The 55,438-nt window shown below is 60.8% G+C and carries 54 protein-coding genes and 1 riboswitch (1 of these 55 running past the window's edge); of the genes, 19 read left to right on the forward strand and 35 right to left on the reverse strand.

Annotated features, from left to right (window positions below; genetic code table 11):
* From folP to AC2FMY_RS02465, 8 genes are all read right to left on the reverse strand, one after another.
* Positions 1 to 461, reverse strand: the 5' portion of a protein-coding gene (gene folP, locus AC2FMY_RS02430; RefSeq protein WP_496744684.1) for a dihydropteroate synthase. It extends 538 nt beyond the left edge of the window; only the first 461 of its 999 coding nucleotides appear in the window; its start codon is at positions 459 to 461; its stop codon lies beyond the left edge, outside the window.
* Complete coding sequence (locus AC2FMY_RS02435; RefSeq protein WP_480748230.1) at positions 458 to 1,378, reverse strand: dihydroneopterin aldolase; 921 nt, start codon at positions 1,376 to 1,378, stop codon at positions 458 to 460. The genes folP and AC2FMY_RS02435 overlap by 4 nt, the downstream gene beginning before the upstream one ends.
* A 103-nt stretch (positions 1,379 to 1,481) precedes the next feature.
* Positions 1,482 to 2,858 carry a multicopper oxidase family protein gene (locus AC2FMY_RS02440; RefSeq protein WP_496744686.1) on the reverse strand — a complete coding sequence of 459 codons (1,377 nt, stop codon included), beginning with the start codon at positions 2,856 to 2,858 and terminating at the stop codon, positions 1,482 to 1,484.
* 73 nt (positions 2,859 to 2,931) lie between these two features.
* A complete protein-coding gene (locus tag AC2FMY_RS02445; protein ID WP_496744688.1) occupies positions 2,932 to 3,573 on the reverse strand; it encodes a cell wall hydrolase in 642 nt (213 codons plus the stop codon).
* 187 nt (positions 3,574 to 3,760) lie between these two features.
* On the reverse strand, positions 3,761 to 6,301 hold the full coding sequence (locus tag AC2FMY_RS02450) for a putative PEP-binding protein (RefSeq protein WP_496744690.1): 2,541 nt from the start codon (positions 6,299 to 6,301) through the stop codon (positions 3,761 to 3,763).
* A gap of 87 nt (positions 6,302 to 6,388) precedes the next feature.
* Complete coding sequence (gene glyS / locus AC2FMY_RS02455; protein ID WP_496806931.1) at positions 6,389 to 8,596, reverse strand: glycine--tRNA ligase subunit beta; 2,208 nt, start codon at positions 8,594 to 8,596, stop codon at positions 6,389 to 6,391.
* A 9-nt stretch (positions 8,597 to 8,605) separates the two neighbouring features.
* On the reverse strand, positions 8,606 to 9,802 hold the full coding sequence (gene gltS, locus AC2FMY_RS02460; protein ID WP_480748225.1) for a sodium/glutamate symporter: 1,197 nt from the start codon (positions 9,800 to 9,802) through the stop codon (positions 8,606 to 8,608).
* Between the two features lie 9 nt (positions 9,803 to 9,811).
* The gene (locus AC2FMY_RS02465) at positions 9,812 to 10,336 is read right to left on the reverse strand and encodes a DUF6446 family protein (RefSeq protein ID WP_496806932.1); all 525 of its coding nucleotides are present in this window, start codon (positions 10,334 to 10,336) and stop codon (positions 9,812 to 9,814) included.
* A 91-nt stretch (positions 10,337 to 10,427) separates the two neighbouring features.
* On the opposite strand from AC2FMY_RS02465, the gene AC2FMY_RS02470 reads away from it, so the two are divergent.
* Complete coding sequence (locus AC2FMY_RS02470) at positions 10,428 to 11,060, forward strand: MarC family protein (protein ID WP_496744698.1); 633 nt, start codon at positions 10,428 to 10,430, stop codon at positions 11,058 to 11,060.
* Positions 11,061 to 11,074: 14 nt separating this feature from the next.
* Here the strand turns inward: AC2FMY_RS02470 and AC2FMY_RS02475 are convergent, their stop codons facing one another.
* Positions 11,075 to 12,004, reverse strand: a complete 930-nt coding sequence (locus AC2FMY_RS02475; RefSeq protein WP_480748222.1) for a glycine--tRNA ligase subunit alpha — start codon at positions 12,002 to 12,004, stop codon at positions 11,075 to 11,077.
* A 214-nt stretch (positions 12,005 to 12,218) separates the two neighbouring features.
* Between AC2FMY_RS02475 and AC2FMY_RS02480 the strand changes: the two genes are divergently transcribed.
* Positions 12,219 to 13,961, forward strand: a complete 1,743-nt coding sequence (locus tag AC2FMY_RS02480; protein ID WP_496744700.1) for a serine protease — start codon at positions 12,219 to 12,221, stop codon at positions 13,959 to 13,961.
* Between the two features lie 70 nt (positions 13,962 to 14,031).
* On the opposite strand, the gene AC2FMY_RS02485 is transcribed toward AC2FMY_RS02480, so the two are convergent.
* The 5 genes from AC2FMY_RS02485 to AC2FMY_RS02505 all read right to left on the reverse strand — a co-directional run bounded on the left by AC2FMY_RS02485 (position 14,032) and on the right by AC2FMY_RS02505 (position 20,286).
* Complete coding sequence (locus AC2FMY_RS02485; protein WP_496744702.1) at positions 14,032 to 15,603, reverse strand: thiamine pyrophosphate-binding protein; 1,572 nt, start codon at positions 15,601 to 15,603, stop codon at positions 14,032 to 14,034.
* A complete protein-coding gene (locus AC2FMY_RS02490; RefSeq protein ID WP_496744704.1) occupies positions 15,603 to 17,051 on the reverse strand; it encodes a TrkH family potassium uptake protein in 1,449 nt (482 codons plus the stop codon). The genes AC2FMY_RS02485 and AC2FMY_RS02490 overlap by 1 nt, the downstream gene beginning before the upstream one ends.
* A 52-nt stretch (positions 17,052 to 17,103) precedes the next feature.
* Complete coding sequence (locus AC2FMY_RS02495; protein WP_496806933.1) at positions 17,104 to 17,895, reverse strand: hypothetical protein; 792 nt, start codon at positions 17,893 to 17,895, stop codon at positions 17,104 to 17,106.
* A gap of 284 nt (positions 17,896 to 18,179) precedes the next feature.
* Positions 18,180 to 19,283, reverse strand: a complete 1,104-nt coding sequence (gene folE2 / locus AC2FMY_RS02500; RefSeq protein WP_496744707.1) for a GTP cyclohydrolase FolE2 — start codon at positions 19,281 to 19,283, stop codon at positions 18,180 to 18,182.
* Between the two features lie 148 nt (positions 19,284 to 19,431).
* Complete coding sequence (locus AC2FMY_RS02505; protein ID WP_496806934.1) at positions 19,432 to 20,286, reverse strand: LysR substrate-binding domain-containing protein; 855 nt, start codon at positions 20,284 to 20,286, stop codon at positions 19,432 to 19,434.
* Between the two features lie 98 nt (positions 20,287 to 20,384).
* On the opposite strand from AC2FMY_RS02505, the gene AC2FMY_RS02510 reads away from it, so the two are divergent.
* On the forward strand, positions 20,385 to 21,170 hold the full coding sequence (locus AC2FMY_RS02510) for a HalD/BesD family halogenase (protein ID WP_496744711.1): 786 nt from the start codon (positions 20,385 to 20,387) through the stop codon (positions 21,168 to 21,170).
* Positions 21,171 to 21,254: 84 nt separating this feature from the next.
* A complete protein-coding gene (locus AC2FMY_RS02515; RefSeq protein ID WP_496806935.1) occupies positions 21,255 to 23,021 on the forward strand; it encodes an adenylate/guanylate cyclase domain-containing protein in 1,767 nt (588 codons plus the stop codon).
* A 60-nt stretch (positions 23,022 to 23,081) separates the two neighbouring features.
* Here AC2FMY_RS02515 and metZ read toward each other — a convergent pair whose 3' ends face one another.
* Complete coding sequence (metZ, locus tag AC2FMY_RS02520; protein WP_496806936.1) at positions 23,082 to 24,269, reverse strand: O-succinylhomoserine sulfhydrylase; 1,188 nt, start codon at positions 24,267 to 24,269, stop codon at positions 23,082 to 23,084.
* 61 nt (positions 24,270 to 24,330) lie between these two features.
* A riboswitch (SAM riboswitch) is annotated at positions 24,331 to 24,408 on the reverse strand.
* 135 nt (positions 24,409 to 24,543) lie between these two features.
* Between metZ and AC2FMY_RS02525 the strand changes: the two genes are divergently transcribed.
* Both AC2FMY_RS02525 and AC2FMY_RS02530 read left to right on the forward strand, forming a co-directional pair.
* Positions 24,544 to 25,242, forward strand: coding sequence for a glutathione S-transferase N-terminal domain-containing protein (locus AC2FMY_RS02525; protein ID WP_496744717.1), 699 nt, complete (start codon positions 24,544 to 24,546; stop codon positions 25,240 to 25,242).
* Between the two features lie 60 nt (positions 25,243 to 25,302).
* Positions 25,303 to 25,698, forward strand: coding sequence for a hypothetical protein (locus AC2FMY_RS02530; RefSeq protein ID WP_480748212.1), 396 nt, complete (start codon positions 25,303 to 25,305; stop codon positions 25,696 to 25,698).
* A 9-nt stretch (positions 25,699 to 25,707) separates the two neighbouring features.
* Here the strand turns inward: AC2FMY_RS02530 and AC2FMY_RS02535 are convergent, their stop codons facing one another.
* The 3 genes from AC2FMY_RS02535 to AC2FMY_RS02545 all read right to left on the reverse strand — a co-directional run bounded on the left by AC2FMY_RS02535 (position 25,708) and on the right by AC2FMY_RS02545 (position 28,436).
* On the reverse strand, positions 25,708 to 26,349 hold the full coding sequence (locus AC2FMY_RS02535) for a glutathione S-transferase family protein (protein WP_496806937.1): 642 nt from the start codon (positions 26,347 to 26,349) through the stop codon (positions 25,708 to 25,710).
* 4 nt (positions 26,350 to 26,353) lie between these two features.
* A complete protein-coding gene (xseA, locus tag AC2FMY_RS02540) occupies positions 26,354 to 27,838 on the reverse strand; it encodes an exodeoxyribonuclease VII large subunit (protein ID WP_496806938.1) in 1,485 nt (494 codons plus the stop codon).
* 211 nt (positions 27,839 to 28,049) lie between these two features.
* The gene (locus tag AC2FMY_RS02545) at positions 28,050 to 28,436 is read right to left on the reverse strand and encodes a lysozyme inhibitor LprI family protein (RefSeq protein WP_480748209.1); all 387 of its coding nucleotides are present in this window, start codon (positions 28,434 to 28,436) and stop codon (positions 28,050 to 28,052) included.
* Positions 28,437 to 28,713: 277 nt separating this feature from the next.
* On the opposite strand from AC2FMY_RS02545, the gene purD reads away from it, so the two are divergent.
* Positions 28,714 to 29,976: a phosphoribosylamine--glycine ligase gene (gene purD / locus AC2FMY_RS02550; RefSeq protein WP_496744722.1), complete on the forward strand. Its 1,263-nt coding sequence runs from the start codon at positions 28,714 to 28,716 to the stop codon at positions 29,974 to 29,976.
* A gap of 69 nt (positions 29,977 to 30,045) precedes the next feature.
* Here the strand turns inward: purD and AC2FMY_RS02555 are convergent, their stop codons facing one another.
* The 3 genes from AC2FMY_RS02555 to AC2FMY_RS02565 all read right to left on the reverse strand — a co-directional run bounded on the left by AC2FMY_RS02555 (position 30,046) and on the right by AC2FMY_RS02565 (position 31,949).
* Positions 30,046 to 30,678: a cytochrome P460 family protein gene (locus AC2FMY_RS02555; RefSeq protein WP_496744723.1), complete on the reverse strand. Its 633-nt coding sequence runs from the start codon at positions 30,676 to 30,678 to the stop codon at positions 30,046 to 30,048.
* A 201-nt stretch (positions 30,679 to 30,879) separates the two neighbouring features.
* Positions 30,880 to 31,626, reverse strand: coding sequence for an FG-GAP repeat domain-containing protein (locus AC2FMY_RS02560; RefSeq protein WP_496806939.1), 747 nt, complete (start codon positions 31,624 to 31,626; stop codon positions 30,880 to 30,882).
* On the reverse strand, positions 31,626 to 31,949 hold the full coding sequence (locus tag AC2FMY_RS02565) for a 2Fe-2S iron-sulfur cluster-binding protein (protein ID WP_496744727.1): 324 nt from the start codon (positions 31,947 to 31,949) through the stop codon (positions 31,626 to 31,628). Before AC2FMY_RS02565 ends, AC2FMY_RS02560 begins: the two co-directional genes overlap by 1 nt.
* Positions 31,950 to 32,076: 127 nt before the next feature.
* On the opposite strand from AC2FMY_RS02565, the gene AC2FMY_RS02570 reads away from it, so the two are divergent.
* Entirely contained in the window at positions 32,077 to 32,448 is a 372-nt protein-coding gene (locus tag AC2FMY_RS02570) for an OB-fold nucleic acid binding domain-containing protein (protein WP_496744729.1), read from the forward strand.
* 112 nt (positions 32,449 to 32,560) lie between these two features.
* Here AC2FMY_RS02570 and AC2FMY_RS02575 read toward each other — a convergent pair whose 3' ends face one another.
* Together AC2FMY_RS02575 and AC2FMY_RS02580 are read right to left on the reverse strand one after the other, a co-directional pair.
* Positions 32,561 to 33,271 carry an LrgB family protein gene (locus AC2FMY_RS02575; RefSeq protein WP_496806940.1) on the reverse strand — a complete coding sequence of 237 codons (711 nt, stop codon included), beginning with the start codon at positions 33,269 to 33,271 and terminating at the stop codon, positions 32,561 to 32,563.
* Positions 33,268 to 33,624 carry a CidA/LrgA family protein gene (locus AC2FMY_RS02580; protein ID WP_480748202.1) on the reverse strand — a complete coding sequence of 119 codons (357 nt, stop codon included), beginning with the start codon at positions 33,622 to 33,624 and terminating at the stop codon, positions 33,268 to 33,270. The genes AC2FMY_RS02575 and AC2FMY_RS02580 overlap by 4 nt, the downstream gene beginning before the upstream one ends.
* A 131-nt stretch (positions 33,625 to 33,755) precedes the next feature.
* Between AC2FMY_RS02580 and AC2FMY_RS02585 the strand changes: the two genes are divergently transcribed.
* From AC2FMY_RS02585 to AC2FMY_RS02610, 6 genes are all read left to right on the forward strand, one after another.
* Positions 33,756 to 34,355 carry a TetR/AcrR family transcriptional regulator gene (locus AC2FMY_RS02585; protein WP_496744733.1) on the forward strand — a complete coding sequence of 200 codons (600 nt, stop codon included), beginning with the start codon at positions 33,756 to 33,758 and terminating at the stop codon, positions 34,353 to 34,355.
* A gap of 320 nt (positions 34,356 to 34,675) precedes the next feature.
* A complete protein-coding gene (locus AC2FMY_RS02590) occupies positions 34,676 to 35,314 on the forward strand; it encodes a lysoplasmalogenase family protein (protein ID WP_496806941.1) in 639 nt (212 codons plus the stop codon).
* Between the two features lie 58 nt (positions 35,315 to 35,372).
* Entirely contained in the window at positions 35,373 to 36,524 is a 1,152-nt protein-coding gene (gene ftsY, locus AC2FMY_RS02595; RefSeq protein ID WP_496806942.1) for a signal recognition particle-docking protein FtsY, read from the forward strand.
* 79 nt (positions 36,525 to 36,603) lie between these two features.
* Positions 36,604 to 37,506: an EamA family transporter gene (locus tag AC2FMY_RS02600; RefSeq protein ID WP_496744735.1), complete on the forward strand. Its 903-nt coding sequence runs from the start codon at positions 36,604 to 36,606 to the stop codon at positions 37,504 to 37,506.
* Between the two features lie 15 nt (positions 37,507 to 37,521).
* Positions 37,522 to 38,127: an inner membrane-spanning protein YciB gene (locus tag AC2FMY_RS02605; protein WP_480748197.1), complete on the forward strand. Its 606-nt coding sequence runs from the start codon at positions 37,522 to 37,524 to the stop codon at positions 38,125 to 38,127.
* 130 nt (positions 38,128 to 38,257) lie between these two features.
* A complete protein-coding gene (locus tag AC2FMY_RS02610; protein WP_480748196.1) occupies positions 38,258 to 38,926 on the forward strand; it encodes a Crp/Fnr family transcriptional regulator in 669 nt (222 codons plus the stop codon).
* A gap of 238 nt (positions 38,927 to 39,164) precedes the next feature.
* On the opposite strand, the gene AC2FMY_RS02615 is transcribed toward AC2FMY_RS02610, so the two are convergent.
* The 6 genes from AC2FMY_RS02615 to rpiA form a co-directional block, all read right to left on the reverse strand.
* Positions 39,165 to 40,595 (reverse strand): Do family serine endopeptidase, encoded by a 1,431-nt coding sequence (locus AC2FMY_RS02615; RefSeq protein ID WP_496744741.1) that lies wholly within the window; start codon positions 40,593 to 40,595, stop codon positions 39,165 to 39,167.
* A 229-nt stretch (positions 40,596 to 40,824) separates the two neighbouring features.
* On the reverse strand, positions 40,825 to 41,019 hold the full coding sequence (locus tag AC2FMY_RS02620; protein ID WP_480748195.1) for a DUF2065 domain-containing protein: 195 nt from the start codon (positions 41,017 to 41,019) through the stop codon (positions 40,825 to 40,827).
* Complete coding sequence (gene hflC / locus AC2FMY_RS02625; protein WP_480748194.1) at positions 41,019 to 41,897, reverse strand: protease modulator HflC; 879 nt, start codon at positions 41,895 to 41,897, stop codon at positions 41,019 to 41,021. Before hflC ends, AC2FMY_RS02620 begins: the two co-directional genes overlap by 1 nt.
* A gap of 3 nt (positions 41,898 to 41,900) precedes the next feature.
* The gene (gene hflK / locus AC2FMY_RS02630) at positions 41,901 to 43,049 is read right to left on the reverse strand and encodes an FtsH protease activity modulator HflK (RefSeq protein WP_480748193.1); all 1,149 of its coding nucleotides are present in this window, start codon (positions 43,047 to 43,049) and stop codon (positions 41,901 to 41,903) included.
* Positions 43,050 to 43,121: 72 nt separating this feature from the next.
* Positions 43,122 to 44,480, reverse strand: a complete 1,359-nt coding sequence (gene gor, locus AC2FMY_RS02635) for a glutathione-disulfide reductase (RefSeq protein WP_496806943.1) — start codon at positions 44,478 to 44,480, stop codon at positions 43,122 to 43,124.
* Between the two features lie 11 nt (positions 44,481 to 44,491).
* On the reverse strand, positions 44,492 to 45,280 hold the full coding sequence (gene rpiA / locus AC2FMY_RS02640; RefSeq protein ID WP_496744738.1) for a ribose-5-phosphate isomerase RpiA: 789 nt from the start codon (positions 45,278 to 45,280) through the stop codon (positions 44,492 to 44,494).
* A gap of 126 nt (positions 45,281 to 45,406) precedes the next feature.
* On the opposite strand from rpiA, the gene AC2FMY_RS02645 reads away from it, so the two are divergent.
* From AC2FMY_RS02645 to AC2FMY_RS02660, 4 genes are all read left to right on the forward strand, one after another.
* On the forward strand, positions 45,407 to 46,195 hold the full coding sequence (locus tag AC2FMY_RS02645) for a methyltransferase domain-containing protein (RefSeq protein ID WP_496806944.1): 789 nt from the start codon (positions 45,407 to 45,409) through the stop codon (positions 46,193 to 46,195).
* An 88-nt stretch (positions 46,196 to 46,283) separates the two neighbouring features.
* A complete protein-coding gene (locus tag AC2FMY_RS02650; RefSeq protein WP_496806945.1) occupies positions 46,284 to 46,985 on the forward strand; it encodes a glutathione S-transferase family protein in 702 nt (233 codons plus the stop codon).
* Positions 46,985 to 48,358, forward strand: coding sequence for an L-serine ammonia-lyase (locus AC2FMY_RS02655; protein WP_496806946.1), 1,374 nt, complete (start codon positions 46,985 to 46,987; stop codon positions 48,356 to 48,358). Before AC2FMY_RS02650 ends, AC2FMY_RS02655 begins: the two co-directional genes overlap by 1 nt.
* 76 nt (positions 48,359 to 48,434) lie before the next feature.
* Positions 48,435 to 49,352, forward strand: a complete 918-nt coding sequence (locus tag AC2FMY_RS02660; RefSeq protein ID WP_480748186.1) for a DMT family transporter — start codon at positions 48,435 to 48,437, stop codon at positions 49,350 to 49,352.
* Here AC2FMY_RS02660 and AC2FMY_RS02665 read toward each other — a convergent pair.
* Positions 49,297 to 50,169 carry a thiamine diphosphokinase gene (locus tag AC2FMY_RS02665; RefSeq protein WP_480748185.1) on the reverse strand — a complete coding sequence of 291 codons (873 nt, stop codon included), beginning with the start codon at positions 50,167 to 50,169 and terminating at the stop codon, positions 49,297 to 49,299. The genes AC2FMY_RS02660 and AC2FMY_RS02665 overlap by 56 nt on opposite strands.
* Between AC2FMY_RS02665 and AC2FMY_RS02670 the strand changes: the two genes are divergently transcribed.
* On the forward strand, positions 50,127 to 52,037 hold the full coding sequence (locus AC2FMY_RS02670) for a hypothetical protein (RefSeq protein WP_496806947.1): 1,911 nt from the start codon (positions 50,127 to 50,129) through the stop codon (positions 52,035 to 52,037). The genes AC2FMY_RS02665 and AC2FMY_RS02670 overlap by 43 nt on opposite strands.
* Before the next feature lie 76 nt (positions 52,038 to 52,113).
* Here the strand turns inward: AC2FMY_RS02670 and AC2FMY_RS02675 are convergent, their stop codons facing one another.
* From AC2FMY_RS02675 to nthA, 5 genes are all read right to left on the reverse strand, one after another.
* A complete protein-coding gene (locus AC2FMY_RS02675; RefSeq protein WP_480748183.1) occupies positions 52,114 to 52,356 on the reverse strand; it encodes a DUF2842 domain-containing protein in 243 nt (80 codons plus the stop codon).
* The gene (locus AC2FMY_RS02680; RefSeq protein ID WP_496806948.1) at positions 52,356 to 53,651 is read right to left on the reverse strand and encodes an adenylosuccinate synthase; all 1,296 of its coding nucleotides are present in this window, start codon (positions 53,649 to 53,651) and stop codon (positions 52,356 to 52,358) included. The genes AC2FMY_RS02675 and AC2FMY_RS02680 overlap by 1 nt, the downstream gene beginning before the upstream one ends.
* A gap of 163 nt (positions 53,652 to 53,814) precedes the next feature.
* On the reverse strand, positions 53,815 to 54,150 hold the full coding sequence (locus AC2FMY_RS02685; protein ID WP_496806978.1) for a nitrile hydratase accessory protein: 336 nt from the start codon (positions 54,148 to 54,150) through the stop codon (positions 53,815 to 53,817).
* A complete protein-coding gene (gene nthB / locus AC2FMY_RS02690) occupies positions 54,147 to 54,824 on the reverse strand; it encodes a nitrile hydratase subunit beta (RefSeq protein ID WP_480748180.1) in 678 nt (225 codons plus the stop codon). Before nthB ends, AC2FMY_RS02685 begins: the two co-directional genes overlap by 4 nt.
* Positions 54,821 to 55,435, reverse strand: a complete 615-nt coding sequence (gene nthA, locus AC2FMY_RS02695; RefSeq protein ID WP_496806949.1) for a nitrile hydratase subunit alpha — start codon at positions 55,433 to 55,435, stop codon at positions 54,821 to 54,823. The genes nthB and nthA overlap by 4 nt, the downstream gene beginning before the upstream one ends.
* Between the last annotated feature and the right edge of the window lie 3 nt (positions 55,436 to 55,438).

The raw sequence follows: 55,438 nt of genomic DNA on the forward strand, positions 1-55,438 counted from the left end.
GTGTCGATCGAGATTGCCGTATCCGTTTCGGCGCGGATGGCCGTGATTATGGGAACGGTGCGGGCGATTTCCTCGGCGATGGCCACGGTCTGCGACCCGGGCCGGGTGGATTCGCCGCCAATATCCAGAAGCGTTGCCCCATGCGCCACCATTTCGAGCGCTGCCGCGCGGGCGGTTTCGACGGTGTCGTGCCGCCCTCCATCGGAAAAACTGTCCGGCGTGGTGTTGATGACCCCCATGATCTGCGGCTGGCCCATACCCAGACCGGCGACCGGGGCACGGGGCGCGATCAGCCGGTCGAGTGCCTGCGCCGGGATCGCGCGCGCCTCGATGACGGACGCGGGGGCGTTTCGGTCAAGTCTTTCGGCATGGGTGAACCACATATCCGTCCCTGCCAGCGGGACGGCCCCATCGGGCTGCGTCTGGCCCTGTTGCACCAGTGGGCGGTAGTAGTCGCTCACAGTTGGGCCTTCTCCACCGGAATCTGGCGCAGGGGCACGCTGGCCTCTTCCGGCAGATTGCCGCCGATCACCAGCATTTCACTGGCTTCGAAGGTTGCCGCAAACCAGGCCGACAGCGCCACGGCATCAGCGCGTTTGGCCGAGGGGCCGTCCACCGCGTCGAGCACGATCTTGGACGGCGCCCAGACGCAGATCTGGCCGTTCTTCATGGCCCAGTCCAGTTCGGTCCGGGTCGAGACGACAACGCAGCGGTGATCGCGCGCTGCCAGAACCCAGGCGTTCTGTTCGATGGCCAGAAGATCGATCCGGCGCTGGGTCATTGCGTGCCCGGTCTGTGGCACCGCAAGTGGCGAAGCCCCGACGCAAAGGATCAGCGGGCGCCTGCGATGTTCCAGCTGGTCGATCCATGCCGTCAGGTTGGGCGACGAAATCGCCTCGTTCGACAGGAAGACGAGGCGGGGATGGGGGCGTTCCTCGGCGGCGACGTCATGATGGAGCTTGTCTTTGCCGCGCACGATCTCGACCCCCAATGCGCCGGGGCCACGATCAAGTTTTTCGATGCGGACAAAGGCCCTTACGGCCTGAGGTTCAAGCAGAATGCGTTCCGCTACACGCTCGGCCAGTGTTTCCAGCAGGTTCAGGCGTTCTGCGGACAGCTCATGTGCGATGGCCTCGGTCACCCGGTCATAGGACAGGATGCGGTCGACATCGTCATCAATCGGTCCGGTCAGGGGTTTGACCTCGACCACGATATTGAAACAGATGCGCTGGGTGGTGCCGCGCTCGGCCTGAAAGGCGCCAATCTCGACCTCGACGATGTGGTCACGCAACGAGATACGGTCCAGCGGCCCGCGCGGCGCGGTGGCTTCGGAGCGTTCGGACGGGTGCGCAAATGCGAGGCGGATTTCAGAACTCATAGATCTGGCCTTTTTTCGGCTCGATGGACGGGTCCGCCCTAGATAGACGTTGCGGCAGCCTATAACAGCTTCACAAACGCCACACCAGCGACAGAATACGTCGTCAGGAGACCCTGAACCAGCTCATCATACCAGAAGCCGCGTGCCCAAGCATGTGGCAATGCAACAGCCAGTCGCCCGGATTGTCCGCCATCAGCGCGACCTGACGGGTTTCGCCGGGCGCGACAAGAACCGTATCGCGCCACGGACCCAAAGAACCATCGGGCTGGATCAGGCGGAAATGGTGGCCATGCATATGCATGGCATGGAAAAACGCGGTGTCGTTCACGAACTCGATCCGGTGCGAACTGCCGCGCGCGGCGTCGAGGAACGGATCGGCTGGCCTTGCCGCCTGTCCGTTCAGCGCCCAGAACCGGCCCAGTTCGGCCAGTTCCTGACCCGTCAGATCAACGCCGTCGATCTGCGCGTGATCCAGCCAGCGCATTGCGCCGCCCTGCATCGCCATCCGGTGCAGCGGTGCGTCGTCAAGGCTCAGCCCCTGCCCGACCGAATTGGGCGGCAGCGGAGCGGGAATGTTGCGGCGGTTCTGAGTGTTCTGACCACGCACGTCGAACCGGGCCAGACCAAAACCCTCGTCCCTTTCGATGCTGACGAGGCTGGCCGTCAGACCGGGTTCGACTGTGACATCGACAAGCAGGTCGACACGCTGCGCCGGGGCCAGCGGGAAGGAGCCGTTGACCCGTTGCGGCTGATCCAGCGGCATACCATCAAGCGCCACGATCCAGCCATCCAGCCCGTCGAGCCCAAGATCGAACACGCGCGCATTGGCCACGTTGATAAGCCGCAGCCGCAGCCGGTCATTGGTGGAAACGTCGAAACCCGGATCGAAACGGCCGTTGACAGTCAGAAGGTTACCGAGGCGCCCGGCATGGCTGAGGTCATGCCCGTTGTCGAAATCTTCGGTAATCTGCGCGGTTTCGGGCGACAGGCGCCAGTCGTCCAGCGCCAGTGTCAGGTCCCGGTCGATATCCGGGGCAACCGGTTCGTCAACGATCAGCGGTCCGTGCAGCCCCCTGGCCACCTGCTCGACTGTCTGATTGTGCGCGTGATACCAGTAGGTTCCGGCGTCGGGCACGGTAAAGTCGTAATCGAAGTTTTCGCCGGGCTGGATAGGATCCTGTGTCAGGCCCGGCACCCCATCCATGGCGTTGTCGATGCGGATACCATGCCAGTGAACCGAGGTCGGTTGCGGCAACGAGTTGAGGATACGCCGCTGTACGCGGGCCCCCTGCCTGACCCGGATTTCCGGCCCCGGCGCGGTGCCGTCAAAGCTCCAGATCTGCGTGGGATCATAGCTGTCGGGCGCGACCTGCTGAATTGCCTCGCGCGCTTCGAGAACGGGCAAAGCCGCCCTTGCGCGAACGGGAAACGCCGCCATTGCAGCCGAAGCTGCCAGTACCTGCCGCCGGGTGAGTTTCATCGCGGTCCTCCTGAACCGCAATATAGGCATTTGCGCGCACCCTGCCATCAGGGTTCCAGCGCGGGTGCGTCAATCAGTTGCTGGCAGTGCGGTAGTTGGGCCGGTAGAAAATGTGCACTCCGACGCGCGCGGTTTCCTTGAAGACGCGCGACCAGGACGGGCGGACCGCCTTGGTGTGATAGTGGGTGGCACCATCGGTGATGTCATCGGCCACACCGTCAATCGCCAGACGGGCGACCTTGGCCACACGTTCATAGGCTTCTTTTTCCGCGATCACTTCCTTGTGGCCGTCGCAGGTATAGGTGAACTGGCACTGGTACTTTCGACCTGTCCCCTGACGAATGACACCACACACCGTATCGGGAAACCGCTCGTTCGCCACGCGGTTCAGGATGACCTCGGCGACGGCAAACTGACCCTTGACGCTTTCGCCACGGGCTTCGAAGTACAGAGCCTCGGCCAGGCACTGCCATCTTTCGCCACCTGTCGCCTTGGGTCGCTGGTCGAGCCAGTCGCGGGTATAGCTGACCTCGATCGGGTCCGCTTCCTTTTTCGGCTTCAGAGACTTCAGATAGTCGCGAAAACTCTGACCCGGTTGTTCGTTCCGGCTCACCACCTCGGACCCACCGGAATAGACCGGCTCACGTTCCGCATTGGATGTCGTAGGCAACAAAAAGGCGGTCATGACCGCCGCAGCAGCAACAAAACGTATCATTCAGAAAACCTCGCACAGGCACTTAAGCGCCATACCCTCCCCCGGCGGGCGCGAGGAGGCTCATAACCCACTTGATGGCGAAGGTCCAGTTCAGGGAAAAACGCAAGTGGAATCTTGCCCATTCAAGCAAAATTCTGTGACCCAGAGTCCACGTTTTCCCCACTAAACCTGGTGTATTGTGCGCCTGTCAACCCCCAAGTTTGGAGGATATCGCCAGTTGAGCGGCAGCCAGCCGAGCGACCGGCACCCGGAAGGGCGAGCATGACACATAGTCGAACCCCGCTGCCCGGCAAAACGCGATTGATTCGGGGTTCCCGCCGTGTTCACCACAGACCGAAAGCGTCACGTCCGGTTGCGCTTTGCGACCGCGTTCAGCGCCTAGTTGCAGCAGCTCGCCAACCCCATCCGTATCAAGGACATGAAACGGGTCCTCGACAAAAACACCCTGGCGCACATAGGCCGACATGAACCGGCCCGCGTCATCGCGCGACAAACCATAGGTCATCTGCGTCAGATCGTTGGTGCCAAAGCTCAGAAACGCGACATGCGGAGCGATTTCTTCGGCACGCAGACAGGCGCGCGGGGTTTCCACCATCACGCCGAGTCGATAGTCGAACTCCTGATCCCGTTCCGAGGCCACGGCCGCAGCCACGGCATCGATGCGCGCCTTGACCAGTTCCACCTCGCGCTTGGCAGAGACCAGCGGGATCATCACCTCGGGTACCACCGGCGCACCCTCCATGCTGGCCTCCAGCGTCGCCTCGAAGATGGCGCGGGCCTGCATGTCATAGATTTCCGGCACGGTGACGCCCAAGCGCACGCCGCGCAGGCCCAGCATGGGATTGTATTCGGTCATCGCGGCAACCCGGCGTTCGACGTCCGAGACCGGCAGATCCAGCGCGTCGGCCAGTTCGCGCTGACCGCTGCGGGTGGTGGGCAGAAACTCGTGCAAGGGCGGATCGAACAGGCGGATACACACCGGTTGCCCTTCCATGATACGGAAAAGCTGTACGAAATCATCACGTTGCATGGGCAGCAGACGTTCCAGAACTGCCGCACGCCCTGACGGGGTCTGGGCAAAGATCATTTCGCGCATCACCGTCAGGCGGCCCGGATCAAAGAACATGTGCTCGGTCCGGCACAGGCCGATGCCCTGCGCGTTGAAATTGCGCGCGGTCTGGGCATCCTGCGGTGTGTCGGCATTGGCCCGGATACCGATGTCACGTTCGGTGTCGGCCCAGGCCATCAGGGTCTGGAAACAGTCGTCCTGCTCGGCCTCCAGCATTTCCGGCTCGCCCGCCAGAACCTGGCCGGAACTGCCGTCGATGGTCAGGATATCGCCGGTCTTGAAGATGCGCCCGTCCGGTGCGACGAGCTGCTTTTCCTTCATCCGGAACCGCATCTCTGAGGCCCCGACGATGCAAGGCAGGCCCATGCCCCGCCCGATCACCGCCGCGTGGCTGGTCATGCCACCCTTTTCGGTCAGAACGGCGACCGCCGCGTGCATGCCGCGCACGTCTTCGGGTGAGGTTTCGCTGCGTACCAGAATACAGGGTTCGCGCCGTGACGCGCTGGCCTGCGCCTCGGTTGCCGTGAAGACGATCCGGCCCGTTGCCGCGCCCGGGCTGGCGCCAATGCCGCTTGCCAGCACATCACGCTTGGTTTCGGGATGGACCTGCCGGTGCAGCAACTCGTTGACCGAGTGCGGATCGATCCGCATCACCGCCTCTTGCGGGGTGATGATGCCGTCTTCGGCCAGATGCACCGCGATGCGTACCGCCGCCCGCGCGCCGCGCTGGACGCGGACGCCATCGAGAATGTGGACATGGCCGTTCTCGATCACAAACTCGACCTGCATTTCCTCGCGCAGTTTCCGGCGCATCAGGGCGGCGTGGTCTTTCAGCTCGGCAAACGCCTCGGGCGCGACATCCTGGAGCGACTGGCCGCGCGGGTCCTTTTCGAGATAAAGCGCCGAGACCCCCTCGCCCAACGCGTCGCGGCCCTGGGACTGGCTGAGGTAGCGGCCGGTGATCTGCGACAGGCCGGTCACCGGATCGATCAGCTGCAACACGCCTGAGCCGCATTCACCCTGACCGACGCCGGGGATCATTTCCTGAACCACAAGTCCAAGACCCGCATCCGCCGGCGCACCCTTGGCCTGTCGCAACAGGCGGGCCGTGGTGCCATCCCAGGCCCGCGCCATCGAGCGCAGCACGGCGGCCAGTTGCTCGCCCCGGTCCTGCGGGAAGTTTTCGTCGGTTTCCTCCTCGTAGGCGCGCAACGACTGGCGCAGCCCCTCGCGGCCATCGGCCTCGATATTGTCGAACTCGTCCGGGTCGAGCCGCGCCACGTGGATCGCGTAGCTTTGCACAAAGCGCAGGTAAAGCGCGGCCGCCGCCTCGACCCCCATCGTGTCGGACAGATCGACATAGCGGGCATCGTTCATGCCGATGTTCAGAATGGCCCCCGGCCCGCCCCAGTCAGGATCTTCGGAACTGGGTCGGACGCACAGCAGCGCCGCCGGGTCGAATTGTCCCAGAATGGCGGCGATGTCGGGCATTTCGCCTTCGGCGATGTGGTGCACCGCGTCAAAGGACAACGCCACGGTGCGCGGCACCGGCAGATCAAGGCGCACAAGGCGCTGAAGGCATTTCGCCCGTCCACCATGGGTTGTTGTCGCCACCGGCGCGTCTGGGGTGATGAGGGTCGTGTCCGGATTATTCTGCACTGCGGCATCCTTTCGCTTGCCTGCAGCATAAGCGGCTTTGCCCGTGGTGCAAGGGTGATATCGGGCGCTTGGCGCGCGCCCGGTCACTTAGCCTTCGATCCGGGTCAAATCGGCAACCGAAGAACAGACCTGGCGGATCTGGTTCAGCAGGTTCAGCCGGTTGCGGCGAACGACCGCGTTGTCGGTGTTGACCTGGACCTCTTCGAAAAAGGCGTCGATCGGCGCGCGCAGGGCCGCCATCGCCGCCATCGCCGCCGGGAAATCCTCGGCCTTGAGGGCGGGGGCGATTTTCGCCTCGGCCCCGGTCAGCGCGGCAAAAAGCGCCTTTTCGCTGTCGGCCTCGGCGAACTTGATATCGGCGCCATAGGAATATTCCACGCCGTCCTGTTCCTCGGCCTGGGTCAGGATATTGTTGGCGCGCTTGAAGCCCTGCACAAGGTTCTCGCCATCCTCGGTCGCGATCACCGCGTTCAGCGCACGGGCGCGTTTGACCAGCAGGTTGAGGTCATCGTTGCCGTCCATCGCGATACAGGCGTCGATGATGTCGTGGCGGATGCCCTCGTCGCGGAGGAAGACCTTGAGGCGATCGTGGATGAATGACAGAAGGTCCGCAGACAGATCGGGAACCTCGCGTCCGACCTGATCCAGGATATCATTGTCGCCCAGCTTTTCCTTAACGGCCTGGAAGGCGGCACCAAAAACCCCATGATCGGCGATTTCGTCGATCAGGTCGCGCAGCGCGGCCTCGCCGCCGTGGGCGTGGTATTTGTGGCGGAGCAGTTGAGCGTCGACATGTCGATCCAGCGAAACGCGAAGATCATTGGCAAGCACCAACCGAATAACCCCCAGCGCCGCCCGGCGCAGGGCAAACGGGTCTTTCGATCCGGTGGGCTTTTCGTCAATCGCCCAGAAGCCGGTCAGCGTGTCCAGCTTGTCTGCCAGTGCGACAGTGACCGAGAGCGGTGCGGTGGGCACGTCATCCGAGGGGCCGAGCGGCGAGTAATGCTCCTGCGCCACGGCGGCGATGGCAGCGTCGTGACCTGCGGCTTCGATGTAATACCGCCCCATAAGTCCTTGAAGTTCCGGAAATTCATAGACCATTTCAGAGCTCAAGTCGGCCTTGGCAAGCTTGGCCGCTGTTTCGGCCTGATCGGCATCCGCACCGGTCACCGGGGCCAGTTCGCGGGCCAGTGCGGCAATGCGACGGATGCGGTCGCCCTGACTGCCCAGCTTGTTGTGGAAGGTCACGTTTTCCAGCGCATCGCTCCATTCGCCCATGCCCGCCCGGGCCACGCGCAGGTCGTTGTCCCAGAAGAACTTGGCATCGGCCAGCCGCGCCGACAGCACTTTCTGATTGCCCGCCAGAATGGTCGCGCCATTGTCGGCGGTTTCGCGGTTGGCGACGGTAATGAACCGTTCTATCCGGCCTGTTTTCGGATTGCGGACCGAGAAGAATTTCTGATGTTCTTTCATCGAGGTCTGCAGCACCTCGGGTGGCAGGTCGAGGAATTCGGCGTCGATCTGCCCCATCAGGACAACGGGCCATTCGACCAGCCCCGCGACCTCGGCCAGCAGGCCCTTGTCCTCGACCACATCCAGCCCGGCGGCGAAGGCGAGGTTCTGGGCGTCGTTCCAGATATGCTCGGCCCGCTCGCTGGGCGACAGCATCACATAGGCGCGCTTGAGCTTGGCGGCATAGTCGTCGAAGGAAGTGACCGAAAACCGGCCCGGCGCCATGAAACGGTGACCTTCGGTGCTGTTGCCGGATGCGATGCCTTCGACCTCAAGCGGCACCACTTGAGCGTCGGTCTCGTCGGTCAGGATGCACAGGATCGAATGCAGAGGACGCACCCAGCGAAGGGTGGAACTGCCCCAGCGCATGGATTTGGGCCAGGGGAAATTGCGGATCGCGGCTTCGAGCACTTCGGCCACGATCTCGGCCGCCGGACGGCCCGGCTTTTCGATGGTGGCGAAATAGATCGCGCCCTTGGGGGTGTCACGCTCCTCAAGCTGGTCGCGGGTGATGCGGGCACCGCGCAGGAACCCTTCGACGGCCTTGTCGGGTGCGCCGACCTTGGGGCCTTTGCGTTCTTCCCGGATAGTGGGGCTTTGCGTCAACAGCCCTTCGACCGCCAATGTCAGGCGGCGTGGCGTGGTCAGCGCTGCGGCATGGGCATAGGTCAGACCGGCCTCGACCAGACCATCGGTGATCCGCTTTTTCAGATCCTCACCTGCGCGCGCCTGCATGCGCGCGGGGATTTCCTCGGAAAACAGTTCGATCAGCAGGTCGGGCATGGTCGGTCCTTAGAAATTGACGATCGTCTGGATGACGATGGCATTGGCGATATCCACGAAGAAGGCGGATACAAGGGGGAGCACGATAAAGGCAAGAGGTGACGGGCCATATTGCTTGGTCACGGCGGTCATATTGGCAATCGCGGTGGGAGTGGCCCCCAGCGAGAACCCGGCAAAGCCCGAGGCGAGCACCGCCGCCATATAGCTGCGCCCCATGATGACGAAGAGGCCAAATATGACGAAAGCGATGGTAAATGCGGTCTGGGCCAGCATGATGGTGGCGATGGCGAGGCCCTGTCCCGCAATGGTCCAGAGTTGCAGGCTCATCAGCGACATGGCCAGGAACGCACCAAGCGAGAATTCCGAGATCAGGCCAAGGGCAGCCGTCCGGGTGACCGGGGGTGCATCTGGAAACAGCGCGGTACGCAGGTTTCCCACGACGATGGCCATGATCAGGCAAGGCACGAAAAGCGGCAGCATGACGCCTGCGGCCTGAACGGCCTGATGCGCGAAGAAACCAAGGACGATGGAGATGTTGAGATGCAGCAAAACCCGCATGATTGCGTGGTGGTCGATCCTGCCATGGCTGCCCCCCTCGTCGGATACGCCGATGGTCAGTTCCTGATCGGGGTCGGAGGAGGTCAGACTGTTTTTCTCGACCAGGTATTTTGCCACCGGGCCGCCAACGATGGCGGCCAGAACGAGCCCCAGCGTGGCGACGGCGACGCCCAGTTCGGTCGCGCCCTGAAAACCGGTCAGGTCGGCCACTTGTGGCGCCCATGCGATGGCGGTGCCATGCCCGCCGATCAGCGAGGCCGAGCCGAACAGCACGCCCGCCCGGGCGGGAAAACCGAAAAGCCACGCCCCGGCGACGCCGATCAGGTTCTGCGCGATCATGCAGATGAGGGTGATGATCAGCAGAAAAAGCAGTGGTTTGCCCCCGGCCACCAGATCGGAAAACCGCGCATTCAGGCCGATCCCGGCAAAGAACAGCACCAGCAGAAAGTCGCGCGGGCGCAGATCGAACCCGAGCTCGACCCCCGACGCCAGATAGAGCGCCAGCAAAAGGGCGGAGGCCAGCAGGCCGCCGGTCACCGGTTCCGGGATGTTGTAGCGTCGCAGAACGGCCAAGCGCGCGTTGATGGCGGCCCCGCTCAGATAGACCGCAAAACCAAGGGTGACGGTGATGAAGGCCGGTATGTCCATGCGCGCCGTCTATCCTTCGGGCCGCGGCGGGCATTCTTCGCCCACCACCGTGCCGTCATAGGCCTTTTGCCCACAATTGTTGAGAACATGCCAGACATAGCCCTGTCCGGTTTCGGTGATGGCCACGATGCGGTCGACGCCGAAATGGATGTTCTTGGCCCCGAGATAGGCGCGCGCGGTGCCGTCTTTCAACGCCACGCCGATCTCTACCGCGTCGAAACAGTCGAACCAGCCCGGCGCGGTCAGGGGTTCGGCGGCGTCCACGGCGGCATATTTCGTCGAGAGGTCCTCGAGGCTGAGATTTGTCCGGAAACAGGCGCGGTAGCGGATCGGAGAGCTGTCAGCGTCGATCGCGCTGAAATCTGTATATTCGATCGCCACGGGAGTTCCGTCGGCACTGGCCAGCAGTTCCACGTCCTGACCCGGACGGGCGGCCACGTCGTAGTAGAACCCGTAGACCTGCAGATAATACATCGCCGCACCCGCCGCGACACAGCACGCTAGAAGGATCGCAACCAGTATCTTTCCCGTCATAGTCGGACTCCTTGGGTCAGGCCGCCCCTTTCAGGGCAGTCAAAAATCGGTCAGGTTTGGACCGGCGGCAGATAAGAGGGGAGCGCCGGACATGGATACCAGTTTTGCCGTCGGATTTTTCGGTGCGCTTTTTGCCATCATGAACCCGGTCACCAACCTGCCGGTTTTCCTGAGTGTGACCAGTGGCGCCTCGGTGGCGGATCAGCGCAAGATCGCGCTGAAAACGGCGCTTTATTGCATCATTCTGGGCGCGGGCTTTGCCGCCGTTGGGGCGCAGGTGCTGAAGCTGTTCGGGATCAGCGTCGATGATTTCCGTGTCGCGGGCGGTCTGGTGGTTCTTTATATCGCGTTCAACATGCTGCACGGAAGCGAAACCAGTTCGCACCACGGCACAAAAGGGGAAAAACAGGACTATCCCGACGCCGAGACGGTGGCCTTTTATCCGCTGGCCTTTCCCATTCTGGTCGGTCCCGGCACCATCACCACGCTGATCATCTATGCCCACAAGATCACGGGCACCGCGCATCTGATCGGATATGTCGCAGTCTTTCTGTTGGTTGTGGCCTTGCTGGCGGTGACGTTCTGGAATGCGGCAGCACTGTCGCAACGCCTGTCCACCACCGCCCGTGTGATCATGAGCCGGTTCATGGGGATGATCCTTGCCGCCATCGCGATAGGCATGATCACCGACGGGCTCAAGGCGTTGCTGCCGGGACTGGCCTGAGTGAACCAACCCCATCAGGCCGCCTGCCCGCCCGCCTCCGTCTGCACGAAGGCATCGGCGCATTGTTTGGCCAGGGCACGCACCCGGCCAATATAGGCCTGGCGTTCCGTGACCGAGATCACCCCGCGCGCGTCGAGCAGGTTGAAGATGTGGCTGGCCTTGATGCACTGGTCGTACGCGGGGTGCGCCATCACGATGCGCTTGCCGGTTTTGGGATCGTCATGGTCCTGCGCGAGGATCGCGGCGCATTCGGCCTCGGCCTCTTGGAAATGCCTGAGCAGCACCTCGGTGTTGGCCACGTCGAAGTTCCAGCGGGCGTATTCCTCTTCGGTCTGTTTGAAGATATCGCCATAGCTGAGCGGGCTGGGCGCGTCGGGGTCATTGAAGGGCATGTCCATCACGTGGTCGATGCCCAGCACGTACATGGCCAGACGTTCCAGACCATAAGTCAGCTCGCCCGAGACCGGAGTGCAGTCATGGCCGCCGACCTGCTGGAAATAGGTGAACTGGCTGACCTCCATGCCGTCGCACCAGACCTCCCACCCCAGGCCCCATGCGCCCAGAGTGGGGCTTTCCCAGTCATCTTCGACAAAACGGATGTCGTGCAGGCCCATGTCGATTCCGATGGCTTCCAGAGAACCGAGATAGAGCTCTTGCAGGTTTGGCGGGCTGGGTTTGATCAGCACCTGATACTGATAGTAATGCTGCAAACGGTTCGGGTTTTCGCCATAGCGCCCGTCAGTAGGGCGGCGGGATGGCTGCACGTAGGCAGCAGCCCAGGGTTTGGACCCCAAAGCGCGCAGAGTGGTGGCCGGGTGGAAGGTACCGGCGCCGACCTCCATGTCATAGGGTTGCAGGATGGCGCATCCCTTTGACGCCCAATAGGATTGCAGACGCAGGATGATCTCCTGAAAAGAGCGCGGCGCGTTAGGCTTGTCGGTCATGGCGGTCCTTCTGGGTGCGTCCACCCGGTTCCAATGGGTTTTGCCTTTCCTATGCAAGGGGTCGGGGGGCGTCAACGGCCCTTTGTCGCCCGACCCGGCCCGTGCTGTCGCCCGACCGCCACACCCGGGCGATCAGTGGCGGCAGGCATGGCATTTGATGGAAAATCCTGCATAAGCTTTGACAACGATAAGCCCACGGAACACGGGACAACAAATGATACGAGCATTCGCGACTTTGGTCGTTTTTATTTTCTTTGGATTGGGCGCTGCGGTGGCGCAGCAAGGCCAGGACGACGCGGTCTGGGTTCAGATCGAAGCGCTGCCATCCCTGCGCGAGGCGCAGGATCGCGCACAGGTTTACACGGACTATCTGGCCGACGTGAACGGGTTCCAGCTGCGTCAGGGCTGGTACGCGATCGTGCTTGGGCCTTATACCCGGTCCGATGCCGAACAGGTGCTGCGCGTCTATCGCATCGAAGGGCAAATCCCGCAGGACAGTTTCATCGCCCTGCCCGGCGCATTGGGCCAGCAGTTCTGGCCGATTGGCGCCTCTGCACAGGCACCTGCCACGCAAACCGCGCCTGTGGAAAGCCCGGAACAGACACAGACAGCGGTGCAGTCCCTAAGCGATCTGCCGGACGAAACCGTGGCCGAAGCGCGCCAGAGCGAGCGGCTTTTGACCGCGGAAGAGCGCAAGGGTTTGCAGATCGCCCTGCAGGCCGCCGGGTTCTACAACTCGGCGATTGACGGGGCTTTTGGGGCCGGGACACGCCGCTCGATGGCGGACTGGCAATATGGTAACGGGTTTCAGGAAACCGGCGTTCTGACCACGAAGCAGCGCAAGATCCTGATGGACGACTATAATGCGCCGCTGATCAGCGTGGGGATGAAGCGCCATGCCGACCGCGATGCCGGGATCGAGATGGACCTGCCGTTGGAGGCGGTTGCATTTTCCCGCTATGAGGCGCCGTTTGCGCATTTCGACAGCGCCTCGGATCTGGGGGTGCGGGTTCTGCTGATCAGCCAGCAGGGCGATCAGGCGACACTGCGCGGCCTATACGATGTCATGCAGTCGCTGGAGATCGTGCCGCTGGACGGCCCGCGCGAGTTCAGCCGCGACAGCTTTACGCTGGAGGGGCGCGGCAAGGGGATCGTCAGCTATACCCAGGCCGGGTTGCAGGATGGACAGATCAAGGGCTTTACTCTGGTCTGGCCTGACGGGGATGACGCCCGTCGCGCGCGGGTTCTGGCAAGCATGAAGGCCAGTTTCACCCGACTGGGCGGAGTGCTTGCGGACAGCGCGGGCGTAGATGACGGGCAAAGCATCGACCTGATGGCCGGTCTCAACATCCGCAAGCCCCGGCTGTCGCGGTCGGGCTTTTTCGTCGATGCCAGCGGCACGGTCGCCACGGTGAGCGAAGTGACCGAGGGCTGCGCCCGGATCACCCTGAACGACGATCATGTCGCCGAAGTCATCGGCGGCGATACAAGTCTTGGCGTGGCCCTGCTGCGCCCGACCGAGACGCTTGCACCGATGTCGGTGGCACAGTTCGTGACCGCCACGCCGCGCCTGCAATCCGAGGTTGCGGTGGCGGGCTTTTCCTATGAGGGCGCGTTGGGCTCGCCCACGCTGACCTATGGCAAGCTGGCCGATATCCGGGGGCTTGATGGCAACGCTAGAACGTCCCGGCTGGAGCTTGAGGCGCAAAGTGGCGATGCCGGAGGGCCGGTATTCGACCAGACTGGCGCGGTTCTGGGCATGCTTCTGCCCGATCCCAAGACCGGGCAGACGCTGCCGGTCGATGTCAGCCTGGCGGCAGCGTCCGCAGCGCTGGAAACCGCGCTGGCCGACAAGGGGCTGAGCCCGCAAGCGGCGAGCGGTGCAGAGAGCGTCACGCCGAACGAGTTGCTGCGTCGGGCGCTGGGAATGACGGTTCTGGTCAGCTGCTGGGACTGATACACTTGTTTCGAAACGCAAAAGCCCGCAGCCTTGCACGCTGCGGGCTTTTTCAGTTTGTCTGCGTGGATCAGGCGATATCCGGGGTCACACGGATCAGGGTTGGCCCGTTGGCCCTGAACGCGGTACGCACCGCCGTTTGCATCTCGTCCAATGTTTGGGGGGCGGCCGCAGCAGCGCCAAAGGCTTCGGCCAGTTTGCAGAAATCAGGGTTGCGGGCGATGACCGCATTTGGCGCGATCTGACTCCGCACCATGCTGTCCTCGATCTCTTTCAGTTTGCCGTTGTCCCACAGGATGATCGGCAGCGGCAGGCCGAGTTCGACCGCCACGCCCAATTCCTGCATCGTATAGTGAAACCCGTAGTCGCCGGCGATCACCGCCGTCGGCTTGCCGCGCCGACCGACCGCGCCGCCGATCCCGGCAGGCAGGGCATAACCCAATGTGCCAAACCCTGTGGGGTGGTGCCAGTGATAGGGATAGGGCATGTCCCACACTTCCTTGGCCACATAGGCAAACTGGGTCATGTCGGAATAGATCATCGTTTCCGCCGGCATGGCGGCCTTGAGCGCATCCGCGACACGAACGATGCCCGGGCGTTCGGCGTCAACCTCGGCCCGCCAGCGCGCCTTTGTCTCGGCTACCTCTTGGGCGTTCCAACCGGTTGCCGTTTTCAGGGTCTCGGATTCGGACCAGAGCGCGCGGGCGAAACTTTCGCCATCTGCCTGCAGCTTGACCGCCGCGCGGTGGCCGTCGGCCAGGACTTCGGTGTCGATATCGACGCGGATCAGCGGTGCCTTGTGGCCCAGATCGGTGCGCCACAGGTCGACCTCGGCAAGTTCGGTTCCGACCGCCACCACCAGATCGGCGGATGCGATCACCTCGGCGCTGCCCGGGCGGGCCAGCGTCGCGCCGAAATCGAGCGCATATCCCGCCCCCGCCAACCCACGTCCGGCATATGTGGTGAAGCAGGCCGCACCCAGCTGTGTCAGGATCTGCCGCCACAGGTTCGATTTCGTCCCGCCACCCAGAATGAACAGGGGTCGCCGCGCGGTGTTCAGCATGGAAATGACTGGGGCGACATCGGGCTTGAGCGCCTTGGTGCGCAGCGCGGGCTGGAACGGGAACGGCGCGGGTTCGGCATCACCCTGCAGCTGGGCGATCGGCACCTGAATGTGCTTGGGCCGCGGGCGATTGATCTCGAACTCTTCAAAGGCGCGTTCGATCAGGCCATAGGCGGCCTGGGGAGAGTTGGCGCAATGGGACCAGTCACAAACCGTGGCCGCCGCCTCTTGATCCTTCATCTGGTGCAGTTGCCCGCGACGTGCCGAAACCTCGTCAAGGCAGGAGGAGATAACCAGCATCGGAACCGAATCCGAATACCCCTGCCCCATCGGCGTCATGATGTTGCACAGGCCCGGCCCGGTGATCACGTAAGCCACCCCCGGTCTGCCCGTCGCCCGCGCATAGCCGTCGGCCATGAACCCCGCGCCCTGTTCGTGGCGGGTCAGGATATGGGTGATGCCGGCCTCTTCGATGCCCCGGTACATTTCCTGATTATGAACACCGGGAATGCCAAAGATGACATCAACCCCGCGATCCCTGAGCATGTGCGATATCTGCGCGCCGAGTGGCCTTTTCATCAGTTTCTCCAGAATTTGCGGGTGAAGATCACGTAAACGGCCAGAAGTTCCAGCCGCCCGATCAGCATCCCGGCAGACAACATCCATTTCGCGGTGTCATTCAGCCCCGCGAAATTGCCCGAGGGGCCGATTTGCGGACCGAGGCCGGGGCCAATATTGGCCAGTGCGGCGGCGGCACCGGACACAGCGGTGATGAAGTCGAGCCCGGTCAGTGCCAGCCCCCAGGACAGGATGCCCATCGACACCACGAAGAACACGAAAAAGCTCATGACCGAGCTGAGGACATCGGGGCCGACGGGGCGTCCATCATATCGGGGGGTGAATATACCGTGGGGCGACCGGGTACGCTGAATCTGGGTCCTGATCGAGGCGAACAGCAACTGATAGCGGAAGATCTTGATCGAACAGGCGGTTGATCCGGCGCAACCGCCGATCAGACCGATGAAGAAAAAGACGGCGATCAGGAAACTGCCCCAGTTCATGTAATCGACGCTGGCATACCCCGTTCCCGAAATGATCGAGGTGATATTGAACAGCGCCTCGCGGAAGGCCTGTTCGATGTGATGGGGGAAGATGCTGGTCAGAACAAAGGTGGTGATGATGACAAGAACGCCGATGGTCGCCAGGAAGACCCGGATCTGGCTGTCGCGCCAAAGGGGTTGAGCGGAACCGTTCACCAGTTGGACGTAGCGGACAAAGGGAAGCGCCGCGACGATCATGAAGATCGATGCCGCGTATTCCGCGGGACCCGAGAAGGTACCGAACGAGGCATCGTAGTTGGAAAACCCGCCCGTGGACATGGTCGTCAACGAGTGCACCAGCGCATCAAAAAAGCTCATCCCCAAAGTGGTGTAGACCAAGGCGCAAATGGCCGTCAGAGCAATGTAGATATAGGCAATCTGCCCGGCAATTTCTTGCGCGCGTGGCAAGATTTTCCCCATGGTTTCAAACCCTTCCGAGCGAAAGATCTGCATGCCACCCACGCGCAGTTCGGGCAGGAACACCATTGCCACGACGATGATCCCGATCCCGCCAAGCCACTGCAGGATACCGCGCCACAAAAGAATTCCGCGCGGCAAATCATCAAGACCGGCGACTACTGTCGAGCCGGTTGTGGTGAGACCCGACATCGCCTCGAAGAACGCGTCCACGAAACGCAGTTCAGTGGCCCCGAGCATCAGTGGCAGCGCACCGAAGAACGGCAGGGCGACCCAGACGGTTGTTGTGACCAGAAATGTCTGCCGGATCGTCAGACCCTCGCGCACGCCGTTGGCGCAGCTGAGCGCCAGCACGGTGCCCGAAAGCAGTGTGATGACCCCGCTTTCGAGAAACACATGCCACTCACCGCGCCCCTCGATCAGGTCGGCAAGCATCGGAAACAGCATGGTCGCGCCAAGAATGGCGACCAGAAGGCCGATCACGTATCCGACAGGGCGTAGGTCAATCATGACGCGCAGCGTTGGCGCGTCATTCCGGCACTGTCAAGGCAAAGGCCGCTTTCTAGCCGTCGGTTTTGGGCTTTGGTCCCGGCATTGTCGGCGGTCGTGATGGTTTCCGCGTTCTGCGGGGCGATGCCTTTGACGCGGGCTTTTTGGTAGAGGCCGAACGAACCGGTGGAGATTTGGGCGGTGAAGTCACGGGCGCCACGGGTTTGGTCGTTACGTCCGCCCTGTTGGCCTCTGACGCCTTGGGGCTTTTACCCGGAAGCGTCGGCTTGCCATCTGTACCGGCATTCGCTGTGTCATCCCGTGAAGGCTGTGGTTCCGGTGTCGTTGCCACGGGATTCTTATCTGCGACCATCGTTTCCGGAACTGTTTTGGCCTCTTTCTGAACCGGTTTCTGCACTTGCCCAGTCGGCTGATCGGGTGTTGCGGGTTTTACGCTAGTTTCAGGCGCCACCGCTGCCTGCGCGCCGCCTTCCTGAGCCTTTTGGGCCGAAGCGTGCTCTGGTTTCGGTGCTTGCGTTGGCGCTGTTGTCTTGGGGACGACTTCGGAAACTTTCCGTGTTTTCTGTGTGTTGATCGGCGCGGCTTGTTTTGTCCGGAACGTCGGTTTGGCTTCGGTACTATAGGTTTTGGCAGTTGCCTTTGGCTCTGGTTGAACATCGCGTTCTGTGCGAGCCTGGCAAGATGGTACCGAAGAGGCGGCCTGAAGCGCGCGCACTTGCGCCATTGGTGCATCAAGGGCCGAGCGTGTCATGATCTGCATGATCCGCAGATTGTTTGTCAGAACATAGCCCGCCAAGCGCATCGCGGCGGCCTGATATTCGAACGGTTGGGAAATCGGATTCATTGAAGAGTGTCTCCTATAAGGAAAAAGCAAGCAGGAGCAGGTGAAGAAAGAGAATCAGGCCACTGGTTAACAGGTATCTGGCGGTGACGCGCCTTGCCAACAAAGGTATTGTACATCAAAGGCCTAGTCCGCTTTTGACCAACCCGCCGACAGGGGCGGCAGTTGCTTACGGGATGACCTTAGGTCAATTTCTTCCGCATGCGCAGCATTAATTGCCGCGACGCAGCGTAACTGGTGAAACTCAGCGGAAAATCACCGGTTGCCCGCTATGCGGACAATCGGGGTCAGCCGACGTGGAAGAGAGTGTTGAACAGCTTGGGGTCGAGGCTGGATGCGGCAAAGGTCGAGCCTTCGGTCAGGATCGAGACCGCGTCATGACTGTGCAGGCTTTCCTGATGGCTGGCGATCACCCGAAAATCACCGATATGGTGGTCGGCCTGCAGTTCGGCGCAAAAAAGGCGAGCGGCATCCTCGACAAAAATCGGGTTGGCGGCGTTCAGCTCGGCAAAAGCTTGTTCGTCCTCGCGCTTGACCATGACCTGCGTCTCGGTCGGCACCGCACGACGGCACAGCCCAATCAGATCCTCGAACCACAGGCAATCGGCGTCCGGGTCCACCACCGCCGAAATCCGCGCCACCGAGCGCTGCGAATGCGGCGTGGCCAGTTGCCCGCGCATCGCACGCGCGTGTTCACTGAGTTCCAGCGAACAGGGGCAGGTCGAGGAATAGACATAATCCAGATGGATGATCTTTTGCCGCACGCCGCCCTGTTCGACCAATTCCAGCGCGATGTCGTAATACTGGTAACCCGACAGGCCCGAACGCAGGCTTTCGATCCGGTCGGGATAGGAAAACCGCATCTGGATACGGGCATCGAAGCTGTCCAGATCGGTCATGTAGTCGCTCAGAGCCGCCTCGATCACCTCGAAACTGAAGGTACGCTCGGCATGCTTGTAGAAGGACCGCATGATCCGGGACATGTTGATGCCCTTTTTCTCGGCCTCAAGGCTGACGGTGCCGGTCACCGAAGTTTCCAGCGTCAGATCCTCGCCATGCTTGCGGTGAAAGCGAATCGGCAGGCGGAAATTCGAGATGCCCACATGCTGAATCTGTTGTTTCGCGCCCCGGATCAGGCTGGCCGGCCCGTTCTGTAGATCGGGCAGCGTCGCCTTGTAGGCGTCGTCGACCGCGAATTCCTCGGGGTAGTCACGCGACAGCGCCGGATAGTTCACCGGCACCAGACCGGGCACCAGACGGGCAACCGCCGGGTCCAGCTGGCTGATCTCGGCCGCGTTGGCGGTTTTCACCCATTTCCGCAACAGTGCCAGCGCTTCGGCGGCCTGTTCACGATTGGGGTTCTCGTCAATGTCGCGAGGGTGGATGTTCATCGGCGCGTTTCCTGGTCAGGTCGTCAAGTATATAGACGACTTTCCCACAAGTTCCAATCTAGTGCTTTCCCGCTGATCTACCAAGATCCGCACCGGAAATCGTGCAAAAACCGCCTCTTCGCGACTGAAACCGTCCTGCAAACAGGATTCAGCCGGATTCCCGGGTCAGGATCGTCAGCAATTCCGACAAGCGGCGCGAGCGTGATTTGTGGTGCGCGGTGATCGCCACGTAAGGGCGCGGCATCGCCAGTGCCGGTCCTGGGCAGCGCAGGACCTGCCCTGCTTTCAGCACCGCGTCGATTATTCGTTCGGGTAAAAGCGCAACCCCTGCCCCCGCCACGACCAGTGCCAGCGCGGCAGGGACAGAGGGCGCAGAGATGCCCGCCTGCGCCCCGGTTGACAGGCCAGCCGCGGAAAACCAGGCAGACCAGCCCGGAACTGACCCGATGGTGCTGCCCCAGTTGACCGTCACGCGGCGGCTGGTGGCCGGGTTGCATGCCGTGCGCGCCACCGGAATCAAATGATCGTAGAAAAGCGGTGTGATCTTATAGTCCGGCAACTCGCCACCATAGCTCAGCCGGGCATCGACCCCATGCTGATCCAGATCGACCTCTTCGGCCTCGACCCGCAAGGCGACGGGCACATCCGGGCGCTGCGTGGCAAACCGGGCGAGCCGTGGCGGTAACCACAATTCCGCCAAGGCCGGGGTGGCGCTGATTGTGAGTGGCCGCCGGGGATCGCTTTCGGTCAGGGCTTCGGTGAAGCGCGAAATGTCGGTCAGGGCCGAGGCGGCGTTTGCATAATAGTCCCGTCCGGCATCCGTCAGCCGAATCTGGTTCGCCTTGCGAGCAAACAATTGTCGGCCCAGCCAGTCTTCGAGGTTCCTGACCTGCAGGCTGACGGCTGCGGGGGTTACGCCAAGCTCGTTGCCCGCAGCGGCAAAGCTGCCGGTCCGCGCGGCGCATTCAAAGGCCCTGAGTGCGTTCAACGGGGGGAGTTTCACGATATGCCTACATAAAATCTAATGCTGACCAAGATATTTTATAGTGTCTAAGCAAGCAAGGCCAAGGCAATCTGGCACGAAATCACCGGAGACCGAACATGCGCGACATCCTGGATCTGAACCGCTTTCCCATCGATCAACCCGATAGCCCGGCCTGGCAACGGCTGGTGGACCGCTGCCGCGCGGATCTTGCCGCGAACGGTATGTTCAACCTTGACGGCCTGATGCGACCGGAGATTGCCGCGCAAGCAGTCGATGCGATGACCCCGCGTTTTGCCAGTGACGCCTTTTTGCACGAGCGGATGCACAACATCTATTTCAAGCCAATCGAGGACCTGCCCGAGGATCATCCCGCGTTGCGGCAATTCAAGACTTCGAACCGCACGCTTTGCGCCGATCAGATCGGGGGCTCACCCCTGTTGCGCCTTTATGAATGGCCGGAATTCGCCCTGTTCCTGGCCGCGACGATGGACAAGCCCGAGCTGCATGTGATGGACGATCCGTTGGCGCGGGTGAACGTGATGTCCTATGGCGAGGGTCAGGCGCTCAACTGGCATTTCGACCGCTCGGAGTTCACCACCACCTTGCTGTTACAGGCCCCAAAGGCGGGTGGCGGGTTTGAATACCGCACCGACCTGCGCAGCGAGGGCGACCCCAACTATGATGGCGTCGCGCGGCTGTTGCGGGGGGAAGACCCGGACAGCAAGGAGATTTCTCTGAGTCCCGGAACACTGAACGTATTCAAGGGCAAGAACACCGCCCATCGCGTGACGCCGGTGCGCGGAGACAGGGAACGGATCATCGCGGTCTTTTCGTATTATGAACGCCCAGGCGTGACTTTTACCGAAACCGAGCGCGCCGGTTTTTACGGGCGGGTGGGCTGAACCGTCGGCGTGATCACGCGTATTCTTGCCGAAACGCGAGTTGTAGGCATACTTGGTTCCTGCCCCTGATTGACCGGAGGAGCCGTGCAACGTCGCCTGACCACCATCGTCGCCGCCGATCTGGCGGGGTATTCGCGGCTGATATCCGCGGACGAAGAAGGCACGCTGACGCGGCTGCGCAACTTGTTCGACAGGGTCATCCTGCCTGGACTGTCAGCCGGTGGTGGACGGCTGATCAAGACCATGGGTGACGGTCTTTTGGCCGAATTTCCGTCGCCTGTGTCTGCGGTTCGTACCATGATGGACATGCTGGGCCAGCTTGCCGCGCATGAGGCTGACCAACCCGACGAGAAACGCATGCGGTTTCGGGTCGGAATCAATCTGGGCGATGTGGTGAGCGACGGGGACGATATTCTGGGCGATGGCGTCAACATTGCCGCCCGTCTGGAAAGCCTTGCACTGCCCGGTGGTCTTTGCATTTCCCGAAGCGTTCATGACCAAGTGCGCGGCAAGATCGAAGCGGAATTGACGGCGCTTGGCCCGCAAACCGTCAAGAACATTCCCGAACCGGTCGAAGTCTGGCGGGTAGAGAACACTGGGAGCGCACCAGCCGCGAAGGCCGCCACTACACGGCCTTCGATCGCTGTCCTACCCTTCGACAACATGTCCACGGATCCCGATCAGGAGTTCCTGGCCGACGGTATCGTCGAGGACGTGATCACCGAACTCAGCCGCTTCCGTTCGCTTTTCGTCATCGCCCGCAACTCGACCTTCGCCTACAAGGGCACCCATAAGGATGTGCGCAAAATCGCACGGGAACTGGATGTGCGATACGTGGTCGAAGGGTCGGTTCGGCGTGCGGGCAATCGCCTGCGGATCACGGCGCAGCTGATCGAAGCCGAAACCGGCATTCACGTCTGGGCCGACCGATTTGAACGGACGATGGAAGACCTGTTCGATCTGCAAGATGAGATTTCAGCCATGATCGTTTCGACCGTCGATGTTCAGGTGCGTCAGGCGGAAGTGTCGCGATCAGCGCGAAGACCGCCCTCCAGCCTGGACAGTTGGACCAATTACCAGCGTGGTATGAACCTGTTCTATCAATCCACCCGTACCGGCAACATCGAAGCGCGCAAATTTCTGGAACGGGCGCTGGACGACGACCCGGATTTTGCGCTGGCCTGTGCGGGACTGGCGTTGGTCTGCATCACCGATATCGCCATGGGGTTCTCCGAAGAACCGGAAGCCACACTGGAACGTGGAATTCGACTGGCCCGGGACGCGCTCACGTTGGACGAACAGGACGCAATGGCGCATCTGGCGCTCGGTCGTCTGCTCAGCATGTCCGGGCAACCCGACCTGGCCGTTGCCTCGCTGGAGCGGGCGATCGAACTGAACCCGAACCTGGCCTTTGCCCATTACAACCTGGGTCAGGCGTTGAATGCCATGGGTCGGGCGTCTGAGGCGTTGCCGTATGTCGAGGCGGCTCTGCGCCTGAACCCGCAGGACCCTTTCGTCTGGATGCCGCTGATGCTGAAAACCGTTTGTCTTATCCAGATGGCAAGACCCGAAGACGCAATAGTCGCCGCAAGAATGGCGGTTCGAGCCAATACCAAGGTTCATTGGACACATTTCGCCCAGACAGTCGCGTACGCAGCCGCTGGTCGGGCAGACGAGGCGGCGCGCGCTGCGCAAGAATTGATCCGGGTGCGGCCGAGCTATTCCATCACCGAGTTCCAAGCGATGCTGCCCAGTTTCAACACAGGTTTGCTGGAGCTGATGTCCGACTATCTTCGCCAGGCCGGCATCCCGGAATCACCGGAACAAGAACCGGGGGCTGGCGAGACCTGATCCAAGGCCAAGCAGGTCCCGTGCGCGACCCGCGAAAATTCTGTCGCCGTGACCCGCCCGCTATTGCGCAGCGTCGAGCGCCTGTTGCAGATCTGCCAACAAATCGTCGGCGTCCTCCAACCCAACCGAAAAACGGATCAGGCCGGGGGTGATGCCCAACTCGTCGCGCTGCGCGTCGCTCAACCTCTGGTGCGTCGTTGTCGCCGGGTGGGTGGCAATGGATTTGGCGTCGCCCAGATTGTTCGAGATCACCGGGATGTTCAACGCGTTGAGGAACCGGAACGCCGCAGCCTTGCCGCCCTTGATGTCGAGCGAGAGGACGGTGCCGCCCTTGCCGCCCAACTGGCTTTGGACCAGTGCGTTTTGCGCGTGGGTTTTCAGGCCAGGATAAAGCGTCCGTTCCAGCGCCGGGTGCCCTTCCAGCGCCTCGGCCAGTTTCTGCGCAGTCTCGGCCTGTGCGTTCACCCGCAGCGCCATGGTCTCCAGCCCCTTGAGCATGATCCACGCATTGAACGGGCTGAGCGCTCCACCGGTATGTTTCAGATAAGGTTCGACCGTGCCGCGTATGAACTCGCGGGTGCCGATGATCACACCGCCCAGCGCCCGCCCCTGCCCGTCGATGTGCTTGGTCGCGGAATAGATGACGACATCCGCGCCCTGCTCGATGGCGCGGGAATAAACCGGGGTCGAGAATACGTTGTCGACGATCACGACCGCACCGGCCGCATGAGCCAGTTCGGCCACGCCGGCGATATCGATCACCTCGAGCGTCGGGTTCGACATGGATTCGAAAAACACCGCCTTGGTGTCAGGACGGATCGCCGCTTTCCACTGTTCCAGATCGGTGCCGTCTACAAAGCTGACCTCGACACCGAAGCGGGTCAGAATATTCTCGACGATATAGAGACACGACCCAAAGAGCGCCTTGGCCGAAACTATGTGATCCCCGGCCTTCAGCATCGAGGTCAGCGCACCGTTGACCGCAGCCATGCCCGAGGCGGTGGCAAAGGCATCCTCGGCCCCTTCCAGCGCCGCGATGCGCTGTTCGAACATCGACACTGTAGGGTTGCCGTAGCGGGCATAGATGAACTCGTCAGGTCCGCATTCGATGAACCGGGCCTCGGCCTGTTCGGCGTTCTCATAAACGAAGCCTTGTGTGAGGAAGATCGCCTCGCTCACTTCGTTGTACTGACTGCGGCGAATACCGCCATGCACGGCTTGGGTGCGTTTGTTCCAGCTCTCGCTCATCTCATTCCTTTCAGCCTCGGGCAGAGGCAAACAAAAAACCCCAGACGCGGCCAAGCGAAAGGGGTCTTTCATCCTGACCTTTTAGCGGTGTTGTTTAGCGTGGCCCGCAATCCGGTAACAAATCGCCACGTTGTTCGATGCGATGCCATAACGCCTGATCTGCCCATGCGTCAAGTCCGATGCGGACTGCGCTCACGGTTCTGTCACCTGTTCTTTTGCCACTTGCCGTTCTTCGGCAAAAGCTCATCATCCTCCCGTTAACCCGGAGGAGACGATGGCGGACCCGATCGAGCTATACTATTGGCCCACGCCCAACGGCTGGAAAATCTCCATCGCGCTGGAAGAGATGGGGCTGCCATACAATGTCAACCTGATCGACATCCGCGCGGGCGGCCAGTTCGACTCTGAATTTCTAAAAATCGCGCCCAACAACCGGATGCCCGCGATCACCGATCCGGATGGGCCGGATGGCGAACCGGTGTCGATCTTCGAAAGCGGTGCGATCCTGATGTACCTGGCGCGCAAGACCGGGCGATTCTATGGAAGGACACAGCGTGACCGGATCGCGGTCGAGGAATGGCTGATGTGGCAGATGGGCGGCGTTGGCCCGATGGCGGGTCAGGCGCATCACTTCCTGAAATACGCCCCCTATCTCGATCCGCCGCAGGACCTGCCCTATGCCAAGGACCGCTACCGAGCCGAGGTCGCGCGGCTTTATGGAGTGCTGGACCGGCGTCTGGCCAGGAATGAATTCGTGGCGGGCGATTTCTATTCCATCGCCGACATGTCCATCTGGGGCTGGGCGAGCCTGTGGGAAGGTCAACAGCAGACGTTGGAAGACAAGCCCCACTTTGCCCGTTGGCTGGAAACCGTGGGCGCGCGGCCCGCTGTGCAGGCGGGCCGGGACTTGCATATCGAATTGCGCACCGATCATCGCGACAAGCAGGCGCAAAGTGTTCTGTTCAGGCGATAGCCCGCCCACCCCACGCCTTTGCGAGTAGCGATCACCTACGCGATCTGACACAATTCGGTCATGCTGTTGCGTTTCGTGATTCCCTTGCTGGTCTTTGGTCAAGTAGCCCCGGCGGCGGAGCCGATGTCCGCCGAGGAATTCGACGCCTATACCCGCGGCAAGACGCTGTTTTATGGCTTTGACGGCGTGGCTTACGGGGTCGAGGAGTATTTGCCCAATCGCCGCGTCATCTGGTCGTTTCTTGATGGCAATTGCAAGGAAGGCATCTGGTACGAACAGGGCCGCCAGATCTGTTTCGTTTACGAAGACCGCCTGGACCCGCAATGTTGGGAATTCTCTCAATCCTCCGGCGGCCTGATCGCCCGGTTCGAAGGCGATCCCGAGGCGACCGAACTGTATGAAGCCGAGGATATCGGCGAGGAAATGATCTGTTACGGGCCGGATGTCGGGGTTTGACGCGCCTTGTCAAGTTGCGCGCAAGTCGTCGTAGCTGATCATTACATGCTCGCGATAGGCAGGCCGCAACGTCAGATCGCGATAGTAGCGCTTTAGATTTAGTAAATCAGCGCGGTCAATTTCAATATCGTAGTAGCGGTAAAGGACATGGCCGAACTGGATATCCGCCAGTGTCAGGGATTCGCCGCCGAGAAACGCGTTGCTGGCCAACTGATGTTCGGCGATGACCAGTTTCTTTTCGACGGTTCGGACAGCGGTCTGAATGGCGTCCGGGTCTCGGTCGTTCCTGTTCGTGCGTACGACGCGCCAGAAAACAGGAACGGTAAACGCCATCGCGACGTTGATTTTGGCCCATTCGGCCCATTGGTCGATGGTCGCTCTGCGCAACGGGTCACTGGGCCAGAAGGTCTCGTTCCCGTATTTGGCGGCAAGATAACGGAGGATCGCGCCGGTTTCCCAGATCGGCATACCTTCGCCATCCTTCAGTACCGGGATGGTGCGGTTTGGATTCAGTGCAGTGAAACTGTCGGCGTCGAGGCCGCCGAACCGGTGCCCGAGATCATGGCGTTCAAAAGTAAGGCCAAGTTCGCCCACACACCACATCAGGGCCTGCACGTTCGAAGAAGTCCTGCGGCCCCAGATCGTCAACATCAGACTAGAACAAGCTGCCCTGATCGGGCGCGTCCGGCTTGGGTTTTCGCGCCGACGGTTTGACAGGCGACGCTCCGGTTGTCATGCGGCCATCCGCAAATTCGATTTCCAGAACGCTGTGCCGTGCGGCCTCGGCCTGGGTTGTGACCACGTCCCCATCGGCGCGTACGACCGCATATCCGCGCCCGAGCGTGGCCTTGTAGCTAAGGGTTTCGCGTAGCCGGTCAGTGGCGTCGAGCGTTTGGCGCAACCGATCGATGCGGGTTTTCTGCGCCGTGTTCAGGCGGTCGGACAAGCGAGTCAGGTCATCGCGGCGGCTTTTGAGTTCGCGTTCGATGGGGCGCAGCGACAGGCGCGATGCAAGGTTGTGCCACCGGTCACGGCGTGACGAGACGAAATTGCGCAGCGTGGATGGCCGCAGGTGCGCCGACATGTCCAGCAGCTTGACGCGCCGGTTCTGAACCCCCCGGATCAGGGCATTGGGCAGGCGTTCCGATACCTGATCCAGCCGCTGGCGGGGGGTGTCCAGCAACGTATCCGCACGCGGTAGTGCGCGCGACAGGTCCCGCAGCCTTTGAGCGCGGCGCTGTACCCCGTCCGTTGTCGCCCGCGACAGGCGGGCGCCCTGCTCGCCAGTCCAGGCCAAAAGCTCCATCCGCACGGGAACCGCCAATTCGGCGGCTGCGGTCGGGGTCGGCGCGCGGCGATCCGAAACATAGTCGATCAGGGTGGTGTCGGTTTCATGCCCAACCGCCGAGATCAGCGGGATGTCCGACGCAGCGGCGGCGCGGGCGACGATTTCCTCGTTGAAGCCCCAAAGGTCTTCGATCGATCCACCGCCACGGGCCACAATGATAAGATCGGGCCGAGGCAACGCGCCGCCGGACCCCAGTTGGTTGAACCCCTTGATGGCGCGAGCAACCTCGGGGGCGCAGTTGGCACCCTGCACCGCGACCGGCCAGATCAGCACCTTGCGTGGAAACCGGTCGCGCAGCCGGTGCAGGATGTCGCGGATCACCGCCCCCTGCGGCGAAGTGATCACCCCGATGATCTGCGGCAGATAGGGAAGCGGCTTCTTGCGCTCGGGTGCGAACAGCCCTTCGGCGTCGAGCTGCTTTTTGCGCTTTTCCAACAGCGCCATCAGCGCGCCCTGGCCCGCGACGGCGACCTCGTCGACATTCAGGTTGTATTTTGATTGAGCACCGAATGCGGTCAGGCGGCCGGTCACGACCACTTCCAGACCCTCTTCGGGGACCACCGATAACCCGGCAACCTGCCCTTTCCATGTGGTGCAGGCCAGTACGTTGCGGTCGTCCTTGATGTCGTAATAAAGATGCCCCGAGCGGGCCTGAAATACGCGCCCGACCTCGCCCCGTACCCGGATGCGGCCAAAGCTGCTTTCCAGCGCGCGCTTCACCTCGCCCGAGATCTCGGAGACGGTGAATTCGGGCATGTTCTGGCCCGGTTGGGGGTCGTCGAGAAGGTCCATGTCAGTGTCCTGATTTGCCTGTCGGGCCAGATTAGACGGGTCGGCGGAGAAGGCCAAGCGGATCCCGAGACAGAGGCGTTTTGACCGTTTTGTACTGGGGCACGGAGGGGGATTGACCGTTTTGTACGTCGGTTGCTGGCGGCGATGGTGGCGATATCGGAAGGATCGGAGGTGGGCAGACTGCCCACCCTACGGGGCCTGTCCTCTGGGGTTATTGGGTGTAGCGCATCAGGTCGCTGGCACGGTCGCGGCCAAGTTCGATCCGGCAGGAGTTGATCCCGATGCCGGTCCCCGAGCCACCGCCGAAGGTTGCGCCGACATATGCGCAATGGGCATCGCGATAGCTCGCCCAGGCGTCTTGCGAGGCGGTCAGTGCCGGGGTGGCGACCTTGCGGCCGGTCACATCGTCTAGCTCTTGCGCGGCGGCCATGGCGAAGCCGAGATAGAGCTCGACACTCGCATCGACCCGGTCCAGCGTGTCCGCCACGCAGGCGCCGGTCTCGACCTGGCTGCCGCCGCCGCATTCAGTGGCGGGATCGGCAGAGGCGAAAGATGAAAGAAAATATACCAGAACGATCGGTGCGGCGAGTTTCTGCATGGTGGGTCCTCTATGTGTGCCTGGGTCCAGGTTAGCGGGTTAAGGGCCTGCTGTCTTGGGGTCATGGGGCGACGATGGACACCGGGGAAACAGGAGAGGTGCGGTGGGCAGGCTGCCCACCCTGCGGGTGCTCATCTCCGGGATCGTGTGACGTTGCCGCCGTCTTTGGCGCTGGCGCGTCCCGAGCGGGCGGGTGTGCGCTTCGGTCCGGGTTGTTTCGCACGAAGGTTCGCCCTAGAAGGCGCGGGACAGGGTCAGGCAGAGCGGAGCGCGTCTTATGAACATCCTCATTCTTGGCAGCGGCGGGCGCGAACATGCGCTGGCCTGGGCGGTGATGCAAAACCCCAAATGCGACAAGCTGATCGTGGCGCCCGGCAATGCGGGGATCGCGAAGATCGCCGATTGTGCCACGCTGGACATCATGGATGGCGGTGCGGTGGTGAGCTTTGCCGAGGAGAACGCCATCGATTTCGTCATAGTGGGTCCCGAGGCACCGCTGGCCGTGGGTGTTGCCGACCGGCTGCGCGAGGCGGGCATTCTGGTCTTTGGCCCTTCCGAGGCGGCGGCGCGGCTGGAGGCGTCGAAAAGCTTTACCAAGGAGATCTGCGATGCGGCGGGCGCGCCCACCGCAGCCTATGCCCGGTTCACGCAGGTTGAACCTGCCGTTGCCTATATCCACCAGCAGGGCGCGCCGATCGTGGTCAAGGCCGACGGGCTGGCCGCCGGCAAGGGCGTGATCGTGGCGATGGATGAGGACACGGCTGTCGCGGCGGTCGAGGACATGCTGGGCGGCGCCTTTGGCGGCGCCGGCGCCGAAGTGGTGATCGAAGAGTTCATGGAGGGCGAGGAAGCCTCGCTCTTTGTGCTGTGCGACGGCGCCGACATCCTGTCCATCGGCACCGCGCAGGATCACAAGCGCGTCGGCGACGGTGATACCGGCCCGAACACCGGCGGCATGGGTGCATATTCCCCTGCTCCGGTCCTGAGTGCCGAGGTCGAGGCCCGTGCGATGGAAGAGATCGTGCGCCCGACCATGGCCGAAATGGCCCGCCGGGGCATGCCGTTTCAGGGTATTCTCTATGCCGGTTTGATGATCAAGGACGGCCAGCCGAAACTGGTGGAATACAACGTCCGCTTTGGCGACCCGGAATGCCAGGTGCTGATGATGCGGCTGGGGGCGCAGGCGATGGACCTGATGCACGCGGCCGCCGAGGGACGATTGGCCCAGGCTCGGGTGAACTGGGGAGACGATCACGCGCTCACCATAGTGTTGGCGGCCGAAGGCTATCCGGGTTCTTACGAGAAAGGCACGGTGATCCGAGGGTTGGAGGATCTGCCCGAAGACAGCATGAACATGGTTTTTCACGCCGGAACGACCGAAAAGGATGGCGCCGTTACGGCAACCGGGGGTCGTGTGTTGAACGTGACCGCGCGCGGGTCGTCGCTGCAGGAAGCCCGAGACCGTGCTTATGCCATGGCAGGGGCGATTGACTGGCCCGAAGGGTTTTATCGACGCGATATCGGCTGGCGGGCGCTCTGAGCCGCCAGCGGCAGGCTCGCGCGCCCTGACGTCGTATCAAAGATGCGCCATAGGCCTTGGGCCTAGCGGTCAGGGTTGATTTCCAACCCGGTATTCTTCTGGAACAAAGAAGGTGAAATCGCGATCCGCCACCGATATGTGGCAATCGTGGCAGTAAGCCACAGCGGCACTGCGGTCACCCGTGGTGTCGCCAAACAGCGATCCATCCGGCATCACCATGACATATCTCCAGTCCCCTGTCGCAGGGCTTTCGCCTTTGGGCAGTTTTTCCATGACGAACAGCGCACCGGGGAAAATGCGGTCTTCGGTGGTGACGGTCATGCTGTCTTTAGCCAGTACCGACCCGGCAGGCAGCGCCTCACCGCTTGTCAGCGTCCCGTAGTCGCCCGCGATCTCGTTGGCGTAGCTGTTTACAAACCGTTGTCCATGTGTCGCGGACACGAAGGGTGCGTCATTGTATTTGGGCCACCTCTGATAGTTCTCGATAATGTCGAGTCGCGAAGCGCCGTATCCCATTTCCATGCGCTTCATGAGGCCCAGATAAACCTGTTCCGCCTCGTCCTTGGACAGCTCTGCCGGGTTTTCGATTGCGAGATGGGCATCCTGACTTTCAGACTGCGCAACCGCAGTAGATATCGCCAACCCGGAAATCAGGCAGATCGAACTGAAACTTACATATGGATGTCTGGCGCTTTTTTTCATTCTGACGATCCAACCAAGCAAAAGGTAACATAAGCCACTGTAACGTGTCTTCACTATCGTGAGAGTTTCGCCGGCATCGGATTTTCCTTCCTGTCGACCGAAATGCGCACGTGACCCATTGGCCAGGAGCAGTTGGCAACTGACCTGCCCCACGGTTGCCGAAACGATAGTGCAACACAAGGTCGGAGACTGTGAATTGGGTTACTTGCAGCTTATTGCGCGGTTGATATTGGCCTTGCTGAAGGGAGCAAGATCATCGCGCACCCAATCACCATCGTGGCGGACCGAGATAATTCGCTGCCAGCCTGCATCGGCCAGGATCATCTCTGGGCCAGACCCGCAATCGCGCAACCCGCCTGAAATGAAATCCTCGCCGATGCGGTGATTGGTGAGGCCGGGCAGGCTGGCGACCTCTTCCAGCATACCGTCGCGATAACGCCAGATGCGCAGGGTTTTGGCCAGGTGAGGACGGTCGATATAGGCGATCTCGACATGTCCGTCGCCGTCCAGGTCGGCGGCGCCGATTGGGGCGAGCCAGCGAAAGCGGGTACCGATATTTGGCGTTGCCGCCAGATAGTCGGGTTTTCCGTTGCTCAGCCCTATGATCAGCAGGCGCGCGCCGTAGTTCTGATGGCTTTCGACGACGACCACTTCGGGTTCACCATCGCCGGTCACGTCCCAAAGGCGCGGTTCGATATCTTCGAAAACCGTTTCCGGCTGAGCATCGATTTCGTATGTCACGCTCAGATGGCCGGTCAGGAGCGATCCTTCGGATCCTCGCTGTCGCTTGACCGTGACTTGAATGGCGCCCCATTCCTGGTTGTCGCCCAGAACACCGTGCGGATAGGCCGTGGTAGGCAGGGTATACGTGGCGTCCGAGATGACCTGCGCCTGTACAGGCAAAAACGGCCACAGCGCCAGAATCGCTGCTGCGGCCGAAATGCGCATCAGATCTGCTTTTCCGGCATCTGCACGACCAGACCGTCCAGCGCGTCGGTGACCTTGATCTGGCAGGTCAGGCGCGAACGGGCCGGATCGGGTTCATAGGCAAAATCCAGCATGTCCTCTTCCATGTCGTCCTTGGCCGGGATTTTCTCGACCCAGTCGGGATGAACATAGACGTGACAGGTCGAACAGGCGCAGGCGCCGCCGCAATCGGCTTCGATGCCCGGGATATTGTTGTCGCGGGCGCCTTCCATCACGGTCAGCCCGTTGGCGACCTCGACGGTGTGCTCGGTGCCGCCATGCTCGATATAGGTGATCTTTGCCATTGCTCGCGTCTTCCTTCTGCGATGTTCCGAACCTTCCTTAGTCAAGCCCTTTAGACGTTTCCACCCTCATTTGCGACCCCTCGCGGCGCGTCTGGACTTTCCTTGCACATGTTCTATTTTTGTTCCCATGATCGTTCTATCCGCTTCCAAGGCGTCCCTTGCCCATGACTGGCCGCGCCCGCCTGCCTGTCTGCCCGCTGCCCGGCTGGACGACCCGCCCGAAGGCGCGCGGGTGACGGTGGCGGGGCTGGTGATCCTGCGGCAGCGACCGGGCACGGCCAAGGGCGTCATCTTTGTTACGCTCGAGGACGAGACCGGCGTGGTGAATATAGTGGTCTGGCGCAAGATCTATGAACAGTTCCGCCGCGCGGTCATCTCGGGGCGGCTGCTGCGGGTGACGGGCCGGATGCAACGGGCGCATTCGGTAACCCACGTGATCGCCGAGGAGGTCGAGGATATCTCGGGCATGCTGGATCTATTGGTGCGAGGGGATGGGTAGGTTCGTTTTGCCGGACGAAGTGAACTTTCGCTGCGGCAGTACGAGTGTCGGCTTCCTGACCCACGACAGACCCGTGTGAATGATGTCGTGGGTGATGCGATAGCGTCATTACCTATTGTGCTGCAATCTCCAGCGCAAGCGGGACGAACAGCATGGTAAGAAGGGCGTTCAGGATCATACCAAGACTTGCAAATGCCCCGGCCGTTTCGGACATCTGGAAAGCACGCGCTGTGCCGATTGCATGCGAAGCTACCCCAAGCGCGAAGCCTTTCGCACGGTCGTCGGTGATCCGGCAGGCATCCAGAATAGATGGTCCGAACGCAGCGCCGAAGATACCTGTCGAGATCACAATGACCGCAGTGAGACCGGGAATGCCGCCTTGTTTGACGACGATCTCGACAGCGACCGCCGTCGTCGCGGACTTGGGGGCCAATGTCGCGAGTAAAATATCTCCCGCATCGTCGAAGAACGGGTAGATCAGAGCGCTTCCAAGAGCGACGAGCGAACCCGTCAACAGCGCTATACCTATAGGCAAACCAGCCTGCCGGATCAGACCAAACTGGCGAAAGAGCGGAACCGCCAGAAGGACGATCAGAAGCGAGAGAGTCGCATCTATTGGCTCCGCTTTCTGGAGGTAGTTGCCGTAGGGTATTTCAAGCACGAGCAGGACTGCCGCGACGAGGCATGTGGCGACCAGAACCGGGTTCAGAAACGCCGAGCGCCCAGAAACTTGCCAAAGCGCGTCGGCGGCACCGTATGCAGCGATTGTAATGCCGATTGCAAACAGCGGTTGAGCAAGGGCCAGGTCCAGAAGCTCGGTCATACGCGTGCCTCCCCGACGACACGTCTGAGAAGACATTGGAAGACAATTCCAGTTGCAACAAGTGTCGCCGCCGTTCCGGCAACGATTGCGATGGCAATGTAGACCCATGACGCGAACAGCATATCGAGGCTTGCCACCACACCGACAGCCGCGGGCACAAAGAACAGGGGAAAGTACGGAGCGGCAAAGTCAAACAGCTCTTCGGATCCTGGGTCCGGCCCGCCCCGCACGGTGAATATCATCGTGAGCATGGCCAACCCGAGGGCCGCTCCGGGAAAAGGAAGAGAATATTGCTCGGAAATCACGTCACCAAGAACAAGAAGACAGATGATGATTGCGGCTGAACGGACCATTGAAAGAACCTTGCTTCAATAGGCGGTTCTAAGGACCATCCATGACTGAACCTGGGAGAGCCGCCTCGCGATGACTTGAGGATGCCAGAATTGTTGGTGTTTTAGGTTTACTCATCGGTATACTTTGGAGCATGCCCAGAGACTCCTTTGAAACCCGCGAACGTATCCTGAAGTACGCATTTGCCGCCTTCTATCGTGAAGGCTATGAACGATCGAGTGTCGACGCTATTGCGAAGGCGGCAGGGGTCACGAAGCGAACTCTCTACAATCACTTTCCGTCGAAAGACGATTTGATTGCCGAGGTGATGTTGGCACAAGTTGAGCTTGCGGAACGAAACATCCAGCGATGGTTCCGGTCCAAGCCCAAGACAACAAAGGACGTGATCCGCACCATATTCGGTGAACTGCGCAAATGGTCGAGCTCTCCGGATTGGAGAGGGTCGGGCTTCAGCCGCGCGGCGATGGAACTCGCGTGGGCGCCTGGACACCCCGTCAGGCAAGCCGCGATTGCGCAAAAAACCATTTTGCAGAACTCCCTGACCAAGGCATTGTCCAGGGTCGGCAATCCGAATCCCGAGAAGCTTGCCGCTACACTGGTCGTTCTCTTTGAGGGAGCAATGGTCATGCGCCTGATTCATGGAGAGCAGAACTGGATCGATATTGCCGAAGACTCGGCACACGCCATCTCTCTCGACCAAGGCACAGGTCGTTGCGCCCTGACAGGAAACTGAAAAGCACCGCGCATGAAGTGACCTGGATTGCGAAATCAGACACGGTCAATCACCTGATTGCCAAGTACCCGACGGACTGAAAGCGTTCATTGGAGCGGCGCGCAGCATCTGTCAAAATGGGCTCAAAACAGTCCAAGTCAGACTTCGTTGCACAAACATAAACCGTTGCACCAATTTACCGCTGATAACCCTTCACGACGCGGCACACTGCGCAAAATCGACACTGATCGACCCGAATAACTTCGCGTCACCCCCGCTCTTTCCGGTTGAACCGCGCGCCGGGATTTGCCTCTCTGACCGGAACGACGAGGAACACATACATGCCGCACCTCCTGTTCTGGATCGCCGCCGCCTGCGCGTTGGTCTATCTGCCGATGACGACCAGCCCCGCGAGCGGTGTCCGAACCGTCCTCAAGACCGCCTCGGTGGCGGGGCTGGCACTGTTGGCCCTGATCCTTGGCGCACCTCAGCTGCTGATCGCGGCGCTTGCGCTTTGTGCACTGGGTGATGCCTTGCTGTCGCGCGAAACGGATGCGACCTTCATGACCGGTATCGGCGCTTTTGCAGCCGGGCATCTGGCCTATATCGCGCTTTTCCTGACCCATCCTGCAACCGACGTGGCCCGGATCATGAACAGCCCCGGCATCGTCTGGACGCTGGTGCTGTTGGGTATCGTAATGGCCACCCTGCTTGCCCCCCGTGCAGGTGATCTGAAGGGTCCGGTTCTGTCCTATATCCCGATCATCCTCGGCATGGGCATCTCCGTTCTGGCCCTGCCCAACACCGGTGCCCTGCGCCTGGCCCTGCCCGCCGCGCTGGCCTTCATCGCCTCGGACCTCATTCTGGCCACGGAAAAGTTCCTGCTGCCCAAGGATCACCCGGCGCTGAAGGCAACGCCCTATCTGGTCTGGCCGCTCTACTGGGGGGCACAGGCCGGATTTGTCACAGCCTTCGTCTGACCCTTTGCAACCGCCGCCAATCCGCATTAGGTGAAAGGAACACCTGCGGAGACCAAAGATGGCGTTTTTATCCAAGCTCAAGGACCGGCTGTTCAAATCCTCCTCGCGGCTCGAACAGGGGCTGGACGCGATTGTCGAGGACGGCGGCGAAGAAACGCCCGACCCGGTGATCCCCGAACCCGAGCCTGAGCCTGAGCAGCAACCGGTTCCCGAAGTGCCGGAACCTGCCCCGATACCGCAACCGGTCGAAACGCCCGCGCCGATGCCCGCCGATCCTGTCCCCGCGCCGCCGCCGCCCGAGGACCCGGCGCCCGAGACGCAAAAAGGGCTGCTGGGCCGACTTTTTTCGCGCGGATCAGACCGCACGGTGGTACGCCGTACGCTTGACGACGACATGCTGGAACAGCTCGAAGAGTTGTTGATCGCTTCGGATATGGGCGTCGATACCGCCCTGCGTGTCACCGCCAATATGGCCGAAGGGCGGTTCGGGAAAAAGCTCTCGACCCATGAAATCAAGATGCTGCTTGCCCAGGAGGTTACCCGCATCATGGAGCCGGTGGCCCGACCCATGCCGATCTATCCGAAACGCCCGCAGGTGGTTCTGGTGGTGGGCGTCAACGGATCGGGCAAGACCACCACCATAGGCAAGCTCGCCAGCCAGTTCAAATCCGCCGGAAAGAAGGTGGTGATCGCCGCCGGCGACACTTTCCGCGCCGCCGCCGTGGAACAGCTCCAGGTTTGGGGCGAACGCGCCGGTGTGCCGGTCCTGACCGCGCCCGAAGGCTCCGACCCTGCCAGCCTCGCCTTCGACGCGATGACAAAGGCACAGGAGGACGGCGCCGACCTTCTGATGATCGACACCGCGGGCCGGTTGCAGAACCGCGCCGACCTGATGGAGGAACTGGCCAAGATCGTTCGAGTGATCCGCAAAAAGGACGACACCGCCCCTCACAATACGCTGCTGGTGCTTGACGCCACCACCGGCCAGAATGCGTTGAGCCAGGTCGAAACCTTCCAGAAACTCGCGGATGTCTCGGGGCTGGTGATGACCAAGCTCGACGGCACCGCCAAGGGCGGCGTTCTGGTGGCGCTGGCCGACAAGTTTGGCCTTCCAATCCACGCCATCGGGGTCGGAGAACAGATCGACGACCTCTCGCCGTTTGACCCCGAAGATTTCGCCGCCGCCCTAACCGGCCTCGCCCGGACCTGAACTTCATCTTTTTGAAAATACTCCCGGGGGTCCGGGGGCAGGTAGCCCCCGGCCATACCGCCCTGCGAAAGGTCAACGTTTGAGCGATTGGCTCATCTCACTCGAAGGCACCGAAGCCGGTCATCAACTGGCCCTTGGGCTGGCGCTGATGGCTGCCTTTTTGCATGCGGTGTTCGGCGCGCTTCAAAAAGGCCGCCACGACCCGTGGCTGTCACGTGGGGCGATCGACGCCTCCTATTGCCTCATGGCGGCACCATTTGCGTTTTTCGTCGTGCCCTGGCCCGAGCCGCACATGTGGCCGATCTTTGCCACGGCCTGGTTCATCCACATTCTCTACAAGGTCTTTCAGGCGATGGCCTATACCAAGGGATCTTATACCGTGGTCTACCCGGTGGTGCGGGGCACCGGGCCGCTGTTTACGGTGATCGGTGCCTATTTGTTGTTCGGCGAAGTGTTTTCGCCGCTGCAATGGCTGGGAGTCGCGGTGCTGCTTTCGGGCATCTTCGGGCTTGCCGCCTATAACCTGCGCTATCTTGAGACCAACCGCGAGACGTTGGCCGTGGCACTGGCTCTGGCGGTTACTACAGGTCTTTTCGTGGCGCTTTACACCACCTACGACGCCTATGGCATCCGCGCGACCGCCGACCCGTTCACTTTCCTGGCCTGGTTCTTCATGATCGACGGATGCACCATGCCGATCTACTCCTTTCTCAGGTGGCGCGCGATGATCCACCGCCCCGCCCCCGGCCCCTTGATGCTGCGCGGCTTTGCAGGCGGTATCATCGCGTTTTTGTCATTCGGAGCGATCATGCTGGCCACCAGGCTCGACAAGGTGGGCGAGGCGGCGGTATTGCGGGAGACTTCCACTGTTTTTGCAGCGTTGATCGGCTGGCTGGTCCTGAAAGAGACAGTTGGACCTCGTCGAATTGCCCTGATGGCATTGATTGCCGCGGGCGCTGTGATAGTTGAGATGGGTGGCTGAGCAACAGGACTGGCAATGGCAGAGAAAAAAGACATCAACCCGCTTTTGAAACAGGTGCTGGAACTAGGGCCGCCTCTGGCGTTCTTTTTCATCTATCTGCGCCTGCGGGATGACAGTTTCCTGATCGGCGGGACCGAGTATTCCGGCTTTATCGTTGCCACCATACTGTTCGTGCCACTGATGTTGGCCGCAATGGGTGTACTTTGGTATCTCACCGGCAAGCTCAGCCGGATGCAGATATTTACCGCTTTCATGGTGATCTTCTTTGGCGGGCTGACCGCTTGGTTCAATGACGAGCGATTCTTCAAAATGAAGACGACACTGGTCTACGGTTTTTTCTCGGCCACGTTGGGCATCGGTCTTTTGCAGGGAAAATCCTACCTGGCTTATATCCTCAACGAGATGATCCCCATGCGCACCGAAGGCTGGATGATCCTGACCCGCCGTCTGTGCGCAGGTTTTGCCGGTCTGGCCATTGCCAACGAACTGGTCTGGCGCACCATGTCGACCGACCTTTGGGTAAAGATCGAAACCTTTGGCTTTCCGCTGGCCCTGATGGCGTTTCTGATGATGCAGTTCAACCTGTTGCAGAATTATATGGACGACCCGGACAGCAATTGAGGCGCCACCCTTACGGCGTCATCACGCGATGGTGAGGAACACCTCCCCGTCGGATAAAACACTTGGTTTACGGCCAAACCTGTGAAAAATAGCTGACCACACTCACTCACACAGGGGGCAAGTCCCTTTCATGACAGCATTTCCTGACACCGGGTTTCTGTCCGACGCGTCTGATCGGCTCAAGGCGATGCTTTCGGCCCAGGCATCGGAAATCGTTCTTGACCGGGGCGATATCCTGTTCGAGCAGGGCGACGACGGCGATGCACTTTACGCCATTCTCTCTGGTACACTCGAAGTTTCCTACCTGTCGATGAACGGGCGCAAGCTGACCCTGGATCTTATGCGGCCAGGCGAGGTGTTCGGCGAGATCGCCCTGTTCGATCCCGGCCCTCGCACAGCGACCGTGTCGGCGGCTGAACCGTCGCGGGTTCTGCGCGTGCGCAGCAGTGATGTGCTGGATCAAATCAAGACACATCCCGAACTTGCGGTGGACATGATCCGTCTTGCGGGTCTTCGCATGCGTTGGATGAATTCTCAGCTGAACGAACAGGTGTTCTTGCCGATGCCTATCCGACTGGCCCGCAAACTGCAGCATCTCGCCCATCTGCAGAACGACCCCAACAAAATGCTCGCCCTGTCGCAAAGCGAGTTGGCCGAATTCGTGGGCGCCACGCGCGAGGCGGTCTCAAAAACTCTGTCCAGCTGGAAGAAAGAAGGCATTGTCGAGGCAACCCGCGGCGGATTACGCATCCGGGATTTCGAGGCGCTTGGCGATCTGGCGGAATCCGATCTAATTTGATTTTTCGCCGTACGGTGTGATCCGGTTCACATACGGAAAATCATGCCCAGCATATACAGATTATGGTTACCGTACCGAGACCGGAAGATCATCCCCAATGTCTGTCCGTACCGGTCTCTCCCTGTAACAGAGCCATATGCTTCGGCATATGGCTCTTTCCTTTTGCGCTTTTCCCAGATCGGGAGACGACACAAAAAGGGCCGGGCAAAACCCGGCCGTTTTCTAAACTATAAAGCGATCAGTCGGCGAGGCTCAGCGCCACGAATCTGGGCTCACCACCACGACGCACCAGAAGCAGCAGGGACTTGCGCCCCGCCTCTTTTGCTTCGTCGATCCGCGCGTCCAGATCGGCAAGCGACGTGACTTTCTGCTGTCCGGCCTCGGTGATCAGGTCACCTGCTCGCAATCCTTTTTCAAAAGCTTCCGACGCATCGTCAACATTGGTCACCACAAGTCCTGATGCGTCCGCATCAAGTCCCAGATCCTCACGCATCTTGTCCGTCAAGGGCATCACGGTTAGCCCGAGAATATCTTTCTCCTCGACAGACGATGGCGCTTCGGAGGATGAGGACTCTCCGTTTTCCTGACGTTCGGCATCCTCGCGGCGGCCGAGCGTCACCAGAACAGTCTGGGTCGCACCATCGCGATACACCACAACGCGAACGGATTTTCCAACAGTCGTTTCGCCTACCTGCCGAACCAGCGCCCGAGTATCCTCGACCTCGACGCCATCGAAATTGACGATCACGTCCCCTGCCAGCAATCCGGCTTCTTTCGCGGGACCGTCCGGCACATCGCTGATCAGCGCGCCGCCGGGCTTGTCCAGCCCCATCGCTTCCGCCATGTCCTCGGTCACGTCCTGAATGCGCACGCCCAGCCAGCCGCGCCGGGTTTCACCGAATTCGCGCAACTGGTCGACCACCTTGACCACCACGTTGGACGCCATGGAAAACCCAATCCCGATTGAACCACCATTGGGCGACAGGATCGCAGTGTTCACGCCGATCACCTCGCCGTCCATGTTGAAGAGCGGCCCACCCGAATTGCCACGGTTGATCGCCGCATCGGTCTGGATGTAGTCGTCATAGGAACCGCTGAGCGCCCGGTTTCGGGCCGAGACAATCCCCGCGGACACGGAAAAGCCCTGCCCCAGCGGATTACCCATCGCCACCACCCAATCACCTACGCGGGCGGTGTCGCTGTCACCGAACTTGACAAACTTCAAGGGGCCTTTCGCCTCGACCTTCAACAAGGCGATATCGGTTTTCTCGTCTGTTCCAATCACCTTTGCAGGAAGGTCCTGCGGCGGCTGACCATCGCCGGGAAAGAACTCGATCAGAATCTCGTCGGCCTCGGCAATTACGTGGTTGTTGGTGACAATATAGCCATCCTCGGAGATCACGAACCCAGATCCCAGAGCATTGCTGCGGCGTGGGCGGTTACCGTTATCGCCATTGCGGTCCTGGAACTCACGAAAGAAATCCTCGAAAGGAGAGCCTTCGGGCACGATGCCCTGCGGGCCGGTCTGACTTTCGATCAGGGTGGTGGTGGTGATGTTGACGACCGCCGGGCTCACCAGATCGGCCAGTGGTGCCAGGCTTTCCTGTTTTGCCAGCGCCGATACCGCCTGCGCCAGCACAAGGAGCGTCGCCAGGAACGCCAGCCACATGAGTCTGACCTTGATCAGGGTATCGTCTTTCCTAAGGGAAATACTGCGTGCTTTCGCCTGCACTGGAGGTCTCCTTGTCACCGCTTTATCCGGCCGCCCCATGGGCAGCCCGTTCTTACTGTCCAATGTAGTCAGTTTGTTTCCGCCCGCAACTCGGGAAAGCAAGGAAATCACCGCCAGTTGAGCCATTATCAGCCAACCGTTCACCTTTACCCAGGTTGGGCGGGTCTCAGTACCCGATCTGTTGCGCGGCCCACAGCAGAATGAACCCCGTAACGACACATAGCAGACCGACATTTCGGCGTGCGCTTTCCGGCAACGTGCGCAGCATCTCTAGCATTCGCTCGATAAGCGAAGGGGCCAGCGCATAGGCCAGCCCCTCGACAATCAACACCAGCCCAAGGGCCAGAAGGACCATGCCCATTACTGAACGGCCTTACCGGTGGGCGATTTCAGATAGTTGAAGAACTCCGAATCCGGGCTCAGAACCATCGAGCTGTTGCCACCTTGCAAGGCGCGTTCATAGGCCGACAGGGAGCGGTAAAACTCGAAGAATTCCGGGTCCTTTCCATAAGCTTCGGCAAAAATGCCGTTGCGCTCTGCGTCGGCCTCACCACGGATGATTTCAGATTCGCGGCGCGCATCCGAGACCAGTTCCACCACAGTCCGATCTGCCTGCGCGCGAATACGCTGCGCTGCTTCTTCACCGCGCGCCACTTCGTCGGCAGCTTCGCGTTCACGCTCGGCGCGCATCCGGGCAAAGGTGGCTTCCAGGTTGGCCTGTGGCAAGTCGGTGCGTTTCAAACGCACGTCGATCACTTCGAGACCCAGATCCTGCGCCTCAAAAATGGCACCGTTTCGAATGCGTAGCATCAGTGCGGCACGGTCTGAACTCAGGATATCGTTCGAACTGACCGAACCCAGAACCTCGCGCGTCTTGGCCCGCAGGATCGAATCGAGACGCGATTCCGCAGTGGCAATGCCGCCGGCACCAACCGCCTGACGGAATTGGCGCACATCAGCAATGCGATACCTGGCAAAGGCATCGACCACCAGGCGACGGTCGTCGAGCGGCGTGACTTCAAGCGGTCCGACCTCGCGGCTCAGGATCCGGTCGTCATAGCGAACAACTTCCTGAATGAGCGGGATCTTGAAGGCCAGCCCCGGTTCTTCCTTGACATCGATCACCCGACCGAATTGCAGCACCAGCGCCTTTTGGCGCTCGTCCACGATGAAGATCGAAGACAGAACCAGAACGACAGCGATCACCAGAACGGGAAGTATGAAGGTTGATTTTCGCATCACTTAATTCCCCTCGCCGGTGCTGCGACGCAGCTCGTTGAGCGGCAGGTAAGGCACAACTCCCTGCCCCTGTCCGCTTATATTCTCGTCGAGGATGATCTTGTCCACATCACCCAGAACCTGCTCCATCCGCTCCAGATAGAGGCGCTTTCGGGTCACATCGGGTGCCTTGGCGTATTCCTCCAAAACCGCGCTGAAGCGGCTGGCCTCACCCTGCGCCTCGTTGACGACGCGGGCGCGATACCCTTCGGCTTCTTCCAGCACCTGGGCGGCTTCACCGCGCGCACCGGCCAGAACCCGGTTGGCATAGGCATCGGCCTGTTTCTCAAGCCGGTCACGCTCCTGCCCCGCCGATTGCACTTCGCGGAAGGCGTCCTTGACCGGCTCTGGCGGATCGGCGCCGTCAAAGTTCACGCGGACGATATTGATGCCCGAATTGTAACTGTCGAGGGTCAACTGAATCAGCTCCTCCAACCGTTCGGCGATGATCGCACGGTCACGGTTGAGAATCGGCGCCAGATCGGATTGTGCGATGATCTCGCGCATGGCCGATTCAGACACCGCCTGAATGGTCTGTCGGGGATCGCGCAGATTGAACAGATAAGCGGCCGGGTCGTTGATGTTCCAGACCACCTGAAAATCGATATCGACGATGTTTTCATCCCCGGTAAGCATCAGACCCGCTTCGATGCCGCGACCGCCGGAACCGATGGTTTCGGTCTGTTCCACCTTGACAGGGATCACCTCGGCCGTGACCACCGGCCATGGCGCAAAGTTCAGACCTTCGGTGCCGATGCCCGAAAACTTGCCAAACAGCAACTCGACCGACTGTTCTTCGGGCTTGACCGTATAGGCGCTTGCAAATCCCCATAGGCCAAGCGCCACAAGAGCGCCCAGCAGAACCGTTCCCTTGGTCAGGGCGGGACCACCGCCACCGCCACCACCCTTGCCGCTGCCGCCACGGCCACCGCCGCCGCGCCCGCCCATCAACACGCGCAGCTGCTCCTGGCCTTTTTTCATCAGCTCGTCGATCTCGGGGATCTGCGGGCCATCGCCTTCGGGCGGGCGTCGCCCGCCACCGTTGTTGCCTCGATTTCCTCCGCCACCCGAGGAGCCTCCGCCCCCCCAGGGGCCACCGCTGTTGCCCGCCATATGTTATCTTTCCCTTGTTTTGGCCCGTGTGATCACGGCGTCCCTTGTAACGTGTATGCGCGCGCGTGCAAATCAAGCACTGCGCACAGGATGCCGCATCGTGACCAGTTCCTCGGCCATGACCGGGTGAACGGCCACGGTCCGGTCGAAATCTTCTTTTGTCGCGCCCATCTTTACGGCGATCCCCGCAAGCTGGATCATCTCGCCCGCGCCCGGAGCCACGATATGACAGCCCAGAACTTTTCGCGTTGCCTTGGACACGATGAGTTTCATCAGAACCCGCTGCGATCGCCCGGCAAAGGATTGCTGCATCGGCTTGAACGATGTTGCATAGACCTCAATCGGCTCCTGCGCCGCCGCCTCTTCCTCGCTCAGGCCCACGGTGCCCATATCGGGCTGGGTGAAGATCGCGGTCGGAATCAGTTCATGATCGACCGGCGTGGGATTACCCTTGAACACGGTTTCGACAAAGGCCATGCCCTCGCGGATCGCCACCGGAGTCAGGTTGACCCGGTCAGTCACGTCCCCGATGGCATAGATCGAAGGAACCGCCGTCTGACTATATTCGTCGACCACGATCTCGCCCTTGCGGCCGCGTTCGACACCCAACGCTTCGAGGCCCAGATCATCGGCATTGGGCGCGCGGCCCGTAGCGTACATCACCACATCGAAGGTCTGTTCGGTGCCATTGGTGGCTTTGACCCGGATCCCATCGCCATCCTTCGCCATCTCGATCACATTGGTGCCCAAGTGAACGTCAACACCGTTCTGGCACATTTCTTCGCAGATCAGCCCGCGCGCTTCGTCGTCGAACCCGCGCAGAATCTGCGCACCGCGATAGAATTGCGTTGTCTTGACCCCCATCCCGTTCATGATCCCGGCAAACTCGCAGGCGATATAACCACCACCAACGATCAGGATGCTTTCCGGCAGTTTTTCCAGATGGAAAATCTCGTTTGATGTGATTGCCAGATCCGAGCCCGGAAATTCGGGCACCACCGGGCGACCGCCCGTGGCGATCAGGATATGCTTGGCAGTCTTGCGGGTGCCGTCGGCCAGTTCGACCGTGTGCGGGTCGATCAGGCGGGCACGCTGATCGAAGCTTTCGACGCCGTTGTTCTTCAGAATGTTGCGATAGACGCCTTCCAGCCGATCCAGTTCGGCCACCAGCTTGTTGTGAAAGGCGTTCCAGTCAAAGGCACCGGCCTGAATGTTCCAGCCATAGGATTGCGCATCTTCAACCATGGCGGAGTATTCGCTGGCAAAGACCATCAGTTTCTTGGGTACACAGCCCCGGATCACGCAGGTGCCGCCGTAACGGTCTTCCTCGGCCAGTGCCACTCTGGCCCCGGTCTCGCCCGCCGCCACGCGTGCCGCACGCACCCCGCCCGAGCCGCCGCCAATGACGAACAGGTCATAGTCAAAACTCATGGATATCGCCCCTAATCCGCAAGATCGGAAAACAGGTTTTCAGTCTCTGCAAAGTCCATCCGATCCCGCTCAATCGTGCCTTCATTGATGTCGCGCACATCGACCCGGCCATCGCCATAGCCGATCACGACCCTGTCACAGATATCAATGAAAAGCCCGTTTTCAACCACGCCCGGGATTTGGTTCAGAACCAGCGCCAATTGCCGTGCATTTCCGATACGCTGCAGATGCAGGTCCAGAATGTGGTTGCCCTCGTCCGTGATGAACGGCGCCTGGCCAGTCATTCGCAGCGAGGTCGAGCGACCCAGAACATCCATCGCCACCAAGGTTTCCTCGATCAGCGAGCGGGTTGTCTGCCATCCAAACGGGATGACCTCGACCGGCAGGGGAAACGCGCCCAGCGCCTCGACCTCTTTGCCAGCATCGGCGATCACCACCATCTGGTCGCTGGCCGTGGCCACGATCTTTTCCTGCAGCAGCGCGCCGCCGCCGCCCTTGATCAGATTCAGGTCGCCATCGAATTCATCTGCCCCGTCGATGGTCAGATCCAGCCAACCGGCCTGATCCAGCGAAACCACCTCGATCCCCACCTCGCGGGCCAGCTGCGCCGTCCGGGTCGAGGTCGGCACGCCCTTGATCCGCAAACCTTCCTCGCGCACCATTTCGCCCAGGCAACGCACCAGCCAGGCGGCGGTTGATCCGGTTCCCAACCCAACGCGCATTCCATCCTCGACCATCTCGGCGGCGCGCCTTGCAGCGACGAGTTTGGCCTTGTCGATGGGCGGCAATTCACTGGTCATGGCAGCAACTCCAAAAGCGTAATTTGCGCCCTTATAGGCAAAGAGTTGCGGCGGTGCGAGGGGGCTTGTCCTGCTTTGCTCGCTCGGAGCCCTAATTTTTGCTAGGTTACCCTTGGGGGAACGCGCATGTTGCAATTTGACGAGGCCACGGCCCGAATTCTGGATGACGCCTATCTTGGGGCTGATGTTTCTCGCAGGCGGCGTGAGAGCTTTGACGCCGTGTCACCGAAACCCGATGACCGCATCCTCGATCTCGGTTGCGGCAACGGCTTGATGACGATGGAACTTTCCCGGGCGGTTGGGCCAAACGGAAACGTCACCGGCCTGGATCAGAGCCAGGATATGTTGAGCTCCGCGCGCGACCGTTGCGCCGGACTGGACAATGTGGACCTCATCGAAGGCGCCGCCGAAGCGCTGCCGTTTGGCGATGGGCAGTTCGACAAGGCGGTCTCGGTTCAGGTCTTCGAATACCTCGCCGATATGCGTCCTGCCCTGCGAGAGCTTCACCGCGTGTTGCGACCGGGTGGGCGTTTGGTGATCGGAGACATGCATTGGGACACGCTTGCCTGGCATAGCGACGATCCTGAACGGATGGGCCGTATGACCCGCATCTGGGACGGGCATCTGGCACAGTTGGATGTGCCCGCTCATCTGCCGCCACAATTGAGGGAATGCGGTTTTGCCGTCGATGTCATACGGCCCCACACGATCTGCGACACCGACCTGAGACCTGATGGGTTGGCGAACATGATGATTCGACTGATGACGGCCTATGCGACCCAGACCGGAGCGATGCCGGAAAACCGTGCCCTTGCCTGGGCCCGGGAACAGGAAAACCTTGCCGAACAGGGGCGGTTCTTCTTTGCGATCACGCATTTTGTCTGTGTCGCACACAAGTCGGCCCGGTCCGATTGACAAAAGATGTCGCCGAAATGCGCGTTTCCGATGGGAAACGTCGGAATCAGCTGTTTCTCCGGCCTCGTGCGCCTGTAAGTTGCCGTCGATGAAGATGCCTTATCGCCTGCACTATGCCCCCGACAATGCCTCGCTGATCATTCGGCTGGTATTGGAAGAGATGGGCCAGCCCTACGAGACCGTTCTTGTAGATCGCGCACAGCGCGAACAGGACAGCGCCGCCTATCGCGCGATGAATCCCAATGGGTTGATTCCGGTGCTGGAAACGCCGCAAGGGCCGATGTTCGAAACCGCCGCCATTCTACTGTGGCTTGCAGAAACGCACGACCAGCTTGCCCCGGCGATGGGCGCCGATGACCGCGCATCGTTCCTGAAATGGCTGTTCTTTACGTCGAATACGCTGCATGCCGACCTGCGCATGCTGTTCTACCCCGACGCCTATATCGATACTGCGGCATCTGAGACCCTGCGCACGGGCATCCGCTCGCGCCTGCGCCGCCACCTTGCCATTCTGGACGCAGAAGCCCGATCCAAACCCAGCTGGCTGCATCCCGACACACCTTCAGTTCTGACTTATTATCTTGCCTGTCTGCTACGCTGGATGGACCTGTATCCGCAGGGCAGCGACAAGAGCTGGTTCAACCGTGCTGATACTCCGCATCTGCAACGTATCCTGCAGGGGCTTGAAATCCGCCCCGCCACCCGCGCCGCCGTCGCGGCCGAGGGATTGGGCGCCACGCCTTTTACCTCTCCTGTTCACGCCACCCCTCCAGAAGGCTCTGCAACCTGATGTTTCTTTCTGTCTTCGACATGTTCAAAGTGGGCATTGGCCCGTCCTCCTCTCACACGATGGGTCCGATGGTCGCCGCCGCGCGCTTTCTGGACCTGATGCGCGCCTCACCGTTCGAGTTCGCGGGCCTCAAGGCCTCTTTGCACGGCTCGTTGGCCTTTACCGGCGTCGGCCACGCCACTGACCGCGCCACCATTCTGGGGCTGGCCGGGTTCGTGCCCGATACTTATGACAACGACAAGGCCGAAGCCGCGCTGTCCACCATCAACGAAACCCATTCGGTGACGCCCGAAGGCCTGCCGACCCTCAAATTCGACCCCAAGCACGATCTGGTCTTTGACTATGACCACAACCTGCCGGGCCACGCCAACGCCATGATCTTGATGGCGACCGATGCTCAGGGGGACGTGATCCTGAAGCAGATCTACTATTCGGTCGGCGGCGGCTTTGTCCTGACTGAGGAAGAGCTGGCTCAAGGCAAAGACACCAATGACGGCCCACCGGTGCCATTTCCGTTCAAATCCGCAGCTGAAATGTTGGAAATGGCTGCCTCGTCGGGCAAAACCATTGCCCAGATGAAGCGCGACAACGAAATTGCGCGCGGTTGTGCGATTTCCTTCGCCAAGGGTACTGCCCGACTTTGGGAAGTGATGAACAACTGTATAGAGCGCGGGTTGGCCACCGATGGCATCCTGCCGGGCGGCCTGAACGTGCGGCGGCGCGCCAAGGGTATCCATGACGCCCTGATTGCCGAACGCGGTATGAACCTGAACGCGCCGCACACGATCAACGACTGGATTAGCGTCTATGCCATGGCGGTGAACGAGGAAAACGCCGCTGGCGGTCAGGTCGTCACCGCCCCCACCAATGGGGCGGCCGGCACCATGCCCGCCGTTCTGCGCTATTACCTCGATCACGTTCCCGGCGCCTCTGAATCCCATATCGAGGATTTCCTGCTGACGGCCGCCGCCATCGGCGGGCTGATCAAGTACAACGCCTCGATCTCAGGTGCCGAGGCCGGGTGTCAGGCAGAGGTTGGCAGCGCCTCTGCCATGGCCGCTGCAGGCCTGTGCGCCGTGATGGGCGGTACGCCTGAGCAGGTTGAAAATGCTGCCGAGATCGCCCTCGAACATCACCTTGGCATGACCTGCGATCCGGTCAAGGGATTGGTGCAGGTGCCTTGCATCGAGCGCAACGGGTTAGCGGCGATCAAGGCAGTTTCCGCCGCCTCGCTGGCGCTGCGCGGGGATGGCAAGCACTTTGTGCCGCTTGATTCAGCGATCGAAACCATGCGCCAGACCGGCCACGACATGCACGAGAAATACAAGGAGACCTCGCTGGGTGGTCTGGCAGTCAACGTGCCGAACTGCTGAGCTGCCGCCGGGCCAAAACCGATTGGGCGGCTTTTGGCCCTTTTGAAATCCCGAAACCTGACCTAGCGTGCACGGCATGACTCAGGATCGCCCCGTTCTTGGCATTCTCCTGATGCTTGGTTTCTGCGTTCTTGCGCCGATGGGCGACGCAATTGCCAAACTGCTGGGAGAGACGATGCCCATAGGCCAACTTTTGCTGGTCCGCTTTGCGATTCAGGCGGCGGTTTTAATACCACTAATCGTAGCCACCCGGCGCCCGTGGCGCATGCGAGCGCGCGTCTTTCGCCTGATCGTGATGCGCACGGGCCTGCACATCATCGGAATTGCCGCCATGTTCACGGCACTGCAATTCATGCCTCTGGCAGAGACTGTGGCGATTGCCTTTGTAATGCCGTTCATCATGTTGATCTTGGGAAAATTGGTTCTGAACGAGGAGGTTGGCCTGCGCCGGATCGCGGCCTGCTTCGTCGGCTTTGTCGGCACACTTCTCGTCATTCAACCCAGCTTTGCCGCAGTTGGCCTGCCCGCCCTTCTGCCGCTTGTCGTTGCTGTGGTATTTGCGCTCTTCATGCTTGTTACCCGGCAAATCGCAAAGGAAACCGACCCGGTTTCACTACAAGCAGTATCCGGCGTGCTGGCGACAGTTGCGGTCGCTCCGGTATTGATCGCGGGCACGATTGCTGAACTGCCACAATTGTCCTTTACCCTTCCTCCGACAGTTGCAACCGCATGGCTTCTTATCGCCATCGGGCTTTTGGGAACTTTGGCGCATCTGCTGATGACGTGGTCATTGCGCTATGCCCCGTCCGCAACTCTTGCTCCGATGCAGTATCTGGAAATTCCTGTTGCGACGGTGATCGGATGGCTCATCTTCCACGATCTGCCAAACGGGCTGGCAGCGGTCGGAATCTGCATCACCATCGGCGCAGGTCTTTATGTCATTCTGCGCGAGCGGGCCAGCGCCCGGTCAGCTCCGACTGAAACGCCTGCATGACCTGATCCAGCGAATCACGCGGCACCATGATCAGCATGCCCGGGCCGTCGAACTCCAACACCAAATCGGACAACGCTCTGTTGGAGGTTCCGATCTTACCATCCGGTTCGAAAACCAGCCCTCCGATAGGCCATTCCAAACCCCGGCTGCGCCCCATTACCTGTCGTAAAGGAAACAATGACACGATACTGCCCGGTTCGATTTTTAGTCGGATCGATGGTGGCGCGTGAAAGATGACCTCATGTTTGCCGATCAGAATGCAACGCTTTTCTGCATTTCGAATCAACGTATTGAAAACCGCAAGCTGGTGATCGACCCTACCGCCGAGGAAGCCGATTCCTAAAACCAGAGGTGCATCGATGTTGCGTAACGCCTTGTCAAAATCCGTGCTCTCCTGCTCCCGAACCGGAAACAATCTATCGGCAGGAAAGCGGCCAAGTTCGGACTGTGTCAGCGAATCAAAATCGCCTATGACCGCGTCAGGCATCCGGTCATTCGCAATTACCGCTTGTGCGCCACCGTCCGCAGCCGCCACCAGCACCACGTTTTGAGCCATCAGAGCAAAATCCTTTGCCCCGATTTCGCCCCCTCCTACAAGACCAACCGGCGCGCAACTTTGGATAAATGCGGCATTTTTGTGACCACTGGATTTATTTTTGATTTTTCGACACATTCCGGCCACAAAATGATACCTTGAGTTACACAGTTTTGCGCCGAAAATGGCTCTGGGCGCAACATAAGCTAGACAACTGGTATGTAGAGGACGAGCGTCGCATGGTACAGAGCAACAAAGTGTTAACCGTATCTTACGGGACATTCTCATGCACCCTTGAAGGATTTGAAGATTCCTTTGAGACCATGAAAGCAATCGCAGAGTACTTTCGGGATCTTGCGGCGGATGACCGCTATTTCGGGTCCGAACCTCCGCAACCCGACCCAGAGATGCTGACACAAATCGCGCGACGCGATAAGGCCCGTCATATTGAGGCCCATCAGGATTCCGGCGGCATCCTGCTCCGCGCGTCGGGCGTGGCCGCACCTGCGCCGTCTGCAGAGACATCCTCGCGCGAAGACGAGGCACCCTTCGGCAACGACCGGATCGTCGACCGGCAGGATGTAGCGTCCGACGAAAACACAATTGACGAGGTGCAAAGCGAAGAATTGGCACCTGTCGGAGAAGCAACCGACAATTCCGATTTCGAAGACGTGCATAGCGCCGCGCCGCTGGAAGATGTTCCCGAGCATGTTGATGTCGAGGGACCCGACGAGCAACCGCAGGACATGCCGGTTTGGGGTCAATTCCAAGGGACCCCGCTGGAGGCGTCTCCGGAAGAGGTGACCGAAGAGAAAACTGCCCTTTCCGACGAAGTTGAGGAGACGGCGGATGCGCAAGACGCCATCGAACCCTGGTCGGATGAAGTCGATGAGAGTGTATCCTTCGAGGACGAGGTCGATGAGCATATGACCGACCTTCAGGATGCAACTGTTGCTTTTGAAGAGGAAACCGAAACCGCTTCAAGTGACGTTTCCGTGTCGCAGGTTGACCAAGTTAGTGAAGTCATCCCGTCAGAAGAGGCAGACGCTTTGAACGAGTTGACGGTTGAACCGGAAGAATTCGATGACGAGACCGCCAAAACAGAGGCACCGGTATCGTTCGATCATACCGAAGAAGTGGCGGATGACGCAGATTTGCCCGCACCCGAACTGCGGGCGACGCATTCCGGGCCTGATGCCGTATCCACGGCCGATGAGCCAGAGAGCATCCCCGTTGCCGACAGCATCGTAGCCAAGCTCCAGCGCATCCGCGCTGTGGTCTCACGCCACGATGCCGAAACTGGGCATCTCGCCGAGGACGAAAACACCGAATTCAAGCCACTCGAGGCTTTGAATACGGTCGATGCGATATCCGCAGCCTTCGCCAGGGCAAAGATCGAAGAAGACGCCCACAAAGAGGCACAGGAAAACAGTGCCGGGTACAAAATTCTGGGTGTGAAAGAGACGAACGATCCGATCGACGGCTTTCTGTTCTCCAAACCACAGGTCGGACTCGATTTGGGTTTTGACGATGTGGCGCCGACGATCGATGAAGAAACCACAAATACGCCCAGTAAAGCTCCGGTCGCGCAATCGGTGGAGGACGATTTCGATGGAATCATCGAGTTATCCGAAGAAAGCGCCGAACTCGCGGTAGAATACGTCGACGACAAGGATGAAGAGCTGTCACGGCTGCTGGCTACCGCCGAGCAAAAAATGAGCCTCTCCGGCGGGCAGGAGTCCGCCAATTTGGAGTCCGCTGAGTCAGGCGTGCTGCGACTGGTCGCGGAACAGCGGATTGACCTTGCCCCAGAAGACGTCGCATCGAGCATAGCCTCCCAAGCTTTCGAGAGGGAAGAAAGTGAAGGATTCAAGGCCTTTGCAGAAGCACAAGGCGCCCAATCCATGCCCGAACTGCTTGAAGCGGCTGCGGCCTATCTGTCATTTGTTGAGGGGCAAGAGCAGTTCTCGCGCCCGCAATTGATGAACAAGGTCCGCGCCCTTGACCTGCCGACCTTTGATCGCGAAGACAGCCTGCGTTCGTTTGGTCAGCTGTTACGAGACGGCAAGATCGAAAAGGCGGGCGGAGGACGGTTCTCTGCCTCCAGCCAGATTGGTTTCCGCCCCGGCGATGAGCGTGCTGCAGGCTGACTATTGAAACAATAGGAATGCAAAAAGGCCGATCATCTGATCGGCCTTTTTTTGTTTGTTCGGCAAAGGCCGATTGTCAGCGCTTGTCCTTGTCCGGGTCGGCTTGGCCAACGCCACGAAAGACATATTTGAAGGGCAGCGCCCACAAAACGCCCAGACCGACATAAACCAACAGTTCCAGCCAGATTGGCGGACGATCCAACAAATTCAGCACTGTCACCACAGCCACAATATAAAGCGGCAAGCCCAACAGCAGGATGATCAAAGACCAGCGGCGACGGGCCTTGTAGCTGAGGCCCGGCTTCTTGGCCCCACCCATCAGTCGGCAAACGGGTCGGTGACCAGAATGGTATCCTCCCGCTCCGGGCTGGTTGAAAGCAGCGCCACAGGGCATTCGATCAGCTCTTCCACCCGTTTGACGTATTTGATGGCATTGGCAGGCAGGTCGTTCCAGCTGCGTGCGCCCTCGGTGGATTCGCTCCAGCCCGGCATTTCCTCGTAGATCGGCTTACAGCGCGCCTGTTGATCCGCCGCCGTCGGCAGATAATCCAGCCGCGCACCATCCAGTTCGTAACCCACGCAGATCTTCAGCGTCTCAAACCCGTCCAGCACGTCCAGCTTCGTTAGCGAAATACCGTTGACGCCGCTGGTGGCGCAGGTCTGGCGCACCAGCACCGCGTCGAACCAGCCACAGCGACGCTTTCGCCCGGTGACGGTGCCAAACTCATGCCCCCGGGTGCCCAGACGGTTGCCGTCCTCGTCATCCAGCTCGGTCGGGAATGGCCCCTCGCCCACGCGGGTGGTATAGGCCTTTACAATACCCAGAACAAAATCGATCGATCCCGGCCCGATGCCCACACCCGTGGCGGCCTGCCCGGCGATCACGTTCGACGAAGTCACGAAGGGATAGGTGCCGAAATCGATGTCAAGCAGCGCACCTTGCGCACCTTCGAACAGGATGCGCTTTCCAGCCTTGCGTTGTTCGTTCATGATCTTCCACACCGGACCGGCGTATTGCAGTATTTGTGGCGCGATCTCTTTGAGCTGCGCGACCAGCGCGTCTCTGTCCACCGGTTCTATTCCCAACCCCTTGCGCAGTGGGTCGTGATGTTGCAATGCCCGGTCGATCCGCGCTTCAAGCGTGGCATCATCAGCCAGATCAGCGACCCGAACGGAACGGCGCCCCACCTTGTCTTCATAGGCAGGCCCGATGCCTCGCCCGGTGGTGCCAATCTTGGTCCCTTTGGAGGCCGCTTCTTCCCGCGCCCGGTCCAGTTCGCCATGAATTGGCAGGATAAGCGGCGTGTTTTCGGCGATCATCAGAGTCTCGGGGCTGATGTCGACGCCCTGCGCCCGGATCGACTCGACTTCCTTGACCAGATGCCAAGGGTCCAGCACCACGCCATTGCCGATCACGCTCAGTTTGCCACCGCGCACGACGCCCGAGGGCAAAGCGTTCAGTTTATAGACCTTGCCGTCAATGACCAGGGTATGACCAGCATTGTGCCCGCCCTGAAAACGCGCAATCAAGTCCGCCCGCTCGCTGAGCCAGTCAACGATTTTGCCTTTACCCTCGTCACCCCATTGGGCGCCGACAACCACCACGTTGGCCATATCCGGTCCTTTTGCGCTGAACTACCAAACCCGGCTCATATACCGGGGCGCGTGGATCAGGGAAACCGCAAATTCGACGCACCGGACAGGCCACCTCTTCACCTTTTCAAAAATACTCCGGAGGAGTCGCGGCTTGCTGCGACGGGGGGCAACGCCCCTCTTGTCACTCTACAGGCAAATGCACAGGTTCGCCGTGGGGCGTCGTCAGGTACGCCTGCTCCCAGGCGGTGTGCATCCGGGCGACCTCGCTGAACTGCGCGACGCCGCTGTCGGCCAGAAACATCTCAAGCGTTTCAAGCCAGGCGCGAAAATAGTCTTCACCGCCGTCAAGCTCCTGCGTCAACCCTCGCCTTTTCAGGGTAGCCGCAAAGCGCTCTACCCACTCGGCCCAGGCGAATCGTCCGGCCTCGTTCATGACGACAGTCAACGCAAAGACCTGCGCGTGCCAGGGTGCCTCAAAAACCGGCTCGTGCGCGGTATGCGAGGGGCAGTCGTTCATCCTGGCACCAGATAGCTTTGCCACAGGTCCAGAACCACTTCATCGTCGGGGTGTTCCGGATGCGCCCACAACTCGCGGGAAAAAAAGCGCACGGCATAAAGCGGCTCGGGCGCCTCGCCCAACCCGTGCGCGTTGCTGTCGGGTAGAACGTGATTGCCGTGAACGTTTCGGATATAACCATGCGCCCCGGCCACGTATTTGGGCAACCGGGTGTGCCCGCTGGCAACCAGCGCATTATCGGTCGGCATGCGCACCCGTACCGCCTGACCTGCCGAGAACCTTGGCAAAGGCCCGGTCGGGCGGTCGGCGGGGCCGCCCTTGGCCAGAACACCAGCCACAGCTTGCGCTTTCAATGCCTTGGCTGCCAGCGGGTGGGGCGCGTCTCTTTCTTCGCCGCGCAGATCGCCCTCGGTCAGCACCCCGGATTCGACCAGCAGATCGGCCAGCGCAGAGATCCATTTCTCATAGTAGGAAAATCGCGTGTAATCCTTGGGCGACAACCTCTCGCGCGCGTGGCGTGAAACGTCTATGTTCCACTGACCCAGCGCCCCGGCAGCCAAGGTCACAGCCAAGGCGCGAGCGTGCCAATCCTCGGCGAAAACAGGGGCGTCCTCGGCCTCCGGTCTTACTGGGCCGTCGCCGAACCTCCCGCCCATGTCATGTACGCGGGTCATGACGGCACCTTGGCCAGGCCGGTACCGATCATACTGTCACGAGTGACCAGCGCGGCGAGTTCCTCTTCGCCCATCCCGTCAGTCCCCTTGGGCCGCATCGGCAGCACGAGATAGCGTACCTCCGCCGTCGAATCCCAAACCCTGACGGTGGTTTCCGGCGGCAGGGTTACACCGAAATCCGCCAGCACCTTGCGCGGCTCACGCACCGCGCGGGCCCGATAGGCATCGGATTTGTACCATCCCGGTGGGATGCCAAGCAGTGGCCAAGGATAGCAACTGCACAGGGTGCAAACGACCATGTTGTGCCGGGTGGGCGTATTTTCGACCACCACCATGTGCTCGCCCTGTCGACCGAAATAGCCCAGGTCGGCAACGACCGGTGTTGCATCCTTAAGCAGCGCAGCCTTGAATACGGGATCGCTCCAGGCCTTTGCCACCACATGCGCGCCGTTCTTCGGCCCGATGCGATTCTGATAGGTATCTATGATCTCATCGAGTGCTGCCGGGTCGATCAGCCCCTTGCGGGTCAGAATCGTTTCCAATGCCTTGACTCGCAGTGCGGGCTCGGGCGGCAAAAGAGCATGTGGGTGGTCGTGGTCGTCATGCGGCATAAT

The organism is Ruegeria sp. YKSE079, from assembly GCF_059612845.1.

What these genes read in the sequence shown, in the direction of transcription:
- AC2FMY_RS02435 (WP_480748230.1), bottom strand. Translation starts at nt 1,378, where the DNA reads ATGAGTTCTGAAATCCGCCTCGCATTTGCGCACCCGTCCGAACGCTCC.
- AC2FMY_RS02440 (WP_496744686.1), bottom strand. Translation starts at nt 2,858, where the DNA reads ATGAAACTCACCCGGCGGCAGGTACTGGCAGCTTCGGCTGCAATGGCG.
- AC2FMY_RS02445 (WP_496744688.1), bottom strand. Translation starts at nt 3,573, where the DNA reads ATGATACGTTTTGTTGCTGCTGCGGCGGTCATGACCGCCTTTTTGTTG.
- glyS (WP_496806931.1), bottom strand. Translation starts at nt 8,596, where the DNA reads ATGCCCGACCTGCTGATCGAACTGTTTTCCGAGGAAATCCCCGCGCGC.
- gltS (WP_480748225.1), bottom strand. Translation starts at nt 9,802, where the DNA reads ATGGACATACCGGCCTTCATCACCGTCACCCTTGGTTTTGCGGTCTAT.
- AC2FMY_RS02465 (WP_496806932.1), bottom strand. Translation starts at nt 10,336, where the DNA reads ATGACGGGAAAGATACTGGTTGCGATCCTTCTAGCGTGCTGTGTCGCG.
- AC2FMY_RS02470 (WP_496744698.1), top strand. Translation starts at nt 10,428, where the DNA reads ATGGATACCAGTTTTGCCGTCGGATTTTTCGGTGCGCTTTTTGCCATC.
- AC2FMY_RS02475 (WP_480748222.1), bottom strand. Translation starts at nt 12,004, where the DNA reads ATGACCGACAAGCCTAACGCGCCGCGCTCTTTTCAGGAGATCATCCTG.
- AC2FMY_RS02480 (WP_496744700.1), top strand. Translation starts at nt 12,219, where the DNA reads ATGATACGAGCATTCGCGACTTTGGTCGTTTTTATTTTCTTTGGATTG.
- AC2FMY_RS02485 (WP_496744702.1), bottom strand. Translation starts at nt 15,603, where the DNA reads ATGAAAAGGCCACTCGGCGCGCAGATATCGCACATGCTCAGGGATCGC.
- AC2FMY_RS02490 (WP_496744704.1), bottom strand. Translation starts at nt 17,051, where the DNA reads ATGATTGACCTACGCCCTGTCGGATACGTGATCGGCCTTCTGGTCGCC.
- AC2FMY_RS02495 (WP_496806933.1), bottom strand. Translation starts at nt 17,895, where the DNA reads ATGAATCCGATTTCCCAACCGTTCGAATATCAGGCCGCCGCGATGCGC.
- folE2 (WP_496744707.1), bottom strand. Translation starts at nt 19,283, where the DNA reads ATGAACATCCACCCTCGCGACATTGACGAGAACCCCAATCGTGAACAG.
- AC2FMY_RS02510 (WP_496744711.1), top strand. Translation starts at nt 20,385, where the DNA reads ATGCGCGACATCCTGGATCTGAACCGCTTTCCCATCGATCAACCCGAT.
- metZ (WP_496806936.1), bottom strand. Translation starts at nt 24,269, where the DNA reads ATGAGCGAGAGCTGGAACAAACGCACCCAAGCCGTGCATGGCGGTATT.
- AC2FMY_RS02525 (WP_496744717.1), top strand. Translation starts at nt 24,544, where the DNA reads ATGGCGGACCCGATCGAGCTATACTATTGGCCCACGCCCAACGGCTGG.
- AC2FMY_RS02530 (WP_480748212.1), top strand. Translation starts at nt 25,303, where the DNA reads ATGCTGTTGCGTTTCGTGATTCCCTTGCTGGTCTTTGGTCAAGTAGCC.
- AC2FMY_RS02535 (WP_496806937.1), bottom strand. Translation starts at nt 26,349, where the DNA reads ATGTTGACGATCTGGGGCCGCAGGACTTCTTCGAACGTGCAGGCCCTG.
- xseA (WP_496806938.1), bottom strand. Translation starts at nt 27,838, where the DNA reads ATGGACCTTCTCGACGACCCCCAACCGGGCCAGAACATGCCCGAATTC.
- AC2FMY_RS02545 (WP_480748209.1), bottom strand. Translation starts at nt 28,436, where the DNA reads ATGCAGAAACTCGCCGCACCGATCGTTCTGGTATATTTTCTTTCATCT.
- purD (WP_496744722.1), top strand. Translation starts at nt 28,714, where the DNA reads ATGAACATCCTCATTCTTGGCAGCGGCGGGCGCGAACATGCGCTGGCC.
- AC2FMY_RS02555 (WP_496744723.1), bottom strand. Translation starts at nt 30,678, where the DNA reads ATGAAAAAAAGCGCCAGACATCCATATGTAAGTTTCAGTTCGATCTGC.
- AC2FMY_RS02560 (WP_496806939.1), bottom strand. Translation starts at nt 31,626, where the DNA reads ATGCGCATTTCGGCCGCAGCAGCGATTCTGGCGCTGTGGCCGTTTTTG.
- AC2FMY_RS02565 (WP_496744727.1), bottom strand. Translation starts at nt 31,949, where the DNA reads ATGGCAAAGATCACCTATATCGAGCATGGCGGCACCGAGCACACCGTC.
- AC2FMY_RS02570 (WP_496744729.1), top strand. Translation starts at nt 32,077, where the DNA reads ATGATCGTTCTATCCGCTTCCAAGGCGTCCCTTGCCCATGACTGGCCG.
- AC2FMY_RS02575 (WP_496806940.1), bottom strand. Translation starts at nt 33,271, where the DNA reads ATGACCGAGCTTCTGGACCTGGCCCTTGCTCAACCGCTGTTTGCAATC.
- AC2FMY_RS02580 (WP_480748202.1), bottom strand. Translation starts at nt 33,624, where the DNA reads ATGGTCCGTTCAGCCGCAATCATCATCTGTCTTCTTGTTCTTGGTGAC.
- AC2FMY_RS02585 (WP_496744733.1), top strand. Translation starts at nt 33,756, where the DNA reads ATGCCCAGAGACTCCTTTGAAACCCGCGAACGTATCCTGAAGTACGCA.
- AC2FMY_RS02590 (WP_496806941.1), top strand. Translation starts at nt 34,676, where the DNA reads ATGCCGCACCTCCTGTTCTGGATCGCCGCCGCCTGCGCGTTGGTCTAT.
- ftsY (WP_496806942.1), top strand. Translation starts at nt 35,373, where the DNA reads ATGGCGTTTTTATCCAAGCTCAAGGACCGGCTGTTCAAATCCTCCTCG.
- AC2FMY_RS02605 (WP_480748197.1), top strand. Translation starts at nt 37,522, where the DNA reads ATGGCAGAGAAAAAAGACATCAACCCGCTTTTGAAACAGGTGCTGGAA.
- AC2FMY_RS02610 (WP_480748196.1), top strand. Translation starts at nt 38,258, where the DNA reads ATGACAGCATTTCCTGACACCGGGTTTCTGTCCGACGCGTCTGATCGG.
- AC2FMY_RS02615 (WP_496744741.1), bottom strand. Translation starts at nt 40,595, where the DNA reads ATGTGGCTGGCGTTCCTGGCGACGCTCCTTGTGCTGGCGCAGGCGGTA.
- AC2FMY_RS02620 (WP_480748195.1), bottom strand. Translation starts at nt 41,019, where the DNA reads ATGGGCATGGTCCTTCTGGCCCTTGGGCTGGTGTTGATTGTCGAGGGG.
- hflC (WP_480748194.1), bottom strand. Translation starts at nt 41,897, where the DNA reads ATGCGAAAATCAACCTTCATACTTCCCGTTCTGGTGATCGCTGTCGTT.
- hflK (WP_480748193.1), bottom strand. Translation starts at nt 43,049, where the DNA reads ATGGCGGGCAACAGCGGTGGCCCCTGGGGGGGCGGAGGCTCCTCGGGT.
- gor (WP_496806943.1), bottom strand. Translation starts at nt 44,480, where the DNA reads ATGAGTTTTGACTATGACCTGTTCGTCATTGGCGGCGGCTCGGGCGGG.
- rpiA (WP_496744738.1), bottom strand. Translation starts at nt 45,280, where the DNA reads ATGACCAGTGAATTGCCGCCCATCGACAAGGCCAAACTCGTCGCTGCA.
- AC2FMY_RS02645 (WP_496806944.1), top strand. Translation starts at nt 45,407, where the DNA reads ATGTTGCAATTTGACGAGGCCACGGCCCGAATTCTGGATGACGCCTAT.
- AC2FMY_RS02650 (WP_496806945.1), top strand. Translation starts at nt 46,284, where the DNA reads ATGAAGATGCCTTATCGCCTGCACTATGCCCCCGACAATGCCTCGCTG.
- AC2FMY_RS02655 (WP_496806946.1), top strand. Translation starts at nt 46,985, where the DNA reads ATGTTTCTTTCTGTCTTCGACATGTTCAAAGTGGGCATTGGCCCGTCC.
- AC2FMY_RS02660 (WP_480748186.1), top strand. Translation starts at nt 48,435, where the DNA reads ATGACTCAGGATCGCCCCGTTCTTGGCATTCTCCTGATGCTTGGTTTC.
- AC2FMY_RS02670 (WP_496806947.1), top strand. Translation starts at nt 50,127, where the DNA reads ATGGTACAGAGCAACAAAGTGTTAACCGTATCTTACGGGACATTCTCA.
- AC2FMY_RS02665 (WP_480748185.1), bottom strand. Translation starts at nt 50,169, where the DNA reads ATGTCCCGTAAGATACGGTTAACACTTTGTTGCTCTGTACCATGCGAC.
- AC2FMY_RS02675 (WP_480748183.1), bottom strand. Translation starts at nt 52,356, where the DNA reads ATGGGTGGGGCCAAGAAGCCGGGCCTCAGCTACAAGGCCCGTCGCCGC.
- AC2FMY_RS02680 (WP_496806948.1), bottom strand. Translation starts at nt 53,651, where the DNA reads ATGGCCAACGTGGTGGTTGTCGGCGCCCAATGGGGTGACGAGGGTAAA.
- AC2FMY_RS02685 (WP_496806978.1), bottom strand. Translation starts at nt 54,150, where the DNA reads ATGAACGACTGCCCCTCGCATACCGCGCACGAGCCGGTTTTTGAGGCA.
- nthB (WP_480748180.1), bottom strand. Translation starts at nt 54,824, where the DNA reads ATGACCCGCGTACATGACATGGGCGGGAGGTTCGGCGACGGCCCAGTA.
- nthA (WP_496806949.1), bottom strand. Translation starts at nt 55,435, where the DNA reads ATGCCGCATGACGACCACGACCACCCACATGCTCTTTTGCCGCCCGAG.